Below are 57,241 nucleotides of genomic sequence, written 5' to 3'. Positions count from 1 at the left end.
TTCTCCATCAAGTGCCGTACGGGACCCGCCAAATTCTGATTGGGCCAGCTTAACGGCCATCAAGCCAGCCTGAGCCGCCAGACCTGCGTGCAGCGGTTTCATTTCTGTTCCAAATTGTATCCTCATCCCAGCAGATTGCGTAGCCGCAAAACCAATCGCTTTTTCCAGCTCTTTTTGAGGCAGTCCCTCAGCATAACCTACGGCGCAGGCGGCAGCAATCGCACCAAGCGTTCCTGTATTATGCCAGCCCTTTTCATAGTGGCGGCTGCCAATTGATTCGCCCAGCCGTGCCATTACTTCAACACCAACAACATAAGCGCCAAGAAGCCGCTCGTCATGTCCGCGAGCGGCAGAAGCAATAAGAGCAGGCACGATGACCGCACTAGGATGCCCTCTTACATCGGAGTGGACATCATCAAAATCCAATGCATGAGCGATAAACCCATTGAGCATCGCGGATTGTAATGGCGCGGCCTTTTTGCCTTGTCCGATAAGAGGAACAAGGGGCAGGCCTCCTTCATCCTCTATCAGACGGAGGAGCTTTTGAATGCCTTTATCTTCTCTTCCTGCAAATGAAGCGGCAGTAAAATCAAGTAATCCTTTTTTTGCTTCGCGAATCGCGTCAACTGAATGCTCCGGCTGTGACGTTCTCACAGCCTCTGCAAGACCTGCTGTCAGCCCTTGTTTGCTCATTTGATGGTCTCCAATACAATAACCGCCAGCTCCGCAAAGTAGTGAGAGGCAACCGTAAGGGCTTCTTCATCCAGTGTAAAGGCCGGATGATGCCACTCCTCCGTTCCGTTCGTTCCCATCCAGACAAAAAATCCCGGGATCTTCTCTTGATACAGAGCGAAGTCTTCTCCGCCCGGAGACTGCTCAGCGTGAACAGTTTGGCAGCCAATCCGTGCCGCAGCTTCGGATGCCGCATTCAAAAATGTGCCGTCATTCTGAACGGAAGGCAAATAAGGAAACCACTTGAATTCCGCTTGTGCCCCATAGCCCGATGCAATCCCCTCAGCCACCCGTTTCATATGCTCCGGAACGGCCTGCCTCGCTTCTTTTTGAAAGGTTCGAACCGTTCCCTCCATTTCAGCTTGATCTGGAATCACGTTCCACGACGTGCCCGCCTGTACTCTTGTGATACTGATGACTGCGTTTTGCAGTGAGCTGATGTTGCGGCTGACCACAGATTGCAGCCCGCTGATGATTTGTCCTGCGGCAGCGATTGGATCAATACTGTTATTCGGGATGCCGGCGTGACCGCCTTTTCCTTTGATGACGATCTCAAACCGGTCAACACTTGCCATTAACGGACCTTCCTTTACACCAATGGTCCCAACAGGCAGATCCGGCTTATTGTGCATGCCGAAAATGGCGGAAACACCATCAAGCACGCCAGCTTCTATGACCTTTCTTGCTCCCGCAGCAATTTCTTCGGCCGGCTGAAAGATAAAGCGGACGGTACCTTTCAGCTCGTCCCGTCTTTGGTTCAGCAAAATGGCTGTGCCAATAATAGAAGCGGTATGAAAATCGTGCCCGCACGCATGCATCGTACCGTCAACCTTAGAAGCAAACGGCAGGTTCGTCTGTTCATGGATCGGGAGCGCGTCAATGTCCGCCCGTATCGCTATCACGGGGCCGTCTTCCCGTCCTTTGATTTCCGCAATCACACCAGTCTCCAATTGAGGAACGTCCAGTATTTCGATCTGCTCCTCCTCAAGCCAGCGGCGGATTTTTTTCGTCGTTTCAATCTCTTGAAATGACAGTTCAGGATGTTCATGAAGATCACGCCGCATATTGATTAAACGGGTATGAAACGTTTTGTCGGCCATTGTTCTTCTCCCCTTCTTATATAATCTCTGCAGGCTCTCCCACCTGCTTGATAAACCGTTTTGTCCGTTCGTTCTTTGGATGGTCAAACAGTTCTTCTGGCGTTCCCTGTTCGATAATATGGCCGTCTGCCATAAAAATCACTTGATCAGCGACCTCTTTTGCAAACGCCATTTCGTGTGTCACGATGATCATCGTTGTTTGTTTTTCCGCAATGGATTTGATGACCTGAAGCACTCCTGCGACGAGCTCAGGGTCAAGCGCTGACGTTGGTTCATCCAGCAAGATCGCATGCGGATTGACCGCAAGCGCCCGAGCGATGCCAATTCGCTGCTGCTGGCCGCCAGACATTGTGATCGGATAGCTGTCAGCCTTATGCTCCAGACCGACTTGTTTCAGAATCTCCATTCCAATGCGTTTTGCTTCGTCGCGTGATTTGTGTTGAGCCACGATTAAAGCTTCTGTAATGTTTTGCAGAGCCGTTTTATTTTTAAACAGATTGTAGTTTTGAAAAACCATGGCCGTTTGCTGGCGAAGCCGGTGTGCTTCCTTGCGTGTAAACTTTTCCGCGTTCAGTTTGGCTTCTCCGATTTCAATGATGCCTTGATCCGGACGTTCTAATAGATTCAAGCACCGGAGAAGCGTTGATTTTCCGGAACCGGACGGACCGATGATCGCCACCACTTCTCCGCGCTTCACTTCTAGATCGATTCCATCTAGCACGACGAGATCTTTAAACGCTTTGCGAATATTTTTTACTGTTATCAACTGATTTCACCTCTAAGTCCGGTATGGCTTGCTCATGGCGCGTTCAAACAAGTCCTGCAACATGCTGTAGATAATGGTAAGAACCCAATAGACGATCGCAACAGCCAAATACGTCTCAAAATATTTGAGGTTTCCTGAGGCGTACATCTTCCCTTGGGCGAACATCTCCATGACCCCTAATGTAAAGGCCAGTGACGTTTCTTTTAGCAGTCCGATAAATGTATTACCCGTTGCCGGAATCGCATTTCGGATCGCTTGCGGCAAAATAATCCGTCTGTATGCCTGAAGTTTTGTCATGCCGACAGACAGACACGCCTCCAGCTGCCCGTCATCAACAGAATTGAGGGCGGCCCGGAAGATTTCTGCCAAATATGCTGCGTTTTTTAAGCTTAACCCGATGATGGCAGCTGTGAGAGCTGTCATTTTGCTCATCTCTGGAAATAACTGCGGCAGCCCGTAATAGATTAAGAACAGCTGCACAAGTGTCGGCACGCCCCGGAAAAAGGATATATACAGCTTTGACAGCTGATGAAGCACTGGAATTTTGTTCTTTGTAATGAGTGCGAGAATAAGTCCTCCGATAATGGCAAAAATCATAGCCGCTATAGCCATCAACAAGGTGATCGGAAGGGCCTGAATTAAAGTCGGGAACGCTGATATCATGAATTCCCAATCAATCGTGTTCATTCTGGTGATTCACCGCCGTTTCTTAATGCTTCTGTTCTACTGTGATATCTTCATTAAAGTATTTTTCAGAGAGTTTTTTCAGTGTTCCGTCTTTACGCAATTCATCAAGCGCCTTATTGACTTTTTTGCGGAGCTTGTCGTGCGCATCGTCCTTGACGAATGGGAATGCAACCTGTTCGTAAACAATCGGATCTCCGGCAAGCTTTAACGGTAAACCGGTTTTCTTGATTTGCGCGATCAATACAGTTCGGCTGTTAACATAAGCGTCAACACGGCCGTACGCAACATCCTTCAGCGTGCCCTCTTGTGTTTCGTACGTTTTGATATTGATTTTTTTATCAGGATCTTTGCTTTCAAGGTTTTTCGCGTGGTTTGAACCGAGAACGGCCGCGACTGTCTTCCCTTTTAAATCGTCTACTGATTTGATATCTGTATTGTCTTTTTTGACGACAATCTGTGTTCCCGCATAAGCGTATGGTTTCGTAAAGTTATACGTTTCCTTGCGTTCGTCTGTCACAGCTACCTGGTTGGAAATGGTGTCAAGCTTGCCTGTTTGAAGCTCTCCCATCAGCCCGCTGAATTCAAGCAGCTTCCAGTCCAGTTTCATATCAATTTTCTTAGCGACCGCTTCCATCACTTCAACGTCAAAACCTGTCAGCTTTCCGTTTTCTTTATAAGCAAATGGGTAACTTTGTCCTGTCGCACCGACATGAAGCACATTGTCATCCTCTTTACTGCTGCTGTTTCCATTGCCGCAAGCGGAGAGCACCGCTAATAATGCAGCAACGACCAGCAAAGTCCATTTTTTCATTTTCATTTGATTTTCCCGCCTTTTCTTTTTTTTATAGATCATGTCGCAATTGTTTTTTCATATAAACTGTGATATGCCCTTTGCCAAGGTCTTGTTCACCTGCGCGGACATACCCTTTTCGTTCGTACATCTCAATCAGCCACGGATGCTTATCCGCTGTTCCGAGTGAGACAAACGGAACCTTTAACGTATCGCGGAGGATTGTTTCCTCCAGCCATTGAAGCAGCTTTGTTCCGATTCCTTTTTTACCGGTGTCAGGCTCCACAGCGAACCACCAGATATGCGGAACGCCATACGGTCCCGGCTGCTGTCCCCACGGCATTCTTAAGGAGATGGTCGCGATGATCCGCCCGTCTTCTTCCATGACGTAGCAGGCGTTTTTCCGGATATTTTTCAGCACCAAATCCAAATCCGCATGAGCGGCGGCAAAACGAATGCCGAGCTTTCGAATCGGTTCATAAGCCCGCAATGTCAGCTCGAGAAGCTGTTCAGCATCACGTTCAACTGCAAGGCGATATTGTGGCTTCATCTAGCGTTCCTCCTTACTTTGCATAGCGGTTGACCGGCTTTTCCAAACCGAAGTGCTCTCTTAATGTTGTGCCTTCATAATCTTTTCTGAACACGCCGCGCTCCTGTAAAATCGGAACCACTTGATCAACAAACACTTCAATTCCTTCTGGTAGAAGCGGAGGCATGATATTAAACCCGTCACACGCTTCCTTTTCCACCCATTCCTGCATCTTGTCAGCGAGCTGCTCCGGCGTGCCGACGAAGATATGGTGTCCTCTGGAGCCTGCAACGTATTTGTAAAGCTCGCGTATCGTCATATTGTCCCGTTCAGCCATTTCCTGAACAAGCTTGAAGCGGCTCTTCACCGCATTGGAAGCTTCTGCGTCAAGCTTCGGCAGCGGCCCGTCAAGCGGATACGCAGACAAATCAATTCCGCCTAAATAATTTTGGAGAATTTGCAGACCGACGGATGGAATAATCAGGTCTTGAAGCTCCTTGTATTTGGCTTTCGCTGCTTCTTCGGTATCAGCAATGATCGGGAAAATACCCGGCATGATGGCGATTTTCTCTGGATCACGTCCGAATTCCGCAGCCTGTTCTTTAATGGATTGATAAAATTCTTGAGCGGATTCCAGGTGGTTTTGCGCTGTGAAGATCACTTCTGCTGTTCTGGCAGCCAGCGCTTTTCCGTCTCCTGATGATCCTGCCTGGATAATGACTGGCTGGCCCTGCGGCGTTCTTGAAACGTTCAGTGGCCCGCGAACAGAGAAATATTCTCCTTTGTGGTTCAGCTCATGCATTTTTTCCTTCTCAAAGAATTCACCTGTTTCTTTATTGCGGATAAAGGCGCCCTCTTCCCATGAATCCCAAAGCCCCTTTACAACCTCGACAAATTCCTCTGCCCGCTTGTAGCGCAAATGGTGTTCAAGGTGTTTTTCACCGCTGAAATTCAGCGCTGTTGATTCAATCGAAGAAGTGACGACGTTCCATCCGGCACGGCCGTTGGACAGATGATCCAATGACGCAAACTGTCTGGCAATGTGAAACGGCTCGCTATATGTAGTGGAGGCTGTTGCTGTCAGTCCGATTCTTGATGTGACCTGCGCCAGGGCAGAGAGCAAGGTGAATGGCTCAAACCTTGTTAATACATTTGGATGTGATTTACTGTCAATTGATAGGCTATCTGCTAAAAACAGCATATCCAGCTTGCCCCGCTCCGCTGTTTTCGCCAGCTCTTTAAAATAATCCAAGTTCATACTCGCATCTGAAGGCGCGTCGGGGTGCCGCCAAGACGCGACGTGATGGCCTGTGCCTGCTAAAAATACCCCTAATTTGATTTGTTTCTTTTTGCTTGTCATGACGATACTCCTTTTATCATGTTTTAGGCTGAATAATCCGAAAAATAAACTCCTATATTCCTAGTCGTTTAATATGAATAAATCAAAATGTACCTTTGTCTTGGACGTTTGTCAATGAGTTAAGATCAAATTTTTCTTTTTAAGCTGAAAAGAATCTCGCAGCATCATGGGACGGCATTTGTGCAACCTGTATCCTTACAAAACAGCCTGATGATGCTGAGACTCGTTTTGATTCAAAGTTTTATATAAATGCATATCTGTACTTCCGACCATACGCGTTTTGCCGTCGCTTTTGCTCTTTGCTAATAAACGCGCGTGATCGCCGTCGCAGAACGGTTCATTTTGTCACTCATTCAGAAGCTGAGACATCACATAAAAAAATGAGCTGATCCCGGATTCATACCGAAATCAGCTCATTGTATCTTAATTAAGTTCTAGAATACTTTCTTCCGCTTTAGCAGAAAACACTTTAGGCTCAAGGCGGTCTAGGTCTTCATGAAATAAACTTACTTTTTGGATTTGCCGATTGTCGTAGTGGTGAAAGTAGTAGTTTCCCGTGTCGCTGCACATCACAGAAGTGTATTGCGTATAATCAATTTCGTCTTCTTCCGTTATCACAACACCCTTGGGTATCGCCATGTTTGCCAAAAGCTGAAAAGCTGCTGATACACCTTTCGTTTCATCTGCCGCAGGCTCTAGATGTTCTTTCAGAAAACAAGCTCTGACAAACCGTGAAGGCGGTGTATAATCTCCCGGCAGCCCCACTGTACCCGAGCCTTGGCCAAAAGCGGACAGCATCAATCCGCCCAACTCCTTGCTCTCGAATTGTTTCGGCCGTAATCCTATATATTGCCGAAGATTGGCCACATGCCATAAAAAGTCGGGGCTGTTCGTCATGACACCTGGTTGATTGTCATAGATTTTGATGCCGTCTGCTCTCGGTTCGATCGTCAGGCTGCGTCCCGTCCGGTCTGACAATATCCAGTGCAGCGGTAAAACGGTATCCAATAGATCTAATTTCTTCTCCACAATCGTTAAAGAGTGGATCTTTTCTTTTACGTCATCCAAAGACTTACAAACTGATAGCGCCCATGTTACAAATTCATGCGGGGCAATATGAACGCCGTCTCCCCGAAGCGTTTTTTCGTACTCCGCATACCCCATAAAATAAAGCGCCGCACAAGATAAACCGCTTTCATTAACTCCGTCGGCAAATAATACATTTCCAAGTTTTCTCCCCATACCGATAAACGCGTACTGTGTTTGATGCACCTTTCCGTCAGCTTCACTCTTCCAGCTGTAACGGCGCGGATAGAGAATGACCTCCGTCCCCAGCTGAAATGCAAAATCCATTGTTCTCGCTAATAAATGATTCCGGTCAGCAGTTTCCAATGTAAGACTTGTGCACATCTGATCCAGTCCCCTTTCCATTCAGGCTAAAATCATACATTTTGTGAACAACTTGTTTTATCAGCATAACGAAAGACAAAGAGATTCGTCAAAAGATTGACATCGTCTTCCAACATAAAGACGAAGAGATTCTTTCAATGTACTATGCTGATGTTTATGGTGAAAGCTTCCTTTTTATTTTTAGTAGCCCCTGCTGTATCAAAGCCAATCAGAAAAGTTGCAGTTTCATGATCAATCGCTGATATTATAAGGCAGCAGGAAAAGAAGTTGTAGCGTCCATTCCGCAAAAAGGCCTCATGGCGCTTACAGACCGGCCGGGCACAACATAACAAAAAATCCAGCCTTAAAGGCTGGATTTCATTATTATTTCGCCAAAACAAGCTCGTGAATTGCATGCGCAACCCCATGTTCATTATTGGAGCGTGTTTGAAAGTTCGCGGCTTCCAATACTTCTGGGATGGCGTTTGCCATGGCCACCCCGCAGCCCGCCCATTCGATCATTGTCAGGTCGTTCCCGTTGTCGCCTATGCACATGACTTCCGCCTGTTCAATTCCAAGCAGCTGTGCCAGCTGGCGTACAGCATTTCCTTTGCTGGCTTCCGGGTGCAGAATTTCGTAAAAGAACGGCGCGCTTCTGACCATTGTATATTTTTCTCTCACGTCTTTTGGAATCGACGTAATGACGCGGCTTAAGTTCTCCGGTTGATCAATAAACATCACTTTCGGGATGAGGATATCTTTAGGCACCTCGTCAATCTTGCGGAAATGAAGCGGCACCTGTGTCACATAGGATTCATATACGGTAAATTCGCTAATATCCCGATTAGGCGTATACAAATGAGATGAATCAAAGAAATGCATCGGCGTCTTCAGCTCTAAGCTCAGGTCATATAATGAAGCCAAATCATCATAACCGAGAGACAGCTCTGAGACCACTTCATTTGTATGCGTATTTTGAACAAGCGCTCCATTATACGCGATGACATAGTCGCCTTCTTCAATTAAATTCAGTTCATCTAAGTATCTCCGCACACCCCCGATAGGCCGGCCGGTGCAAAGCACGATTTTGACACCTTCCGCTTTTGCCGCGTGAAGCGCGTCGCGGACCTCCTCTGTTACTTCATGATGATCATTTAAAAGTGTTCCATCCATATCAATTGCAATGAGTTTGTACATCCTGCATCTCCTTCATGTCGTTTTCAGTCTATAGTCCCATCATATCGTTTTTCCTTTTTGATATTCAACCGGAAGAGATGGTTTTCTCCGGATTAGACGCCGCCCTTGTCTTCGGATACGTTTTCGTGGTTCCCGCTTTCTTTCTGTTTTCACGACGTTTTCTGCTTTTTTCTGTTTCATCAGCATAAAGCCGGCAGCTAAAAACGGAATGCCGGTTATATTCAAGATGGCAAGCTTCACACCCGCCGCGATGAAAAAGAACCTCCATGAAGATGCAGGATTCCGTTTGATCATAACGTAAGCCGCCATTTCCAGAACGATCAGGATGGCATGAAGCACGATGCCATAAATAAGCAATACAAGGGCAAAAAACAACACATAATTCACGATTGCCCCTGAGTACACCATAGCGCGCATCATTTGTATAAACGATAAGGACTGCATGGAGCCGCTGATGACATTAGGGTTATAGATCGTATAGTCACTAAATAAATGTTTGACCTTGAGAAAAGCCCAAAATATAAATATCCACTGAATGATATGTAAAACAAGTCCCGCTGCCACCAGTCTTTCAGCTTTTTTATGTCTCATCTTTTTCCTCCCTGCCGGTCTTTGATTCGATTCTTGTCATCGTTTTTGTCTGTCCATTTTGCTCCCATATCAACGTCCCGTTTTCTCCTCTTTTCAGCGTGCTTTTGAGCGGATAATAGGGACCGAGATACTGAATCTCGATAGACCCGTCAGCGCTTTGGGAAATTACCTTGTATGCCATAAAAGGCAGCTGAACCTCTCCTCTTCCTTCCATCACTTCCGTTTCCACAACCTCGTCTTTGGTAAATGTGACCGTTGCTGATTTCACGCCGTCCGTTGGCCCGGGAGCAATTCCCTCATCCCACGTTCCGTAATAAAACGGCGTCTCTTCTTTTTGCTGCTGGCAGCCGGATACCATCATGCATACAGCAATAAATAACAAAATGCCATATTTGTTTTTCAAGGAGATCCCCATCCTTTCCTCCTTTTTTTAGGCGAATGCCGTGGCACTGTGCCAATGACTACATAAGTTATAAGGAATTCACCCACAAGGAGATTGATCATAATGAACCCTTATCAATATTACAGCCCACAGCTGCCTCAGCAGGAACCTTACTATAGCCACTATGAATACAGCCCTTATCCACAGCAGGATATATACGAGCCATACCAAATGGAAAGACAGCCTGCATTGGAAAGAAGAATCGCGGCACTTGAACGGCAAAATGAACAGCAGTCGAGAGAATTAACCCGTCTGACAAACGAAGACCGCCGTCAAAATCGGGAAATTGCACGGATTGCCGAACAGGTCAATCAGCTAAGCCAGGCTGTTGAACGCCATACACGCCGCTTAAATCGGCTCAATCAGCGCCTCCGCACAGTAGAAAACAGACTGAATATCCCATTTACTGCAGGGGAAGGCGGTTTCTGAGCAAACAAAGAAAAAAAGCGGAATACGATTCCCCCAATTCAGGGTTTCGTTTTCCGCCATTCTTATATGTTAAAACGGAACATTTACATAAAAAGGGTTTGTTCCCAGTATACAATCTTTACCGTTTTCATTCAAAGACAAGAGGCCGAGGAAAATAATTGTAGTTCCTCTTTTACAGAATTTCTTTTCATGCCAGTTGCATGATAATACCGACTCACGTCAATCGATCACATGGAGGAATGATTTATGCATCATACACAACACGGCTTGCAGCAGCTGAACCAATGCCGCCAGACTGCTCAGCAGCTCATTCAGCAAACACAGCAAAGCAGCCAGCAATACCGCCAAATGCTGCACCAGGAGCAGCAAAACATCCAAATGCTGCAGCAAATTCTAAACCACGAACAACAAGCTGCACATACGATTCAACAAGCGCTGCACGGACATGACATGGCGATTCAAAAATGCCAGCAGGTTGTCAACATGTGCAACCAAATGCAGCAGGAACTTACTGGACAATCCAGCGTGATAAATACGAATGTGTCTACACTTCCATTCGGCCAAAATACGCCATTTCAACAGCACTCCTACCAGCAGTAGGATAGAAAAAGCTCAACACAATGCGAGTGTTGAGCTTTTTTCTTACTGTTCTTTGCGAATATGTATATCCTGAATAGACTGTTTCGGCGCATGAAATCTGCTTTCGGCTTCACTTCTTGCCTCGGCAAAAGCTCGTGCCTCCACATGATCCTTGTAGACATCCAGCTGAATCAAATACAGCGGGCGCACTTTAAAGCCGTGAATAATGGTCACAGCCCACAACGGGAGCACAACAAAAACGCCAGGCAGATCGGGCAAAACAAAACCAAACGCAAAAATGAAAAAATAAATGATTCCGTACATTATCCACTTTCTATTTCTAACCTTGATGCCAATAAATAAAAAGGCAAAAAAACTGGTAATGGCAAAAGGCATGAAAATAAACAGCATCCACCAGCTATGCAGCCATTCCCAAGCGGCACCTCTTTTTGTAATTCCCATATTTTTCTCCTCCTATTTACCTATAATAATCGATTAGGCATACCGCGTCACCTATAAATGAAAAAACGTTCTTCCTTGAAAATAGTGATAGACGGAGAATGGGTTTCTTGCTATATTATTAATTGATAATGATAATCATTACTAATCTATTCACATACATATTGGGAGGGTTTTTGATGAAAAAGAACACATTGCTCGTGGGCATGCTTGTGCTGCTTCTCATGTTTGTCAGCGCTTGCAGCGGCACGGCTTCTAAAGGGAGCTCAAGCGATTCTGCTTCCGAAAAAACAGAAATGAGAACATATAAATCACCTAAAGGGAACGTCAACATTCCTGCACATCCAAAACGCATCGTCACTGATTTTTATGCCGGTGAATTGCTTTCTGTCGGGGCCAATGTAGTCGGCTCAGGCTCGTGGTCATTTGATAATCCGTTTTTAAAATCAAAGCTGAAAAATGTGAAGGATGTCGGTGATCCAATCAGCGTTGAAAAAGTGATGGAGCTTCAGCCTGACCTCATTGTTGTCATGAATGAAGAGAATGTCGATAAATTAAAGAAAATCGCTCCGACTGTTGTCATACCTTATAACACTGCGAAAAACGTCGAGGACACAGTCAGCATGTTCGGAGATATCGCCGGAGCGAAAGACAAAGCAACCTCATTTATGGCTGACTTTAACAAAAAAGCGGACGCGGCTAAAAAGAGAATTACCGGCGTCATCGACAAAGATGCGACCTTCGGCATTTATGAAAACACAGACAAGGGCGAATTCTGGGTATTCAATGACAATGGCGGACGCGGCGGCCAAGCTGTATACAATGCGCTCGGGTTAAAAGCGCCTGAAAAAATTGAACAAGATGTCATCAAAAAAGGAGAGATGAAACAGCTCTCTCAAGAGGTGATTCCTGAGTATGCCGCAGATTATATGTTCATTACGGACTACAACCCGAAAGGCGAAAGCAAAACACTCGACAAGCTGGAGAACTCCTCTATTTGGAAGAACCTTGACGCTGTTAAACATAATCGCGTGTTTATCAATGACTTTGACACGTTCTACCCGTACGATCCGATTTCTGTCAGCAAACAGGTGGATATCATCGCCGACATGCTGATCAAACGGGCCGAAGAAAATAAAAAGTAAAGAAAAAGGCACAGTCCCATGGATACTGTGCCTTTTTTATGAATCATTTTAATGCTGACTGTACGGAGTCCGGCATATCTTCAAACCTGACTTCCTCCCAAGTCTCGACATACTTTCCTTTCGCCTTCACCTTCAAATACGCGTTCTTCCGAAGCTCTTTGCCGGCGAAAAAGGTCACTTCTTCTTTTTTCCCGGATGCATTGTATCCGTCTAATGTATATTCAGTACCGCCCGGGCTAAGATGTCTGCCATCTCGATCAATCTGCACATAGACATCTTGCTGGTGAATAAACGGATTAAATCTGTCTGTAACATCATTATGAAAAAAGAGAAGACCGCATATTACGGCAGCAGCCGCCAAGACGGCCAGGATCGCCAATGCTTTTTTCATCTTTGCACTCCCCTTACTTGTTCATTTTTTTCAAATAGTTTGATCGCACCACGAGGAAGAACAAAAGCTGAAAAATGAAAAACCCTCCGATCGTGAGACTGAGCGGACCCGCTACATCGGAATAGCCTTCGACGGCCAATGTTCTCAGGGCAAACAGCGTATGCATGACGGCAATGACAAATGGAAAGAAAAAGAGAATCGCCAATTGTATCGTCACGCTTTGTGACATTTCACGCTCACTCAGGCCGATTTTGGCCAGTGAACGGTAGCGCTCCCGATCTTCATCTAAATCGGTGAACAGCCTGAAATATAAGAAACTTGCTGCAGCGACAAAGAAGACGATCGCGATAAACAGCCCGATGAATAAACTCAAGCTCGGCAGCTGCACCGTATCATAGTAAGTACCGGCTTTTGCCATAAAATCAGAATGCACGTCGATATAGTTGCCGTAAATCTCATTTTTCAAGGATTGGCTGATCCCAAGACTGTCTTTCCAATGATCATAGCTGTAGCCGTATAATGACGCTTTATCACCTAGTGATTTAAGCTGATCAAAGGTTTGATCGTTAACCGCGATGATAGCATTCAATGAAATCAGCGGTTTTTGGACTTCTTTTACCGACAGTTTTTGATCAGACGGCTTGCCTTTTTGATTCAGCAGCTTCAGCTGATCCGGCGCTTCGTTTTTGAAATTGCGATCATACGTGCCCGGAAAATAGACAGCCTCATCATTTTTCAGGCCGTTCAGCTTAACATGGAAGTATTTTGATACATCCGATTCGCTGATCATGTAAACAGGGGGAACAGTTTCTCCTTCCTGATAGCGAACATAGGAAACATCTATTTTGTCTTTCTTATACGTAAAGCCGTGTGTTTTCAGTTCATGGTCAATATCTTTCAAATGAGTCTGTTCTTTTGGATTGTTGCTGAAAGATATATATTCCATCTCATAAGCGGACTCTTCAGCCCCGACAGTCGATTTGTACATGGCGAGCACGCCTGTCGCCGTAAACGCAACCGCGGAAATAATGCTGACAATAAAGAACAGGCGGGCGTTGTCTTTTAAACGATAGACAAGATCAGAAACCCAAATGACATTTTTCCCGCGCAAATAAAAGGTTTTCCACTTCTTCAACGCGCGCAGAATCCAGATGCTGCTTTGGCTGAAAAAGAAATACGTACCGATGACGGTGAGCAGTAAAATGATAAACGGTTGAGTCCCGTGAACATTGCCTTTCAGAACCATTCCGTACCCGCCGCAAAGGCAGGCGATGCCGAATAAGGACAGAAGCACGGACGGCTTCGGCTCCGGCTTGATCTTGTCAGTGCCCTTTATTAATTTGATAACGGTATTTGATCTGACAAAAAGGATCGTAAACTGCGATAAAAGGAAAAATAAGAGCAGAAATCCGCCGGCCGTAATGCCTAGCGCTTTCCAAGGCATATACAGAGGCAGCGCGTCCATTTCTAAAATATAAGCGCCGACCGTAAAGAACGTCTTTGAAAAAATGAATCCTCCGATAATCCCGGCTGCAATCGACATGACGCCAATGATCATGTTTTCCGCTGTAATGAGCTTTCTCAGCTGCACCGGCGTAATACCCTGCATAAGCAAAATGCCGAATTCTTTATTTCTCGATTTCAAAAATGCATTAACCGAATACAGAACAAATAAGAAAGAAAAAACAAAGATCATCCATTCCGCAGCGGTTAAGCCTTTTTTGGCGATGTTATTCAGGTAGCCTTCCTTTAATGCCGGATGAAACAGGAACATCGCAAAGGTAAAGAAAATCAAAACGGAAAAGGCGCTGCTTAAAAAGAATGCAAGATAGGCCCTTTTGTTTCTCGTGACGTTTTTATAAGCGAACTGAAGAAAGGTCATTTGCGTTTCCTCCCAGCATAGACAGCACATCAAGAATTTGTTCATAAAAGACTTGGCGGTTTTCTCCGCGGTAAATCTCATTAAACAATTCGCCGTCTTTTATAAAGATGACGCGGCGGCAGTAGCTTGCCGCAACCGGATCGTGGGTCACCATCAAAGCCGTGACATGATCATCCTGATTTAGGCTCTGCATCGTTTCCATGACGTCTTTTGACGCTTTGGAATCAAGGTTTCCCGTCGGTTCATCAGCCAGAATGAGTGATGGCTTATGAATGACCGCTCTTGCAATGGCGGCCCGCTGACGCTGGCCTCCGGATACTTCAAACGTCCGTTTGTTAAGCAGGTTTTCGATACCGAGCTTTGCCGCGATGGCGTGCAGTTTTTCTTCCATGACAGACGGCGCTTCTTTTTCAAGCGTTAACGGCAGCATGATATTTTCACCGATTGTCAGCGTGTCCAGAAGATTGAAATCCTGAAACACAAATCCGAGCTGCTTGCGGCGGAAATGAGCGAGCTTTGTCCGCTTCAGGCGATGCGGGTTTTCTCCGTGAATCAGGATATCGCCTGAATCTGGACGGTCAATCGTTGAAATGATATTCAAAAGCGTTGTTTTTCCGGACCCGGACGGCCCCATCACCGCCGTGAACCCGCCTTCTTCTATTGAAAATGAAATTTGCTTTAAGGCTTGATAAGATACTTGTCCTTTATAGGTTTTATTTATATGTTTGACTTCAAGCATATTCGCCATGAGAATCCTCCTTATGATTTTATTCTTGTTGATCTGGGCTGCTTTCATGTAGTGCCGGGGCATTTAACATAAAAATCCCCTTGACGTAAATCCATGTTATCAAGGGGAAACAAAACGAGCTATGTTGTTTTCTTAACGCAGCCTTACATTTTTGTAAGAAATGAAAATCGAACCGATGTCCCTTCACCGGGAGACGAGCTGATGTCCACCGTATGATTGAGCTTGTCCGTAATTTCTTTGACGAGATGGAGGCCGATTCCCGTAGATTCTTGGAAACGCCGCCCGTTTTCACCGGTATAATAAGGGTCAAACACCCGCTTGATGTCTTGCGAGGGAATGCCGACACCGTAATCTTTAACTTCAAGCACCGTCCTGTCTTCATCGCGGAAGACATTCAGCTCCAGTCTGTCACTCTTGCCTGCCGAATACTTGACCGCATTTGTAACCACTTGGCCGATCGCAAATTTGAGCCATTTTGCATCAGTGTAAATCTGATGGTCATCGCGAATGTCCATTTTCGGATAAACGCGGTATTGAATAAAAAATCGTTTATAGCTTTGAATGACTGATTGGAGAAGCTCTGATAAGGAAACCGCTTCGACTTTAAAATCCCGCTCAAACAGGTCGAGCCTTGATGAATAAAGAAGCGTCTCCAGCCCGAATTCAATCTGCCGAACCTCTTTTTTGATTTGTTCAAAAACGGGTTCATCCTCTTCCTGAATGATTAAATTAATGACCGACAGGGGCGTCTTCACTTGGTGCACCCATTGATTCATATACGTCACCCTCGCTTCTAGCTTAGCTTCGGTCTCGTGGAGCTTCTGATGCTGCAGCCGGATTAGCTCCATCTGCTTTTCATATAGCTCTGAACAAAACACTGAAGAACCGAGATACGGGATGTCCGTCCCTTCCTGCTCCGAGCTGAGCCAATGATACACACCGCGGTCTTTGTACCAGCGATAGGCAAGATAGCCCGCCAAAATAAGAAGCTGCACACCCAATATGTAAAACAGGTGAGAAAAAGAATGAAGACCTGCAAACCAGTAATAAAAGAAGACAAACAGCCCTTGAAGGAGAAAAAGCAGAATCAGCACTGCATGAGACCGGAGAAACAGCTTCATGACTGCGCCCTCAGCTGGTAGCCTTCGCCCCGCACCGCTTCAATAGAAACAGGCGCATTCAGCTCCCGCAGTTTTTTTCTGAGCCGCGTGATATACACGTTAAGTGTATTATCATCGATGAATATGTCGGTGTCCCACGTCTTTTCCATGAGACGGTCCCGACTCGTCACCTTTTCTCCCCGCTCCAGCAGCACTTCCAAAAGCTTGCTTTCTTTTTTAGAAAGCTCGCTTTTTTCATCCTGAAAACGCAGTTCAAAACGTTCCACAAAGAGCTGGACGCCGGCATATTCAACCACTTTCTCCCCCTGCTTTGCGGCGTACTCTCCGTACGCCCTCCGGATCTGGCTTTTGATTTTCGCCAGCACAATATCGTAGGAAAACGGTTTTTCGATATAATCGTCTCCGCCGTTTTCAATCGCCATCACCTGATCCATTTCCCCGCTTCTGGCTGAAATGAAAATGATCGGGCTTGTGGAGTGCTGGCGGATCTGGCGACACCAATAATAGCCGTCATAGGACGGCAGGTTGATATCAAGCAGCACCACATCAGGCTTTTCCCGCAAAAAGACATCAAGAACAGCCGTAAAATCCGCGGCTACTACTGTTTGATATCCGTATTTTTCAAGGTAATTCTGCAATAGTCCGCGAATGTCTTCACTGTCTTCCACAATCATGATTTTATTCAAACTGAACCACTCCCGTTTCTTACACTGCTGCCATCATCATAATCGTTTTGGGCGTATGGACGCAACACCGCGCAAAAAAACCGCCATCCCGGCGGTTTCTGGTCTCTTCAGCCGACCTGCTGCTTAGCTGCTTTACCGGCTGATCCGAACTCTCTCATTTTGCTTCGCGCTGTCTCTTCCACGGCTTCAATGCCGGGTGTCATATAGCCGCGCGGTTCGTACAGATCGCTGTTTTCCTGAAACATGCGGCGTGTTTCGTCTGTCCAGGCGACCATACATTCCGTATTGATATTGATCTTCGCGTGGCCGAGCGTGATGGCTTTTTTGATCTGATCCTGCGGAATCCCGGATGCCCCGTGAAGAACGAGGGGAATATCAGTCATGCGGGAGATAGCCTCCATTTCCTTAAATCCGAGATTCGGCTCACCCTGATATTTGCCGTGTACAGAGCCGAGGGCGGCGGCCAGCGCGTCGATATTGGTTTCTTTGACGATCCGCTCACATTCTTTGATATCGGCATAGCGGACCCCGCCGACCAGGCCGTCTTCCATTCCGCCGACCGTGCCGACTTCCGCTTCTACTGACACGCCGTGCTTTGCGGCATAATCGGTGACTTCTTTTGTCATCGCGATATTCTCGTCAATCGGCTGATGGGAGCCGTCGATCATCACCGAGCTGAATCCCGCGTCAATGGCCTGTCTGCAGCGTGCCGCACTGCTTCCGTGATCAAGATGAAGCACCACGGGAACGGTAATCGCCATGTCCTCCATTAACGCGCCGACCATGGCGGCAATCGTTTTAAATCCGCCTAAATAGTCGACCAGTCGATCGGAAGCCGCGGCGATGACTGGTGATTGCTCCTTTTGCGCCGCCTGCAAAATCGCCTTCGTCCACTGCAAACCGTTGATATTAAACTGGCCGATCGCATACTGCTCCCGCTTTGCATCTTCAAGAAGCTCTTTCATCGATACAAAAGCCATGTCCACCCCTCCTTTTTCCATTAGATATTGAAGTATTTTGATACGACGTCCACTGTTGTTTGTTTCGCTGTTTGAATGGCTTCCTCAGCACTCAGCTTATAGTATTCAGGGCGGAAGAGCTCAACCGATACAACATCTGAAAAACCGATTTCTTTCAATGCTGATAAGTGGGCATCTAAGTCAATCGCCCCTTGTCCCGGCCAGACGCGGTCTTCATCCGTTAAAAAGCCGATCGGGAAATCTTCGGTATCATCGATATGATAGATGAAGATTTTCTTTCCGTCCGCCTGCTTTAAGCTCTCAATGTTCGAACCCATGGCGTGGAAGTGGAAACTGTCAAGGACAAGCCCGACATTGTCCCGGTTGACTGTGTTTATGATGTCATACGCCTGTTCAAACGTATTGACCGTACATTGCGGATGGCCGACAAATTCAAGCGCGATTTTTACGCCGTACGGCTCCGCGATATCTGAAAGCTCAGTCAGCACCTCTACACTGCTCTTTTTGATCTCTTCTTTTACAATCTTCTGCTCTGTCACAAGCGGAACGGCTACCACATATTTCACACCGAGTGTTTTGCACGTTTCCATCATGCCTTTAAACTCAGTGATGATCTCATTATGGCCCTTTTCATCACGATTGTTGAAGAAAACAAGTGCATTTAAGGCAAGCGGCTTGATGTGATGAGTTTGAAAATACTCCGCAAGCTCAGCCAGTGAATGGTCTTCTAAGTACTCCGGCAGCTTATCCATTGTGCGGATTTCAATATAATCATAGCCGTGCTTTTCGCATAGCTCTAAATCCTGTTTAAGGTTTGAGTTTTCCAATGTTGTGGCTTCATTAAAACAAAGTTTCATGTCAGACTCCCCCATCTGCGTGTTAGATATGAAGGGAGTTCGGCAGGAAGGCTGTTCGCCATATCCCGCCGAACTCCATGCTCAGCTTATGCCAGACCTAATTCTTCTTTCATTTTTTTAAGCATAAATCGGCTTGATTCATCCGCTCTTTCGTCGACCCAAGCAAATACGGCATTCGTCGCAATTCCGTCGAACTTCATCTCTCTCAGCTTTCTGAAAATCGTCTCAAAATCAACCTCGCCTTGGCCAATGTCCAAGTGCTGGTGAACCGTTACTTTCGCGTCAGGCGGATTGACGATGTAGCGCAGGCCATGAGCCGCTTTATGATTATAGGTGTCTGCAAATAAAACATGTGTGAGGCGGTCCCCGGCTTCGTCAAACATGGTCTCAATGTCGCCTTTGCCGTCATCATAGAAGAACGTATGCGCAGTCGAGTAGACAAGATTGATCCAATCCTTGTCAAGCGCGCGGATCATATCCATCGCACCTTTGTGCGTTTCGATAAAATCGTATGGGTGGGCTTGAAGGTTGAGTTTCATGCCTTCTTTTTCAAAGACTGGGAGAAGCTCATCCATGGATTTGATAAATTTTTCTTCACTTGTTAAAGGATCATACTTTGATCCGCTGAATTCGCTGTTCATCAAATCTACTTCAAGTTCAACCGCAATTTCGATCGCCCGCTTCCAATTGCGCACCGCTGCCTGCCGGCGGTCTTCATCAGGACCCGCCCAGTGGTAAAGCGGAAGAAGCGATGAAAGCTTAACACCTGTATCCCTTAAAAGGCGCTTTAATTGTTTGATCTTTGCTGAATCGACTTTCGGATATTTATAAAACGGGCAAAAATCCTCACGCGGAGACAATTCGATATATTCATAGCCAAGCTCTGCCGTTTTATAGACCGTTTCCTCCAAAGTTAAATCATCACGATACATGGATGGATCTAATGCTAACTTCATATTTTCACTCCTCTGTTTTTTAGTTTTGAACTGTTGTATAAGATTGATAGAATTCCGGTTTTTCCTTCAATTCAACCTTTTCTTTTTGTCCGGATTCTTGGGCCTTCACACAAGCATCCGTTGTAACAGCGGCAATATAGCCATCCCATGCCGTTGGTCCGCTGACCTCGCCTTTCTTTTGAATCGAATCAATAAAGTCTTGAATTTCCACATCGTACGCAGCCACAAAGCGTCTCTGCCAATCCATCAAAATATCAGTGCTGAATTTGCCTTCTTTTCTCAAGCTAATGCTTGATGGCTCGGGAAGCTTGATGATGCCGTCTTCTCCGACGATTTCGCATTGAATGTCATAGCCGTATTTACAGTTCACATAGATTTCAGCATTGATGACGATGCCGCCTTTTGTTTCAATCACCACGATTTGCGGATCTTTTAAATGCGGAAGCGCGTTTTTTGATTTTTTCGGATAGATGACTTGAACGGACTCGTAGTCATCATTGACGAGCCAGTGGAGCACGTCAATTTCATGAACAAGCGTGTCGACTACAGCCATATCCGTTGTATAGTTATCTCCTACAGTCGGGTTGCGGTGCGCGCAGTGAATCATAAGAGGCTCGCCGATGACATGATTATCGAGCGCTTCTTTCAGCTGTACGTAACCGCTGTCATAACGGCGCATGAAGCCGACTTGAACAAGGCGTTTGCCCACTTTGATTTCTTCTTCGACGATGCGCATGCATCCTTCAGCCGTTGTCGCGAGCGGTTTTTCACAGAATACATATTTCTGGGCTTTAATCGCTTTCAGCACGCTTGACTCATGCGCAGGCCCCCAGCTTGTCACTAAGACAGCGTCTACATTTTCGTCTGCAAGCAGGCTGTCATCATTCGGATACACCGTCGCGTTTAATTGGTATTGCTCAACGACTTTTTGTGCAGCTTCTTGATTAACATCCGTTACAGCTACGATTTCTGCGCCGGACAGCTTGTTCGTAATGCGGTTAATATGTTCTTTTCCGATTGCTCCAGTTCCAATTACGCCAATACGTAAACTCATTGACAGCCACTCCTTCTGTTGGTTACATGATTTTGCTTTCTGTTCCTTGCTTTACTTGGCTCCGAGGAGATCCGTAGAGTTCCTCTTGAATTTGTTCAAGCGACTTGCCAGACGTATTCGGCGCAAAGAGCAGCCCGATGATCATGCTGGCCGTCACACATCCGAGTAGAATTGCAGCCATCGTTCCAATGCCAAAATTGGTGATAATCATTGGGACAAACAGACTCCAAATCCCTATTGAAATACGGACAAGGAAAAACATCAGTCCCTGTGCGGAAGCACGATATTGCGTAGGGAAGATTTCACTCGCCCATAACTGATAGTTCGCTTGCTGCCCGGCCCCGTTATTAATGCCGATCACGACAATAAACAGGAGCAGAATCGGCAGGCCTTCAACCGGCAGCAGAAACAGTGTCCATCCGATCACCGCCATAAAAGCGGCGATTCCAAATACGGTTTTTCTATGTTTGTCGGCAAAGGGCATGAAGATCAAGGCGACCCCCAATCCTGTGAAAATAAACAGCCCCATTTGCAAAAGATTAGCCATGTTGGCAGAAACACCGCCGACCTGCTGATAAATGTATGGCATAAAGAAGCCCATGACCCCGGCGGCTAAGTTCCAAATCAAGTACACACCCATCAAAAACAGGATGCTTTTGAGATACATAGGCTTGAGCAAATCAAAATACGATGTCTTATTCAATACTGCCGCCTTCTCTGTTTGAGCATCCGCCGGCTGATTGTTTGACTTCCAGGCATCTGACTCCGGAAGCCTGATTCTCAGGATGTACGTAATCAGCGCAATCACAAGCAGATGGGCAAATACGATTTTATTCCCCAAGAGGCCCAAATCACCAACCAGTACAGAGAGAAGCAGCACAACGACTGCCCCCGCGGCCCAAGCGACTTGTGCTACGCCGCAATGACGGGCCCGATTCTTCTTTGGCGCATTTTCAGCAATAATGGTCCATGATGCGGTAATATCAGCTCCTACCGATAAACCGATAATCATGTAACCGCTTAACAACATGGGGAAATTAACCCCAAATAAAACCAAACAAATCCCTAGTGCATAAACCAACATACTATTGGTGTAAACAGCCTTCCGTCCGACTTTATCAGCCAGAAACCCGCCGAGCAGCGCGCCAACAGCAGCTGAAATCGCGTTTGCGCTCAGGGCGCCGAGCAGCCCGATCTGCGTATCGGACAGCTTAAGGTAACTGACCCATAACGATAAACCGGCAGAGCCCGCCACAATTGAACCGGCATCAATATAGTTGGCTAACGCTGCCGCGATTGTCCGTTTATTGAAGGCTGAATCTCCATTGGTATTGCCCATATGTTCAGTCCCCATTAAGCCAAATCCAACAACTGCTGATCAATATAGTTTCTCGCGATCAATGCATATTCAAGCGGGTTTGCAACATCGGGGTCCTGTTCAGCTTCAATGACAATCCATCCGGAATAACTGTGCTTTAACAGCAGCTGATATACTTCTCTAAAATCAATGCAGCCGTCACCGGGAACTGTAAACATGCCTTTTAAAAATGATTGCCGGAACGATTGCCCTTCAAGCCTGCATTGTTCCATGACGTTCAGGCGGGCATCCTTAAAGTGCACATGCTTAATGCGGCCGATATGCTTCACAAGCAACCCCATGTAATCGCCGTCAGAAATATACGCATGGCCTGTATCATAGAGGAGGTGCACATGCGCAGGGTCTGTTCCTGTCATCAGGCGGTCCACTTCTTCCGCTGTTTGGACACCAGTGCCGAGATGGTGATGATAGACGAGCTTCAAGCCATGCTGGTCAGCAATGTTGCCAAGGTGATTCAGCCCTTCGCAAAGCCGCTCCCATTCATCATCTGTAAAGTGCGGCTTCTCTGTGAACACGTTTCTCTCCAAGCTTTGCACGCTGTACGTTTGCTCAGAGACAACTGCGACATCCGCGTTTACTTGCTGCAAATACTCACAATGCAGGGTAAATGCCTTTGCCGCTTCACCAAGTCCGTCACGCAAAATAAAACTGCTGAACCATTTGCCTGCAATGCGTAAATTCCGAAGCTTCAGCTCTTTGTTCAGGATGGCAGGTTCGGGGAAAAAGCCCCCGACCTCCGTGCCTTGAAAACGTGCGACAACGATATCACTTAACAAATGCTGAAGTGTATTTCCCGCTCCAATTTCAGGCATGTCATCATTCCGCCACCCAATGGGAGCGATTCCCCACAGGATTTCATTTTTGCCCATCTATGGTGCCTCCCCTCTAATACTGCTTCGCAGATTCCAGCTTTTTCTCTTTTGCTTCGTATGCTTTCTGAACGCTTTCTTGTTCAGATACCTCTGCCACCCCGACATGCCACCAGCTGTCATATCCGTCCGTCATTGTTTTTGGCAGAACTTTCATTTCTATTAACGTTGATACATCCTGTTTCTTCGCATCCTCTAACGCCGCTTTTAATTCTTCTACTGTGTTCGCGCGGTAGGTTTTCGCGCCGTATCCCTCAGCGACTTTCGCGTAATCGACATTCAGGATTTGGTTGTCGTCTGTGCGGAACTCGCAATAGTAGCTGCCGCTGCCGTGATCCATTTGCAGGTTGTTGATGCATCCGAATCCCGAGTTGTCAAAGAGCAGCACATTGATTTTCTTGTTGTACTGAATCGCCGTAATCAGCTCGGAGTGAAGCATCAGGAAGCTGCCGTCTCCGACAATGGAATACACTTCTCTGTCAGGATGGGCAAGTTTAAGACCGAGTGTCCCTGACACTTCATAGCCCATGCAAGAATATCCGTACTCCAGGTGATACGTATTCGGAACATTAGAATGCCACAGACGCTGCAAATCTCCTGGAAGTGAGCCTGCTGAACAGATGATGACGCTGTCTTCAGGAATCGTCTCATTGATTGTCAGCAATGCCGTTGTTTGCGGAAGCTCAGTATTCAAGGCGTCGGCATATTCATTCATAACATCTTGAGAGAAATGATGTTTGATTTCCGGATCAAATGCTTCCCGCTTAAACGTCACTTTGCTGAGGCGTTCGCGTTCAGCAAGCCATTCGTCCTTCAGCTCCCGAATCGTTGTGCCGAACTCGCTCTCATAGCCTTCAAGCAAGCCGTGCAGTTTGCCAAGCGTCACTTTCGCATCCGCTACCACTTGGAATGCATCAAGTTTATACGCCTGCATTCGGCTAACGTTAATGTTCAAAAACTTCGCTTTATCAAAATCAAAAGCGGTCTTAGAGGATGTCGCAAAATCTGTATACCTTGTGCCGATGCCGATAATCAAATCAGCTTGGCGGGCCGCTTTATTTGCTGCAAGTGTGCCTGTGATGCCCATTCCGCCAAGGTTGTTCGCAAAATCAGCCTCAACAGTAGACTTTCCTGCCTGTGTTTCAACTAATGGAATGTTATAGGCTTCAGAAATGGCAACCAATTCATCCCGCGCACCGGAGTATTTTGCGCCTCCGCCGACAAGGATCACAGGTTTTTTGCTGGATTTAATCAGCTCGGCCGCACCTTGAAGCTCGCGCTCGCTCGGCTGCATGCGATCAATATAGTGAACCCGTTTGACGAAGAAACTTTCATCAAAATCGTATGCTTCCCCTTCAACATCCTGAGAAATACAAATCGTTGCCGGACCTGCTTTTGCCGGATCAGTCATGACTTCAAACGCGCGCAGCAAACTGCTCATGAGCTGCTCAGGGCGCGTAATGCGGTCCCAATATCTCGAAACAGGTTTCAATGCATCGTTTGTTGTAATCGCCGCACTGTATTCTTGCTCCATTTGCTGCAGTACAGGGTCTGGCTGTCTTGTCGCAAATGTGTCTGCCGGAATCAAGAGAACTGGGATATTGTTTGCCAATGCAGTACCGGCTGCCGCCACTAAGTTAGCCGCTCCCGGTCCGACTGATGTAGACACCGCATATATTTTTCTTCTCAGCATTTGCTTGCTGTACGCCATGGCCGCATGCGCCATTCCTTGTTCATTTTTCCCTTGATAGACTTTCAAATGGCCTGCATCCTGCTCAAGCGCCTGCCCGATCCCCAATACGTTTCCATGGCCGAAAATCGTGAAAATCCCTTCGACAAAAGGCTCTTCCTTTCCATCTACATGGATGTACTGCTGGTTTAAGAATTTAATCAGCGCCTGTGCTGTTGTTAAGCGAATTTTCTTACCCACAAACGATCCCACCTTTACTCGATCTTTTTCAATTATGACTGTGCTTCAATAAGCTGTACGATTTCATCCGCAGTCGGCATCGCTTCTGACGAACTGTGCTTGCTCACCACAATGGAAGCTGAAGCACTGCCGTATTTCAATGCCGTTTCGATGTCTTTTCCGGTGACAAGGCCATAGATAAAGGCTGACGCATAGGAGTCACCGGCTCCAAAGGTTTTCAGCACTTTTGTCTTGTACGCTTGGGCACGGAATACGTCGCCGGATTTGCTGTATGCGTAAGAGCCTTCGACGCCGTGTTTGATGACAACGAGGTCGGCTGAATGGCCAAATAAATGATTGACGGATTCTTCATTGCTTCCGCCTGTGCGGTTTTCCATCACATCAAATTCATCGCGTGTGCCGATGACGATATCAGACTGCTCGGCAACCAAAGTGTAGTAAACGGCTGTTTCATCCGCTGACTGCCACGTATATGGCCGGTAATCCAGTTCGAACACCACTTTAACCTGATGCTTCTTCGCGTATTGAACAGCTTTTAACACCGCTTCCCGTGACGGACTTTTGGCGAGCGCTGTCCCGGAGACAAGCAGCATTTTCGCATTTGCGATATAGTCCTCACTTACCTCTGAAGGCTCAAGATAAAGATCCGCCACATCATCGCGATACATTAAGATGCTGCATTCTTCAGGGCTGAGGATTTCTGTAAATGCAAGGCCTGCTTTGTGTCCATCTTGATCAACAATCATCTGCTTAGTATCAACGCCGGTCTTTCTCATATAGGACTCTATGAATCTTCCATGCTGGTCATCTGGAATTTTGCCGATGAAGCCCGCTTTTAAGCCAAGCTTCGCGCTGCCGATCGCGATATTCGCAGGTGAACCGCCGACATATTTCGAAAATGTCATCGTTTCTTCCATTGGGCGGTTGTATTCGACTGCGTTCAGATCAATACATGCCCGGCCGATGGCAACAATATCAAAAGCCTTCTCTTCATTGAATGTATACTTCATCGTAAACAGCCACTCCTCACTTGTTAACGTTCTAAAATCCATTCATGCGCCGGGTCATTATGAAACTTCCATTTCCGCGTCGGCCCTGCCATGACATTTAAATAGTAGGATGTGTATCCGTCCGGCACACCTACCGGGTGGTATCCCGCAGGAACGATGACAACGTTTTCATTTTCTACAGTCATTGTCTCATCAATAGAACGGTCATCTGTGTATACGCGCTGAAACACAAAGCCCTGCCCCGGGTCTAACTCATGGTAGTACGTTTCTTCTAAGAAAGATTCTTCCGGCAAATTGTCTTGATCATGTTTGTGAGGCGGGTAGCTGGACCAGTTGCCGCTGTCTGTATAGACTTCAACCACTAATAGGCTGTTAGCTGAAGGGTCTGAATCCGGAAGAATGTTATGAACAGTACGTTTGTTTGAAAACTTCCCGCGATGCTCAATTCCGTTGTCTTCCGCTTTGATTAGCTTTGTCGGCAGCTGTTTTTCCGATGGAGAATAGCAAAGCGCCACTCTTGCGTTGCTGACCGCTGTAATCTCAAATGCACGGTCATTTGACATATAGACGCTGTCTGTCGGTTTTCGTTCGAATACGCTTTCACGGGTGCCGATATTCTCAAAAGTCGACTCATGATCCGTCACTGTAATTTTTCCCGTTACCGCCACAATACAGATTTCTTGTTTTTTCAATTCTTCTGCATAGCTGAAACCTGATGCAAGATCTAACACCTTAAACTCTACATAATTGAGATCAGAGTTGGATTTCGTTACTTCGTGCACCAGTTTGACTCCATTAGACACTTTATGTGACTGCGGCTTACGCAACAAATAACTCATAGTGAAGCCCTCCTCTTTCTATTGGCAGAATGAGTCCGAACAGCGCACATGGACGCCGTTCGGCTTTTCGTCGTTTAGTTGAAATCAGGTTCCGGATATCTCGCCGTAACCACTTTTTTACGCGTATAGAAGTCGACACTGTCTTTTCCGTTCGCATGCAGCGTCCCAAAGAATGAAGACTTCCAGCCTGAGAATGGGAAGAATGCCATTGGAGCCGGCACACCAAGGTTGATGCCGAGCATTCCCGCATCAATGTTTTCACGGAAATAGCGGATTGCGTTTGCGTTGGATGTAAACAGGCAGGCGCCGTTCGCAAACTCAGACTTATTGGCAATTTCAATCGCTTCTTTCAGGTTTTTCACACGGATGATAGATAAAACTGGAGCGAAAATTTCATCTTTCCAGATCGTCATCTCTGTTGTGACATTGTCAAAGATCGTCGGGCCGACAAAGTAGCCGTCGTCAGACACATTTTCACGGCCGTCACATACGAGTCTCGCGCCTTCTTCAAGGCCTTTTTCGATATAGCTGAGCGTGCGTTTCTTGTTGTCTTCACGAATCACCGGTCCTAAGAACACACCGTCATCAAGGCCATTGCCGATTTTAATGTCCGCCACTTTTTCCTGCAGCTTCGCCATAAATTCATCAGCGATACCTTCTTCAACCGTCACAACCGCACAAGCCATGCAGCGTTCACCGGCAGAACCGAAGGCAGCACCGACGATGTTTGTGACCGTGTCTTCAAGATGCGCGTCGTTCAAGACAATCGTATGGTTTTTCGCGCCGGTCAGAGATTGAACGCGTTTTAAGTGTTCGCTTCCTTTTTTGTAGACGTATTCGCCGACCGGCTTGGAGCCTACGAATGAAATCGCTTTAATTTCTGGATGCTCGAGGACGCCGTTCACAACGTCATGCGCACCGTATACGACGTTGAATACCCCTTTCGGAAGGCCCGCTTTTTCAAAAAGCTCAACCAACTTCTCTGTTAACAGCGGTGTCCGCTCTGATGGTTTTAAAATAAATGTGTTGCCGAGTGCGATCGCCATCGGGAACATCCAGCAAGGGACCATCATCGGGAAGTTGAATGGCGCGATTCCGCCGACAACTCCGATGGGGTAGCGGTAGTTGGCCGCTTCAACGTCCGTTGCGATGGAAGCAAGCGAGTCACCCATCATCAGGGAAGGTGCTCCAGCGGCGAACTCTACGTTTTCAATCCCGCGTCCCACTTCACCTAAAGCTTCTTTTGTGTTTTTTCCATTTTCAATGGTAATCAGATGAGCAAGTTCTTCTCTATGCTGAGACAGCAGCTGCTGGAAGTTAAATAGAATTCTGGCGCGGCGCGGAACCGCCACCTTTGACCATGTTTTAAATGCTTCAGCCGCTGTTTGCGCTGCGTAATCAATATCCTCTTTTGTAGAAATCGGCACTTGGCACAGTACTTCTTTCGTCGCCGGGTTGACGACATCTTCATATTGATCTGTTTTGCTTTCAACCCATTCACCGTTGATGTAGTTTTTTAATTTTCTGATTTCTGCCATTCTTATTGCCTCCTTCATTAGTAAACACATACACTTGTATGGATGGTTCAGGATAGATTCATATCAATATCCACTTTTCAGTAAGCCAAGAATTAAACGCTTTCAAAAAAACCAAAAAAATAAATGGCGGATGTATATTTACATACAAGCAACCATTTCATGCATAACAGGTTACTTCTTGGTCATTTCTTGGTTATATTCTAATCGTATAATACCCATAAGTCAATCATAAACACTACATTTTTTCATTATTTTTATGATATTAATCTTTTAATCAATGAGAAGAGTGACGAGAAGTCCATCGAATCTTGCGAAAGATATATAACGATGTTATCATTTTTTAAGCAACTATTGATTAACTTTTGGTTTTTATTATATATTTAAGTTACGTAAAGATTCAAGAAGGAGTTTTTGATATGAAACTGATGCGGATTCAGGAAATGGAGGAGTACATTTTATCGCATGGCACTGTTTCCTTAGATGAACTGTGCCAAGTGTTCAATGTCTCTAAAAACACAGTCAGACGTGATATCAACAAGCTAACAGAAAAGGGTGCGATAGAAAAAGTATATGGCGGCGTAACATCTATTGAAAAAACCGCATTAGTTCCTTTTGAAAATCGCACCATTCAGCACCAGGATGAAAAAACAAAAATCGCCCATTATGCTTCCCGTTTTATTGAAGATCACGATTTGGTCTTTATTGATTCAGGAACGACGACAAAGTCTATTCTTGATACGCTTGATCCTGCCAAAAATGTCACCATCTTAACCAACAGTTTAGACATTATCAATGCGGCATCAGCTTTGAAGAATATCAACTTAATCATTATCGGAAACAACTATAAGAGAAAAACCCGCTCCTTTGTCGGCATGGACGACCCGGCTATGCTTGATAAGTACAATATCAACAAAGCCTTTATGTCTGCTACCGGAACGACGCTGACACACGGATTGACCAATTCGGATCTGCTGGAGTATGAAATTAAAAAGAGGATTTCAGAAAAAGCAAAAGAAGTGTATCTATTAGCTGACCATTCTAAATTTGGAAAATCAACGCTTCTGACGTATGCACCGTTTGACAGGCTGCATTGCATTGTGACCTCTCAGCCATTAGACGACGAGTACACACAGTACTGCAATGAGCATCAAATCGGCATTCATCTGGCCTAACGTTTACAATAGTGTTGAGAGTTCATATCCATTTTATTCTAGGAGGCAGATCATGAAAAAAGCGAAACTCGGAAAATCAGACTTGCAGGTATTCCCTATCGGATTAGGAACAAATGCTGTCGGAGGACATAACCTCTACCCGAACCTGAATGAAGAAACCGGAAAAGAATTGGTGCGCGAGGCGATTCGTAATGGCGTGACCATGTTAGACACCGCTTATATTTACGGGATCGGCCGTTCCGAAGAATTAATCGGTGAAGTGCTGCGTGAATTCAACCGTGAAGATGTTGTCATCGCAACAAAAGCCGCTCACAGAAAACAAGGCAATGACTTTGTCTTTGATAATTCACCAGAATTTCTTAAAAAATCAGTTGATGAAAGCCTGAAGCGCTTGAATACCGATTATATCGATTTGTTCTACATTCACTTCCCTGACGAACATACGCCGAAGGATGAAGCCGTTAACGCACTTAATGAGATGAAGAAAGCCGGAAAAATCCGCTCCATCGGTGTATCCAATTTCTCTTTAGAGCAATTGAAAGAAGCAAACAAAGACGGTTTGGTAGATGTATTGCAAGGCGAATACAACCTGTTAAACCGTGAAGCGGAAAACACATTCTTCCCGTATACGAAGGAGCATAATATTTCATTTATCCCTTACTTCCCGCTCGTATCTGGCTTATTGGCAGGAAAGTATACAGAAGATACAACGTTCCCTGAAGGCGACCTGCGCAACGAACAGGAACACTTCAAGGGCGAGCGTTTCAAAGAAAATATCAGAAAGGTCAACAAGCTTGCGCCGATTGCTGAGAAACACAACGTGGATATCCCTCACGTCGTATTGGCTTGGTATTTAGCAAGACCGGAAATTGATATTTTAATCCCTGGAGCAAAACGTGCCGATCAGCTGATTGATAACATCAAAACAGCCGAAGTGACGCTTTCTCAAGAGGATATTTCGTTTATTGATAAGCTGTTCGCATAAGAAAATAAACCCGCCTTCACGTTTAAGAAGGCGGGTTTATTTGCACATTTATACTTAAATGGATTTAAATTTTCATTTTTTCATTTTTTAAAAATTGAAGTTACTTTTTTCCCTAAAATCGTAGTATGATAGGAATTGTTGAGCAGAAAATGCACATTGCAATCTTTCTTTTGTCTTATTTTTCTTTAGTTCTGCTTACGAATATCATCTTAGAGAAGAGGTTGAATACGATGAAGGTTTTGCTGAAAAATGAAGGCGGGCTGACAAAGGAAGTCAAAGTCGGATTTAGCTGGACGACTTTCTTCTTCGGTTTTTTCCCTGCGTTATTCCGCGGTGATTTAAAATGGGCTGCGATCATGTTTATTATTTCTGTCGCTCTTGGCTCATTTACGTTAGGAATTGGCGGCTGGGTCAGCGGCATTGTTTTCTCATTTATTTATAACAAGCTCTACATAAAAGAATTGATTGAAAAAGGATACCGCCCAGCAAACGAGGAATCCCAAGCGATTTTAGAAAGAAATCAAATCGTTACGCCCGCAGCATAAGAATGAAAACCTTACCCCATTTGGAGTAAGGTTTTTTCATGCCTGTTCCTCATCGAAGAACAGGCAAAACGATTTCGCATATGACAATCACAAGATCATCTCTCTATGCTGTTGTAAACCACGTATATAGATAAGCTGTTGTCCCTTCATAACCAAACACCATGAACAAATTCCAATCATCATAGATGACGACATGCCTGCTTTCATCCAGAAACAGCGACTCATCAATTTGAATACCGTTATTTTCATAGGTATGGATTCGCTGTAAAGCAGATGCTCCGTCAATTTTGGAAAAAACCCCATGTTCTATTACCGGTTCCAGTATGTTCGTTAATACAGCATCTCTAGTTTTCTCTATTGCTGCTCTGTTCCATTCCCGGCTTGCTTCGGCATACTCTTCCCTCTCTAGTAATAAACAAAAGACATCTTCAATTGATATATCTTCTGGCCTTTCAGCTATTAAGTAAAAAACGAATGATTCTGAATCAGGCTGGCGAAATTCCTGAATGCTGATATGCGGTAAAACATCCAATTGGCTGCTGCATACTTTCTTAAGCTTTTGCTTTTCCAACATAAAAAAGCCTCCTTATATTCATATCCTTGCGTAAAAAAGGTTTTGGCGCTTACAATAATTTTGAAAGGAATGATCACAATGGCAAATGCTCAATTCCCTCTTATCACACATAACCTATCTGTCGATCTTGTGAATACTGAAATCGTAAGCTATGATAAACGGCACGAGCTCATCCCGTCAGAAAAAGACCTGATGACATGGTTTGAAATAATGGGAGAAACAGCTCCTTTTCTCAGTTCTTTGACGCTACAGGAAGTCCGGGGACAATTGCAGCGGATTCATCAATTCCGGGCTGAGCTGAGAAAACACTTTGAGTGTATCGCCGAGGGCAGTGAACCTTCCCCAGCTTTTATCTCTTTCCTGCAAAATCAAATCACCGCCGCTCCTTTTTCTTATCAAATCATAGATGACAAACTTGCCCGCATTCCGAATGGAAAACCAGATGATTCCATTTTATCGCTTATCGCTTACGATGCGTTATGGCTGATTCACACAAAAGAAATCCAACAGCTGAAACGATGTGCAAATGAAAAGTGCATTTTGCTTTTTCTTGATAAAACAGGAAGACGAAAATGGTGTTCCATGAAGATATGCGGCAACAGACATAAGGTCTCACGCCATCAGAAAAAAATAAATCATGAGTAAGAATCCGTTCCCCAGCGAACGGTTTTTTTATTGATCCGAAAAACTAACCCCTAAAAATAAAATTGACAGGTTATTGTTTACCTATTATTCTAAATATACTGGAGGGATAAATTTGGAAAACAACTTCTTTTTAAAAATGAAAGGGACAGGAAAGACGCCTTTACGGGTAAACGGCAAAGACGCTGTTACAGGGCTTATCGGAGGATTTATAACCATACTGACACTCGCTTCGCTGACCGCTTATACATCAAGCTTATGGTTAATGGCGCCTTTTGGAGCAAGCTGTGTGCTCGTCTTCAGCGCTTGGAATGCTCCATTATCACAACCGAGAAATGTGATTGGCGGCCATTTTATTTCCGCGCTTACCGGGATTGTTGTCCTTCACATATTCGGCGCCCATCCATGGACCTTTGCATTGGGGACAGGGCTTGCCATTTGCTTGATGATGCTGACCAAAACCACTCATCCTCCTGCCGGCGCCGACCCGATTGTTGTTATTCAAGGGGCATATGCTTGGAGTTATTTAGTATTTCCCGTGCTCATTGGGTCTGTCATCATCGTGATTATCGCTCTCATTATTAATAACTTACGCAAAAATCGCCAATACCCCGCCTTTTGGCTTTAAAGTTTCCGTTTTTTCAAAACAAATGTTTCAAATGAGATAGGAAATGGGTACTAATCTATTAACTTTGTTACATATTTTTAGTTACTCATTGGCTCAACAACTGAGGAGGAGACATTTGTGAAGAAAGACACAAGGAAATATATGATCTACTTTTTCGGCGCTTTAGGGGGACTGCTTTACGGTTACGATACAGGCGTTATCTCCGGGGCACTCCTGTTTATCAATAACGATATTCCTTTAACGACATTGACAGAAGGATTGGTTGTCAGCATGTTGCTCCTTGGCGCGATTTTCGGTTCGGCCTTGAGCGGCACATGCTCAGACCGCTGGGGCAGGAGAAAGGTTGTATTTGTCCTTTCCATCATTTTCATTATCGGAGCGCTCGCTTGCGCATTTTCTCAAACAATCGGCATGCTGATTGCATCTAGGGTGATTCTCGGATTGGCCGTCGGCGGTTCAACGGCGCTTGTGCCCGTATATCTTTCAGAAATGGCACCGACAAAAATTCGCGGTACACTCGGCACAATGAACAACTTAATGATTGTCACAGGAATTTTGCTCGCCTATATTGTGAACTACCTGTTCACACCGTTTGAAGCGTGGCGCTGGATGGTCGGTCTGGCCGCGGTGCCTGCCGTGCTTTTATTAATCGGCATCGCATTCATGCCGGAATCGCCAAGATGGCTCGTGAAGCGCGGCCGTGAAGAAGAAGCGAGACGAATCATGAACATCACTCATGATCCCAAAGACATCGAAATGGAATTGGCTGAAATGAAGCAAGGAGAAGCAGAGAAAAAAGAAACAACACTCAGCGTCCTAAAAGCCAAATGGATTCGCCCTATGCTTCTGATTGGCGTCGGTCTTGCCATTTTTCAGCAGGCTGTCGGCATTAACACGGTCATCTACTACGCGCCGACCATTTTTACGAAGGCCGGTCTTGGCACGTCAGCTTCCGCACTCGGCACAATGGGAATCGGCGTTCTTAACGTCATCATGTGTATCACTGCCATGATTTTAATTGACCGCGTCGGACGCAAAAAACTTCTGATCTGGGGAAGTGTCGGCATTACACTGAGCCTTGCTGCTTTATCAGGCGTGCTCCTGACACTGGGGCTTTCCGCATCAACAGCGTGGATGACAGTAGTCTTTCTCGGCGTCTATATCGTCTTTTACCAGGCGACATGGGGTCCGGTAGTGTGGGTGCTCATGCCTGAGCTCTTCCCATCCAAAGCGCGCGGAGCCGCGACAGGGTTCACGACTTTGGTGTTATCGGCAGCCAACCTGATCGTGTCGCTCGTTTTCCCGCTGATGCTAAGCGCAATGGGCATCGCATGGGTCTTCATGGTTTTCTCAGTCATTTGTCTTCTCTCATTTTTCTTCGCTTTCTACATGGTGCCGGAAACCAAAGGGCGAAGCTTGGAGGAAATTGAAGCAAGCCTGAAAAACCGATTTAAAAAGAAGAAAAGCACCCAAAACCAAATGCTGAATGAGCGTACATTATAAAAAAAAGGAATCGTCTCCTTATGGGACGATTCCTTTTTCTGTTTACACCATGACCTTGCAAATATTGTTCGTAAATTCAACAGGGTCCTGAATCGGCAGGCCTTCAATGAGAAGCGCCTGATTGTATAAAAGGTTTGTGTATAGGCTCAGCTTTTCTTTATCCTGTGCAAACGCGTCTTGGAGCGTTTGGAATACCTCGTGATTCGGGTTAATTTCCAGCACTTTGTCCGCCTTTACATTTTGGCTGTCAGGCATCGCGTTTAAGATTTTTTCCATCTCAATTGTCACTTCGCCGTCAGCAGCAAGGCAAACTGGATGTGATTTAAGCCGTTTTGAGATTCTGACGTTTTTCACCTTGTCTGACAGAATGTTTTTCATTTCCTCAAATAGATCCTTATACTTGCTTTCCTCTTCCTCGGACTGCTTCTGATCCTCATCCGTGTCTATGCCAAGGTCTCCGCTTGATACGGATTTGAATTCTTTTTCCTGATAAGATGCCAGCATTTTAATCGCAAACTCATCGATGTCCTCAGTAAAGTAGAGAATTTCATAGCCTTTATCCGCCACCATTTCCGTTTGCGGCAGTTTCTCAATGCGATCGTATGAATCACCAGTCGCGTAATAAATGTATTTCTGCTCCTCTGGCATTCTGGAAACGTACTCGTCTAAGCTGACCAGTTTTTTCTCTTTTGAAGAGTAGAATAATAGGAGATCCTTCAATTGATCCTTATTCGCGCCAAAATCATTGTACACGCCGAATTTCAGCTGTCTGCCGAACGACTTGTAGAACGTCTCGTATTTCTCGCGGTCTTTTTTCAACAGGCTTTGCAGCTCGCTTTTGATTTTCTTGCTGATGTTTTTCGCGATCAGCTTCAGCTGGCGGTCATGCTGCAGCATTTCTCTGGAAATGTTCAGCGACAGATCCTCAGAATCGACCATGCCCTTCACAAAGCTGAAGTGATCCGGAAGCAGATCTGCGCACTTATTCATGATCAGCACGCCATTGGAATACAGCTCCAAGCCTTTTTCATATTCTTTGGAATAGTAGTCAAACGGCATGTTTTCAGGGATGAATAGAATCGCGTTGTAGCGAACCGCTCCATCCACACTGATATGAACGTGTGTCAGCGGTTTATCAAACCCGTAATGCTTTTCAGCATAGAATTTTTCGTAGTCCTCATCTGTCAGCTCGCTTTTGTTCTTTCTCCAGATCGGCACCATGCTGTTGACCGTCTGCTCTTCCTGCACCTCTTCAAACTCATTTTCGCTGCCTTCCTTCGGCTTATTAATGGTTGTGTCCATTTTGATCGGGTAGCGAATGAAGTCGGAGTACTTCTTGATGATCGCTTTTAAACGATATTCCTCTAAAAACTCGTCATAGCTGTCATCTTCTGTGTTCTCTTTGATTTTCAGGATAATGTCTGTACCGACAGAATCTTTTTCACACGGTTCAATCGTATAGCCGTCTGCACCCGCAGACTCCCATTTATAAGCCTCATCGCTGCCAAGCGCTTTACTGATAACTGTCACGACATCGGCAACCATAAATGCCGCGTAAAAACCGACACCGAACTGTCCGATAATATCATGCCCGTCTTTCAGCTCGTTTTCCTTTTTAAACGCGAGGGAACCGCTTTTTGCAATCGTGCCAAGGTGCTGTTCCAGCTCATCCTTTGTCATTCCGATCCCCGTATCAGAGATGGTTAATGTTCTCGCATCTTTGTCAGCCGCGACCTTTATGTAGTAACTGTCTTTATCAAACGTAAGCGCATCGTCCGTCAGCGCTTTGTAATAGATTTTGTCAATTGCATCACTCGAATTGGAGATTAACTCGCGCAGGAAAATTTCTTTTTGGGTATAAATGGAGTTAATCATCATATCCAGCAAGCGTTTAGATTCTGCTTTAAACTCTTTTTTCGCCACTCTTGATCGCTCCTTTAACGTTATGTAAACCCTTTTCAGCATCTATTTATCACATACGGTGACAATTGTCAATTAGATTGATAGATGCATATATATGTAAATTTAACATTAGTTGGGCTTGTTTTCACTCTTTTTCACACTCTTTCTAATAAAAAAAGAGAGGCTTCATCATCCTCTCTTTTTTTCTGGGTCATTCCAACGGCCAAACTCCCGCTTCATCCATATATGCACCGGGTAGAAAAACAAACCGAACGGTATCAAAAACAATAGATTATGCCATGAAGCATTCAGAAATGCGCTTGCAGTCACCGGAAACGTAATCTCTTGCAATACAAAAGAGATGACAGTCAGCACAACAAATGCAGCTGGAATGGTCACGAAGCAATAAAATGTAAGCTCCTTCTTATGCTGTACCTTCAAACTTACAAACCTCCCAACAATTTCTAATCCATTTTAACATATGCTGGCATTTCTTTTCTCGCATGTTTATCACTGCACATAGCGGGAAGACAAATAGTAAAAGGAGGTCTCGTATCATGGGAAGACTTGAAAACAAAACAGCAGTGATCACAGGCGCCGCGACAGGCATTGGTCAAGCGACGGCAGAGGTTTTTGCCAATGAAGGCGCGCGCGTGATGATCGGAGATATCAATACAGATCAAATGGAAGAAACAGTGGACGCAATCAGAAAAAACGGAGGACAGGCCGAATCCTTTCACCTCGATGTGTCAGATGAAAACAGTGTGAAAGCTTTTGCTGATCAAATCAAGGATGCATGCGGAACGATTGATATACTGTTTAATAATGCCGGCGTTGATCAGGAGGGCGGAAAGGTGCATGAATATCCGGTTGACCTGTTTGACCGCATTATCTCCGTCGACCTGCGCGGCACATTCCTTTGCAGCAAATATCTGATTCCGCTCATGCTCGAAAATGGAGGCTCCATCATCAACACCTCCTCCATGTCAGGCCGTGCCGCGGACCTTGACCGCTCCGGCTACAACGCCGCAAAAGGCGGTATCACCAACCTGACAAAGGCAATGGCAATCGACTACGCACGAAACGGCATCCGCGTCAATTCCATTTCACCGGGTACAATCGAAACCCCGCTGATTGACAAATTAGCAGGCACCAAAGAACAGGAAATGGGTGAAAAATTCCGCGAAGCCAACAAATGGATCACGCCGCTCGGCCGCCTCGGCCAGCCGAAGGAAATGGCAACAGTAGCGCTGTTCCTCGCGTCAGACGACAGCTCATACGTTACAGGAGAAGACATCACCGCAGACGGCGGCATCATGGCGTATACATGGCCTGGGAAGATGCTGATTGATGAGAAGTGGAAGGAAGAAACGAAATAGACATGCTGCGCAATTTTATGCGTTAATTAACAAAAAGGGAGCTCAACCTGAATCATCAGGTTAAGCTCCCTCTTCTTTTTTCCAAGTGAAAAACAACTACATATTGCATTTATCCATATATATTTTACAATGAATTTAGCATTTATTGGAGATTAACAGGGATGAATATTTTTAACCTTGCTTTATATCTTATCTATTTAACTGTGTACTTTTCGAGCTAAAAATACCAAAAGTTCAATGAATACTTAAAGTATATCCCTTATTAGGGTTACAGTAGTATAAAAATAAATTTGACAGAAAGGCACGCAATTTATGTCGCAAAACAAACTATTATTTTTACTCTTTTCATTTTCTTCTATCATTCACTTGCTCTTCAATACGATTTTAGATCCTACTTCAAGCTGGAAATCTTGGTCGGTGAACATTGCGCTAATTCTTTTAGCCCTTCTATTTTTAAATTTCACTTTGAAAGAAAAGAAAGAAACTCACAAGACCAAGTGACATAACGACACAAAGCCCGGACTGACTATCCGGGCAAATTTATATCCTGTAAACGTTACCTCTCTTAGGTTTTCTTTTCATAACATACTGAAGTTACTCTCCGGCCTTCCATTTCAGCCACTGGCTGGTTTCTCTCGTTTATAGCAATACAACCTTATACTTCTTCACATCCAAAAACTGCAAAAACTCCCTCGCCAGCACTTCCGGCGGATGCGCCTTCCCTTCATCGAGCCGATACAATATCAGCCCGATAATCATTGCGGATACATAATGGGCATAAAGCTTTTTCTCCGCGTCAGTTTGCTGATGGAGATAAAACGATTTTAGCGCTTTGAACATATTAGGTATCACATGAGGAACACTCCATTCCCGATTAAGAAAATGAACAATGGGCATGTTTGATAAATCAGAAAGCAGGCCGGCGAGCGCCTCCTCCGCTTCTTCGAAGGAAAGCTCATTCGGACTTGAGGCAATCGTCAGGTGATCAATGATCTCCGCACATGATCGCTGTATCATGGTTTGGAGCAATTCCTCTTTGCTGGCATAGTGATCATAAAAAGTTGCGCGGCGGATATTGCTTTTACGCGTAATATCCGAAATCGTGATGCCCGCGTAGTCTTGTTTCTCCGCCAACACGTCCAGAAATGCCTGCTGGAGCGCCTCTCTCGTTCGAACCACCCGCCTGTCGATTGGCTTGTCCTTCTCTCGCTCTCCTGGCACAGCTTGTCCAAACAGCCAATAAAATCTCTTTTGAGAAACAAGCTCCCATACCTTTTGGCTGATAGCTTCCGGAGCCGCGGCCGCATCCTCATTCAGCCAATACAGGATAATTGCGTATGTGTACAAGGCCCGGTAATGTCCGTAAATTTCTCGTTCGATCGGCGTCAAATTCACATGGATCGGAGCCAGCAGCACATCATGCTGAAACACATCCTTAAAAAAACGATGGAAATGCCCTCTGTTCATCATCACAGAAAAAAAGGATCGATGCTCGTGAACAAAGGACAGCGTCGGATGCACCGTTTGCCGTTTTTTGTTCAAGTGGAGGGTATCCAAATGACTGAAGGCGTCAAAAAGCGCTTTACCCAGCCCTTCCTTCATGTCTTCGATTAAATCCTCAATGATTGAAAACTTATCCTCATAATAAAGGTAGAGCGTCCCGCGGCTCACTTTGGCCCTTTCAGCGATTTCTTTCATTGTGATATGTTGCATATCTCTTTCTTCCAATAAGGCCAGCAGCGCCTGTTTCACTTGAGCTTCGGCAGATTCCGGCACAAAAGACACCTCCAATCATTAGACAGTTGTTCAATATATGTACGGTAACGTATAGATGGTTCACCGTTGTCTTTCTTATAAAAAAGGTACCACCTTATAATAGGTCCGAGAAAAGAAGAAAGCAAATGAGGGGGATCTTACAATGGAACAGAAAGTAAAGGACGACATCCAGCGTGTCTTTCAGCTTCAGAAAAAACAGCAAAAAGCCTTGCGTGCTTCAACAGCGGAACAGCGCAAAGAGAAGCTTCAGCGCTTTTTAGATTCCGTCATCGCCCATGAGGAAGAAATCATTGAAGCGATCCGCAAAGACGTCCGCAAACCATATCACGAGGTCAAAAAAGCGGAAATCGAAGGAACAAAAAAAGCAATCAGAGATAATATGAACAACCTGGAACAATGGATGGCGCCTAAGGAAGTCGGTTCATCGTTAAGCCCTGAGGCAAACGGGATTCTTATGTACGAGCCTAAAGGCGTCACACTCATCCTCGGCCCGTGGAACTATCCGTTTATGCTGACGATGGCGCCGCTTGCCGCTTCTCTCGCAGCCGGAAACAGCGCGATTGTGAAGCTGTCCGATTTCACGATGAACACAAGCAACATTGCCGCTAAAGTGATCAGAGACGCGTTTGATGAAAAAGAAGTCGCGATTTTTGAAGGGGAGGTTGAGGTGGCAACCGAGCTTCTTGATCAGCCGTTCGACCATATTTTCTTCACTGGAAGCACAAATGTCGGGAAAATCGTCATGACAGCGGCGGCCAAACACTTGGCATCTGTCACACTTGAGCTTGGCGGCAAAAGCCCAACGATTATCGACAGCGAATACGATCTCATGGACGCAGCGAAAAAAATCGCTGTCGGCAAATTCGTAAACGCCGGCCAAACCTGCATTGCACCTGATTACCTGTTCATTAAAAAAGACGTTCAGGACAGGTTCGCAGGCATTTTACAAACAATTGTCAACGCAGGATTTATGGAGGATGATCGCAACCCAGACCGCAGCAAATTTACGCAGATTGTCAATAACCGCAACTTCAACCGCGTCAAAGACCTGTTCGACGATGCCATCGAAAAAGGGGCGGAAGTCGTGTTCGGCGGCGTATTTGATGCCAGCGACCGCACGATCTCGCCAACCGTTTTGAAAAACGTCACGCCTGATATGAAAATCATGCAGGAGGAAATCTTCGCACCGATTCTGCCAATGATGAACTATGAAGACATCAACGAGGTCATCGATTACGTAAATGACCGCGATAAACCGCTTGCACTTTATGTGTTCAGCAAAAACCAAGACCTGATTGACAACGTCCTTCAGCACACGACATCAGGGAATGCCGCCATCAATGATGTTGTCGTTCACTTCAGCGACGTCAACCTGCCGTTCGGCGGCGTCAACACAAGCGGAATCGGCTCCTATCATGGGGTATACGGATTCAAAGAGTTTTCTCATGAGAAGGGTGTATTTATTCAGGCCGCTGAATAATCGCATGATCAAAAGGCGCTTCCTTAGAGGAGCGCCTTTTATTGTAACTCCTTGACCAAAAGCAATTCATCACGGATAGGTATTTTATTATCTGCCAGTAAAGGAATTTCGGGCTTCATCTTTCTGGCCGTCTCGACTGCATTCACAAATAGTCGATCCAACCGGTACCCTCTCTTCTGATAAAACGCTAATGCATGAATATTATCATTGGTTGTGATCAGTTTTATTTGTTTGATATTTCTCTCTCTGCATGCTTCCTCGGCTTTCTCTAGCAGAGCTGTTCCGATCCCTTTATTCTCAATGACACTATCCAGCGAAATGATTTCACAGGCATCTTCTTCAAATATGTATGTAATAAGGCCAACAATCTGGTTATCATCGTTGAGCATTCCATAACCATCTAATTCATCGCAGTTATAAATACCGCTAGAAATAACCATTTGCGGACTGCCCCAGTGTTTTTGAAAAAACGCGGAAACAAGATCTTTAGGTATCTGGCATGTCGGAATAATATTCATATTTTCCTCCTTTTAGCTGAACAAAAATAAGAGAATTAACAACCTATTTTATGTCATTAATCCCCTTATCTGGTATTTACTAGAACTTATAACTTGTCAAAAGCTGTCTGAATACCAATTGCGTGGATTGATAAGGATCAAAATCTGAATCCTGAGATTGGAAGATTTGCTCTGGGGTCAATGTCTCTGCGTTCTCTGATAACGTTTGAATCAGACTTTCCAAATATCCATTTAACTCTGATTTGGACGATTCATGTAGGGATTGATGATTTACAGCGAGTTCTCTAAATCTGTTATCACTGATTAATTTTTTTCGAAGAGCTGCTAGCATCAAGTCAAGCCATGCAGGCTGGCCAAATGTAATATTTAAAGCTAACGTTGCTTGATCAGATTTGGTGGAGTGCCATAAACCTCTTGGCAAATACAGCATGGTTCCCGGTGTTAAATTAACGATTTCTGCATCTGGCAGATCCTCTTTTGGCGGATCTCCTTTCCAATATGACTGTAAATCATCAGGATAGTAAGGAGCCTCTGATAAATCATAGTGCTGCATTGGATTGCTCACATTTTCATTCTTGGCAAGCTTCCATGTTTTCTCACCTTGAATTTGAAAAATCAAGTTGGTGTAGGCGTCAAAATGGGCTTTGAATCCCCCGCCATTTTTCGCCGCGTAAACAATGGCTTTGGAAGAAGTACCCGCAGGCAGTCTTAATTCCGCTTTGAGTTTTTCTATCCACCTTCTGACTTGGGGAATAAATAGGTCGGTGAAATCAAACTCTAATGCAGCCCCTTTTTCATACCACTCTAAAGCCTCTGCAGGTGACACAAGAAATCTGTCTGTGATCCCTTCAGATTCTTCAATCACAGCATCACCAACGACCATGACTGGATTATTGTAGATAGCCAATACGTTTTCTAGCGTTCTAACCTTTTCAAACCCCGGTATGCTTGTAAATCTCTCCACTTCTCCTCTGGCTACCAAAGGTTTTACAGGCCAATATTCTTCTAAAAACTCACTCATCGTTACAGGACTGATGATAGACTCCAAAACCGATTCGGTTACAGCACTCATATTATCCCTCCCAAAAAAGTAACTTCATCACAAAGATATAACATTTTTTTCTAAAAGTAAATATTGACAGAATTATCAGAGGATTATAATATTTAGTTGTGCGTGATAGCCTATTTTTTTACAAGGAAGGAGGGAAAAGGATGAAAAAGGCTTATAAGAAACCTCGTCTTTTTGAACTACGCCGTGCTGTAGCAGCTGGCGGCCATTAATCTCATATAGCATTTGACATCTAGTACTCTATTTTAGGAGGGATGCTCAATGAAAAAAGCTTATAAGAAACCTCGCCTTTTTGAATTGCGCCGCGCTGTAGCAGCTGGCGGTCATTAATCTTATCCAAAACGATTAACGTTTGAGGCTATCACGCCAACTTGATAAGGAGGATGCTGAAGATGATTACGGCTGAAGAATGCAGAACGTACAAAGAATTTGTTGATCTTTACCAATCCTATCTTTACCCCTTGCTTGGCGCCAGACTGTCCCGGATGTATTCCCCCAAAAACAAAGTCATTATCGATATGGGCACAGGTCCAGGTTATTTAAGCATTCAGTTGGCTAAAAGAACAAATGCGCACGTGCATGCTGTCGATATTAACCCGGCCATGCATGAAATCGCTCAAGAAGAAGCTAAAAAAAGCGGAGTAAGCAGCCTGATTTCATTTGATTTGGAAGATGTCCACCATTTATCTTACGCTGACCAATATGCTGACTTCATCGTCTCCTACTCTTGCCTGCATCATTGGGAAGACGTTGTTAAAGGACTTAAAGAGTGCTATAGAGTTCTGGCTCCGGGCGGAAAAATTGTCATTTTGGATACATTTAATCCCCAAGGAAGCCATTTAGAGATTATGCGAAAACAAATCAAAGAACCGGAATACTTCAGGTTTGTAAGAGAGGCATTTGAAGAAAGTTATTCCTTTGAAGACATTCACCAGTTTGTTCAGGATGCCGGCATTCCCAATTATTCATTAGAAACCTTTCACTTTTTACCGGAGGATTTTATAGAAAGCTTAGATGAGCTGGAGGATGCTCCCCTGTGGGAACAAAATGATCAAAGCGCTGATCATGAAATTGAGTCTGTCACATGGATGTTAACGATAGAAAAAGAAAAGGAAGGTGCATTGTAATGATCAATGAATCAACTGTTTTATCCAAAAATCCAGAAATGCCATCAAGAAAATATTTAAAAAGCATTATTATAGAGCCGGGCATCACTTTAAATGAAATGGCATCAGATATTTATAACCATATCGACGGCAAGGTCAGCATAAATGATATTTGCTCAAAAATCGTCAATGAATATGATGTTGATTATCAAACCTGCTTAGAAGATTGTATGGAGCTGTTTGAGTTGCTTATTGAACATGAAGCAATCAAAGTTAAGCAGGGGGCATGAGAATTGGAAAAACAAAAAATGCTTGCTTTACCAGACGATGTACATGAGCTGAGTACACACCGTTCTAAATCAATCGTAAATTACATCATCACTCTGCTTGCCTTTGCCAAAAAACAAGGATTGACTCATCAAGATATTGTAAGCTGGATTCACGAGCAATATGAGGAAAGAGGATATTATGATGAGTGGAGACACATTAACAGCCAACAACCAGTTGGATCATTTGTGGAACTCTTTATAAAAGGAAGACGTTTACTTTATGACAAAATTGAATTGTTTGAAACAGAAGATAAATATGTCGTAAATACCCACACTTGGTATGAAAAAGAACCTAGTGAGGCCTTTTTTTATTTTGAAATTGATCCCGAAGAATTTTCTGCGTACGCTTCCATTCTCGCAATCGAAAACGCAAAACGTCTCGGAATTAAAATCGATATTGTAAAAGAAACAGATGTAGAGACAGCTTATATCTATAAACATCAATAACGCTATTGGGAGGGAGACATATGTGCGGGCTCGCGGGTATTATAAATCTGGCTGCTCCCCGTTCTCAGGAATGTACCTTTCATATATTGAAAGGCATGGCAGATGCCATCAGCTATAGGGGACCGGATGATGAACAATATCATATTGATTCCAAAGTCGGCTTTGCATTTCGGCGATTGTCCATTCTTGACCTTGTAAATGGACAGCAGCCCTTTTTAAATGAGGATGGATCAATCGTCGTTATGGTAAATGGAGAAATTTATAACTATAAAGAACTGAAGGCTTCTTTACACAATCATATGTTTAAAACGACATCTGATTGTGAAGTAATTGTTCATTTATATGAAGAAAAAGGGATTGGATTTGTAGACGACATCATCGGAATGTTTTCAATAGCCATTTGGGACAAAAATAAAAACAAAGTATTTTTAGTTCGTGACCGCTTTGGGATTAAACCGCTTTTTTACACAGAGCTAAAACACGAGCTTATATTTGCCTCTGAAATAAAATCCCTATTTTCTCATCCTCACTGTCCCCGCCAATTTAATTGGAAAGAAGCACTCTCAGACATTTGGCTAAGCGGGGAAGCAGCCAGTAATCATAAAGAAACCACTTCCTTTTTTGTAAACATCCAAAATCTCGATGCTGGCCATTATCTCGAAATTAATTTGACAACAAATGAACGAAAAACAGCAAGCTATTGGTCTTTACAGGATATTTTGCTCAGGCAAGGCTATCATGAGAATCTCCATCCCGATGACCTGATTGAAGGATATAGAGAACTGCTGGCAGATTCAGTCCATAGATGTTTACAAAGCGACGTTGAAGTCGGGTTGTTTCTTAGCGGTGGCATTGATTCAGCTGCAGTCGCACATTTTGCTGCAGAAAAACAGGATCTCCATACGTTTACAGTATTAAGCCAAAGTACATTTACAAATGAAGATGCAAAATATGCCCATTGGCTGGCTAAAGATCTACACCTTCCAAATCATCAGGTTCTCTATCAATTAGGGAACGATGAGTTATTACAACCAGAGTCATATAAACATTTGTTATGGATCTGTGAAACACCGTTTTGCGGACCGGAACAATTATATAAGTTTCATTTACATAAGTATGCCAAAGCGATAAGGCCAAACCTGAAAGTCATGCTGACCGGCCAGGGCAGCGACGAATTTAACGGCGGTTACAGCACGACACTTTCACCAGCCGAGAACCCAAGTTGGGAAGGATTTATTGAATCGGTCAATACGATGGAGATGAACCGGCTGCATCGGCTGCAGGGAAATATCTTTAGAGTGTGGGAGGAGCATTTTGGACTTTCTCCTATAAACCTTTCTTATTTAAAGAGCAATGACTCCAGCCAAGCAGATCCTTGGCAATCGTATGTCCTGACAAAATACCGTGACCTGCAAATGTATAATTGCTGGCATGAAGATCGGATCGCCGCGGCTAATCATATCGAAAACCGTGTACCGTTCTTGGACCATCGGCTTGTTGAATGGGTTTGCGGAATACCTGATGGACTCCGTAAAGACTTGTTATGGGATAAGTCGATATTGCGAAAATCATTAACAAATGAGCTGCATACAAGCTATACCCACCGGCCAAAGGTTCCTTTTTTCTATGGTAAGGACGTGAGATATACACATAAAATGATGTTTCATCTTCTGAAGAAAAACAATTATCAGCTTATAGCGGAGGCCTTCTCTCACAGCGATGCCTCCAGCATAATACAGGTTGAACACATTCATGCCATCATGACATATTTGGAGGATGATCCTGAGTTTACAAATTTTGAATTTTTATTAAGACTGGTGAACATGGGACTTTTATCAAAAATGACTAAAGAAACCCATTCTGTTCAATTAGACATAACCAGCCATTTAGAATCGATAACAATAAAAGACTGGCACTCACAGGAAGGTGATATTGCCAGCCGTTTAAATATCTCAGCCAATAAGTGTGAAGGACAAGATATTTTGGCGCTAAACCCTGGCGTCACTCTGTTAAGGCCGGAAAGCGATAGTGAGCATTGCATCTACATTGCGGAAGAAGGATTTATTCAGTTTATTGTTTCGGAGGAAGACGTCGGAGCTTGGCTGCATATTCTCTGCGATATTAATGGAAAAGACACACTTCATACGATTTTAGACAGACATGGTGTCAGCCTTGAAGAAGTGGCCAAATATATTCAAGAAGCCATCGAACACAATATCATTTTGATCAAACAAAAAAATCTGCCAGAAGGAGCATATAGATGAGCATCTTTTATTCGTTTTCCGCACTTAGGGGATTAGCAATGGGGATTTTTTCGCCTATTTGGATTCTTTATCTGATATCTAAAGATTATGATTTCCTTCAGATTGGATTAATGGGAGCGGTACTTGAAATTGCTAAGCTTATATTTGAAGTTCCTTCCGGCGTTTTTGCTGATCGTTATGGAATTAAAATTTCAATTGCCAGTTCATTCTTTTTCTCCATTCTTACATGGGCCTTCTTCCCTTTTATCGATTCAGCTGCTATTTGCATACTGGCTATGATCATATGGGCTTTATCAGATTCCTTAATTTCCGGTTCTTTTGAAACTTGGATGAGCCGTGTCGCAGGGGAAGATCGATTCGGCAAAGAAATGATGAAAAACACACAATTGCTAATCACTTTTTTAATTATTGGAAGTATTGCCAGCGGGTATTTGTATTCATTAAATATCTATTTTCCTTTCCTGCTCGTTATGGTGATCTACTTATTACTATTTATTTGGATGTCTGTATTTATTAAAGTCCCTTCTGTTTCCGAAACAAATCATGGGGATCAGAACCAACATGATTCGATAAAGATTATCAAAGAAAGTTTAAAAATTATCCTTAACAAAAAAAGGGTTCTTTTAATCGTCATAGCCGGTTTCTTTACAGCCACAGCCTATGACACAATTTCCCGTTACTGGCAGCCTTTTTTGAGTGATTTAGGCTTTTCAGAAAAGTCACTGGGATATATTTTTGCCCTAGGAGGGTTTTCCGCTCTCGTTCTTTTGACATTAACCATCAGGTTCGAAAAGAAGATCGAAAAAAATCCATATCTCGCTTTAACCTCATTGGATTCCATGGGCATGGTCATGACTTTTCTATTGTCTAGAGCATTCAGGCCGCTGGGCATTCCATGTACAGCGTTTTTGCTTGCAATTGAAGATATTCATCATCCGATCGTAACAAGTTACTTAAATAAGTTTTTCCCCGATTCATACAAGAACACTCTTTTCTCGTTAAACTCAGGGGTAGGAGCAATTGGAGAAATTCTTTCCGGTGTCATTTTCGGCATCATTTCCGCAGCCTTTGGGCTCTCTGCCATGTTTGTTGTTGTAGCTGTATTTCTATTAATCCCTATTATCCTTTATACGATAGTGCCTAAGATTAAAGACAATGATATGAAAGTTCAGATTGAAAAATCCCAGCAAGTGTAAATGTTTTGTATCACAGTAAGAAGACCTTCTTATTAAAAGAAGGTCTTCTGCTATTCTATTCAGTTATTTCCCAAAAGCCATCAGCTTCGTATAACTTCCAATATAAAGTGTTCCGTCCTCAGCAAGCTGCGGAGATGACACGACGTTGCTGTCGGTTTGATAGCTCCATAATTCATTGCCGTTTGCGTCCGCCGCATAAACCTTCATATCATCTGACCCGAAATAAACCGTTCCCTTCGCGTCAATCAGCGGCGCCGTTCTGACAGGGCCGTCTGTGTAGAATGACCAGTTCATATCCCCGTTTTTGCTGATGGAAAACAGCTCGCCGCTTCCTGAGCCGATATAGATGTTGCCGTTATGGTCGATCGCAGGCGATGAACTTGAGAACCCGTTGAGCGGGAATGTCCATTTTAAGCTGCCTGTTGACGTATACGCATACAGCTGTCCGTCTTGGTTGCCCGCATAAACGGTGCCATCCTTATCAATCACCGGATATCCTTTAAACGCATTTGACGTCGTTCTGGACCATTTCACCTGTCCGGTTCCAGAATTGATCGCATAAAACACGTTATTGTATGTACCGACATACACGGTGCCGTTTTTGGCAAGCACCGGCACAGAGCTGACGACACCATTTGTTTTCAACTTCCAGCGCTCTGTCCAAGTTGATTTGGACGTCGGTTTGATCGCGTGAACATAATTATCAAGTGTTGAGAAGTACAACGTGCCGTCTGAACCGATCACCGTTTCAGAGCTTGGCCCGCCGCTTAACGGAACCGTTGTTAAAATCTCACCCGTTTCCTTGTCGATAAAATAAATCTTTTTATCATAAGATGCCAGATAGATAACGCCGTTGGTTCCGAGTACAGGGGATTGTGTGAACGTTTTTCCCAAATTGCCTGTCACCCATTTGACTGAGCCGTCCGGATTAAAGGCTTTCATTTCCCCGTCTCTGGAATGAAGATATACTGTGCCGTCTCCGTCAATCACAGCCCCCGCCCCATTCTGCGGAGTCGTTCTGATGTCGTTTTGCCATTTCAGCGTCCCGTCTGTATTTCCGGCGAACCGGCTTTCGCGTGACCAGTTAAACATGGCAGGCGCCATCGCTTGTACATCATATCTTCCTGTCAAAAAGCCGGATGCTTCATTATTTTGAGAAAACACCGTTTCCGCCGCATAAGCAGCTGCCGGCTGAAGCACTTTGGCAGCGGGCACATCAGAAACAGCGCCGGCCGAAACAGCAGCCGCCACCGCAGCTCCCGCTATCAGAGCTTTCATTCGAAATGACTTAACCATCATTGAGACCCCCATTATATGTATTTTCTAATATGTGACCATCATAACATATTCATCCATTTTATCATTCTACTTCACAAAACCATCACAAACTAGAAAACTATGTAAGAGTATGCGCAGACGTTTTTTCAGCACCCGAACGAAATGCAGCCACAAACCAAATAACGTTGACAGCAGCCGCAGCGAGACTAACCCCGACCACAAAAATCACCTCAGAAAGCAGGTGGTCACTAAAGAAACTAAACATCAAGCTAAAACCGGCCGAAGACAAATGGATCAGCAGCCCAAAGCCGCAAAGCACCGCCATGACATATCTCATCGCATCTACTCCGAGCATATAAATGAGAAAAGGAATGAAATACAAGACAAGGATCATCCCGACAGATGACCACATGCCAACTGAATTAAACTGATTGGACGCCGCTCCCGTTCCGGCCAGCGGCGAAAGTGAAGCCGCTACGATCACAGCGCAAAAAAGAAACGCAGAAATGGCTGTCATGATCGCCACGCTGTTTTTTCTAGACATCAAACTCCTCCTCAGATAGAAATATTAACCTTTTCATTATAAGGGAGCTGAGTAGAAAATTCATTATTTATTAATAAATTCCAGAATACACAAGCAAACGCTGGCTTCTTTCTAGTATATTTATATAGTAAAAAATAAAGGATAAAAGACTCATTTTTCTGTAATATCAGGATTTTATCACCATATCATATTGCATGTACATGTTTTTCAAAGTATACTATTCCAGATTAATTCAGAGGAGAGAGAAAAATACATGGAAAAACCAGCAGGATTTTGGATTCGTTTTTTAGCTTATTTTATTGATGGCATTATTGTATCTGTTCCTAGTTATATTATTCTATTTATTATCAATTCTGTGTTTGTAGCTGGGGCTGTGGCAGCAAACCCTTACATGACCCAAGAGGAGTATATGGTGACATACATGACGATTGCATTTTTGCCTACTATGCTGATCATGATCGTCATCAGTGTGTTATATTACGGACTGCTCACAGCATCTAAAATGCAAGGCACACTCGGCAAAAAAATTCTTGGCCTGAAAGTGGTCAATGAACAAGGTGAACGGGTTTCTATCGGACAGGCAATTGGCCGTTATTTTGCCTATATCTTATCTGGAATCATCTTTTATATTGGGTTTATCATGATCGCCTTTGGTGAGAAAAAAGGCCTGCATGACATCATTTGCAAAACACGTGTCGTGTATAAATAATACAAAAAAGTCTAGCGCCAATAAGCGTCTAGACTTTTGTTTTCTTTACAATAGGCTGCCACGACAGATACATAGCGCTTCTCCACAGCCACTCAAACGGACTCATTCGAAAGACGAGAAGCCAAAGATGGCTGAAGACCATTTGAGCGGCACAAACAGCAATCGTAATGAGCACACCGATCCGCTCATTTGCCAAAGTCGGCTGTAATGAAGACATAGCCATCACGCTCCTTTTTTCTGTACCTTTAGAGTATGAAAAAAAGGAGCACGGAACCATCGATTTAGGTGTCAGGCAGTCATGAAAACCTTACAATCCTGTCATCTTTATGGTTTTATTACCTTTAAATCCAACGCTTCAATATTCTGCAAAACGCGATCAAAGCGCAAAGCCTGAGGCTCACTTGGGAAAATGTGGCCTTCATAAGGGTCGCCTAACGTCCGGAAAAACGGTTCAAATAATCCTGGAACCAAGACACCCACCATCTTTGTATAATGAGAATCCAGTCGATAGGAGTGAACGGTATTTGCAGGGACATGCAGGAAATCTCCCGGGTTCAGCTGAATTTTCTGGCCATCTGCCCACATCGTCATCTGACCTTCAAGGCAATAAAATGTTTCTGTATGATGTTCATGGTAGTGATCAACGATTCGGTCGCCTTTAGGGCCGTCCGATACTACGACGATAAACTGGCCGTCTGTATTTTTTTGGGCAGCCACAATACGGTGAAGCTGATCTCCCGTCAATAATCGATCTCCTTCTCCAGATTCAAGAACGTATGGAACAGCTCCATCCGGAAGCTCTGTAAGTTCCGCTAATGTTGCCGAACATGCAGGCTTTTCTTCATCTAAAAATACAATGTCCGCTACAGCGGCAGCTTCTGCAAATCGCTCGTTTGGCACTTCTTCGCTTGCGAACGGCGGATGTTCAGCGTGATCATACGGATTCCCAATCACGGAATACATGTGGGCTGCGTTTCCTTTCATCGTGTAAGACACCAGTCTTGTTCTGTGGCTCTGCATCCGGTAGCTGTGCGGTATCCCCGCCGGAATGTTGGCATAATCACCTGATATCAGTAAATAGTGTTCTCCATCAAGCGTCAGCTCAAGCTTCCCGTCCAAAACGAGAATTCCTTCATGCGTATTCTTGTGGACATGAAGCGGAAAGGCATCTCCTTTTCCCCCGGAAAGCAGCACGATCTCAAACAGGTCGCCCGTGCTCCTTCCATTCGCCATCACCGTGGCAACCTGTCTGCCGAACAGATAGCGCTCACCTTCCCCGCTCCGGAGCAAATACGGCATTTTTTCTTTAGGCAATGAATGTTTCCATAATGTTTTCATAAATCGTTTCCTCCAATTTAGACCAGTCTATATAATATAACTTTCTGACTAGACCGTTCTATATAATTGTAGGAGAAAGGATAACAAAATGCTACCCTTTTTTTCTCACCAGCACTGGTATTTGTTCGGCAATGAGAAGAAGGGGCGTTTTGTCTTTATTCGTTAACGAAAGCATGATACCGCCCTCAATCATCGAATTAATCAGCATTCCAAGCTGATTTGCCTCTTCTTCTGCAAATCCGTTTTCCATTAATTTTCTGGCAAAAACCGCTTCCCAGCTTTGAAACACCTTCATGCAAACCGTCCGCAGCGGTTCACTGATTAACGCTGTCTCACTCGCCAGCAAACCGACTGGAATACCTGTAATGCTTTCTGTGTTGTCGAATTGGCTGGCTGTTTTTTTGATAAAAAGCTGAATCGCTTCTATTGGATCAGAGGACTCCTCCATGCTTTGCTGTATCAGATGTTCAATCAATTTCCCTGTATATGTAACCGCTTCAATTGCTAATTCTTCTTTGCCATTCGGAAAAAAATGATAAAGCGATCCCTTAGGAGCACCGCTTTCTTTCACAATCTGGTTCAAACCTGTCGCGTGATATCCTTGCAGCTGGAACAGACGTGACGCCGTGTGAAGGATTTTTTCACGTGAATCTCCTCTGCTAGTCATTAAAACATTCCCTCCTAGGTATGGTAGAGCGACTTATATAATATAAAAAAGAACCCTGTGATTGTCAAAAGGGGTAAGACCCTCCCGGATGGGGTAAATGTTAAAAAACAGCCTCTAGGAGGGATCTCAATGGCAAACGATTATTCAGTCACGAATACAGAACAGATTGAACAACAGAACCCCGGCTTGAAAACGAAGATCAAACTGAAAAAACTCAAGGATCAAGTGATTGTCATTACCGGCGCTTCAAGCGGTATCGGACTTGTCACGGCGAGAATGGCAGCTGAAAAAGGCGCAAAGGTCGTGGCAGCAGCGCGAAATGAAGATGCGTTGAAGGAGCTCACTGATGAACTTAAGGATAAAGGACACGACGCCATATGGGTGAAGGCGGATGTCGGAAAAGAAGAGGACGTCAACCGCATCGCCGAAACCGCAATCAGCACATTTGGCCGCTTTGACACATGGGTTAACAATGCGGCCGTCTCGACTTTCGGACATGCCATGGATGTCACCGTCGAAGACATGAAGCGGCTGTTTGACACAAATTTCTGGGGGCCCGTTTACGGAACAAGAGCTGCTGTCAAACACTACACCGGCAGAGGCGTGCCGGGCGCACTTATTAATGTAGGAAGCCTGTTCGGAGACAGGGGAACGGTCATTCAATCCACATATGCGTCAGCCAAATTCGCGCTTCACGGCTGGACGGAAAGCATCCGAATGGAACTCGAAAAGGATCAGGCGCCCGTCTCGGTAACGCTCATACATCTGGGCAGAATCGACACACCTTATAACGAGCACGCACACAGCTACCTTGACAAACAGCCGGCTCATTACCGCTCCATGATCTATCCGCCGGAAGCAGTCGCCGAAGCCATCCTGTTTGCCGCCGAACACCCTAAGCGCGACATGTATATCGGGTCACAGGCAAAAGCCATCGCCATGCTGGGCGCGCTTTTCCCTCGTCTGACCGACAGACTGATGGAAAAAATCATGTATCACAGCCAGCATGCCGAAAGACCGTCCAACCCGCGAGAAGAAAGCGCGCTTTATGAAGCGGGCTACGGCATGCATGACAGGGGCACAAATAAAGGATGGATGCGGTCAAGGAGCTATTACACGAAGGCTGCGAAGCGCCCGATTGTATCAGCGGCTGTTGTTGCCGGACTAGTGGCTTGGGCTGCCGCCAAACGATGCAAATAATCTCTGCCCATAAGAAAAACCCATGCTGTTCCATCGAACCATGGGTTTTTAGCTGTTAATCAATAAAAGCCTTGTTCATACGCTGCAGCAGCTCGCCGAATATCTCTTTTTCCTGTGTTGACCATTCTTGCAGCATCTGTTCATAACGTTCAAGGCGCTTTTGCTGATCGGCTTTTAAAATTTGTTTACCGAGTTTTGTAATGGTAAACAGGCTGACTCTCCCATCAGATGGATCTGAAAAGCGATGGATAAGCTCCTTTGCCTCTAATGCAGCTGCTTGTCTCGAAAGAGTAGAAATATCAAGCTTGAACGATTCTGCCAATTCCTTTACACGAGCAGGGCCAAACTCATCCAATTGTCTCAGCAATAAGTACGACGATCTCTCTAACTTCCCTGTTCTTTTCTCTGATTGATCCAGATAAACGGCTCTCCTGATAAAAGTCGTCAGCTCATATTCAATTAATTCAACTGGATTTTGTTTTCGCAATCGCTCTCGCTCCCCATTCCAATCTCCGTCATTGACAACATCATATATACTTGTATAATACAAATGTATATTAACTGAATGAATACAAGTCGTTATATGACCAAATCAATTATTATACTTGTATAGTACAATCATATAAATAGAAAGTAAAGCGATTCCTCAGAACCATCCTAGAAGCAAGTCACCAGAAAGGAGGAAGCTGCTCTCATTGGAGAGCAGCACTTGATGTGAAAGTCATACGAGTTATCTTGCAAGTGTTGATATTATATGTATTTTTTATGATCGGGGAAGCCCTTCAGCACATGTTTCATTTACCTGTGTCAGGAAGCATCGTCGGATTGGTATTGCTGCTGATCTGTCTGGGCCTCCGTATTGTCCCCGTCTCCATCATTGAAGACGGAGCAGGTTTTTTATTGTCCTTTCTTCCATTATTGTTCATCCCGGCCATGACAGGAGTGATGAACTATCCGTCACTTATTTCATTCAATGGTCTGATGCTGCTGATTACAGTCGTACTCAGTACCATCGTCACCATCATTGCGGCTGGATTCGCCAGCCAGCTATTAGAGAAAAACGCAAAAAAACGTGAGGAGAAAGAGAAATGCAGCAAGCATGTATCGCAATCATGATAATTCTTTTAACAGTGGCCGCTTATGTAGCCATGGCCAAACTTTATAAGCGATTCCCGCTTCCATTTCTGATCCCTGTTCTGACAACGACCATATTGATTGTAGCGGTTTTGATCATGTTCCATGTTTCGTATGAAGGCTATATGATCGGGGGGAAATGGATCAATTCTTTGCTTGGGCCGGCTGTTGTGGCACTGGCTTATCCGCTTTATAAACAATGGCATATCATTGTCAAACATTGTATTCCCATTCTAGGCGGCGTCCTGGTCGGATTATGCATGGGAATGATCAGCGGACTGGTCTTCGCAGAAGCATTCGGGATTGATCATGATCTTTTATTATCCATACTGCCAAAGTCGATCACAACCCCTGTCGCTATTCAAATCGCCGCCGGTCTAGGAGGCGTCCCTTCCATGACAGTCGTATTTGTCATGATAGCGGGTTTTTCAGGCGTCATCCTCGGGCCGCTTTTCCTAAAATGGCTTCGCATACGCAGTTCCCTTGGACAAGGCATTGCACTAGGAAGCGCCTCCCATGCGCTAGGCACCTCCAAAGCATTGGAATATGGGGAACTGGCCGTATCCATGAGTTCCGTCTCCATGACGCTTTGTGCGGTGCTCGGCTCATTCTTCGGCCCAATCGTCGTCTGGCTGTTTCATATTTAACAAGAAAGACTGCCCCGGCGGAGGGCAGTCTTTCTTCATCTATTTTACATTGTTATTAGAGATAGCATCATAAAAGTAAGCTGGCATTTTTCCTGTTTATTTTAGTTCTCCGATATCTCTTAAATACTGTTCACGCTCTTTTTTATCGGGGTATGCGGTTTTGATATATTCTTCTTTTTCTTTCTTGGTGTATTCGCTCCAATCTGTAAAACGATTACCTACATCCTCAGGGTAACTCATTCCGTCCACTTTATTGGAATCATAAATTAAATCTGCTGAGAAGTAAAACTTATCTGGCTTGTCATTTATATATCCATTTACTATTATTCTTCCCATTGGGTTTATTTCAATTTTATCCTCGAAAGTAATTGTTTTAATAAAATTGTGTATATCTTCTTTTTTAAGATGTTCTTTAATTTGTGGTTTCATCTTTTCTGCATATTCTTCTGCTTTTTCTTTATCGCTTTTTTCATCTTTTTTCACTTCCTGTTTACCTCCAGTCTCTTCTGTTGTCTGATCTGATATATTCATTTTTTTTACTATCCCATAAGAAATACCCAATACAATAACCAATACGATAGAACTTATTATAAGTATTTTTTTTACAAACGACATGGTATTTCATCCTTTTTTAATTTATTATACAATATATACAAGTTTTTGGAGAGTGAAGAAATGTCTAGAAAAAAGAATTCACTTACAGACGAAGATTATAATAAAGCATCAAGTGCTGCATATAATCTTAGAAACTATCATATTGGTACTAATATTGAGATAAGTAATGGACAAAAGTTATATGTAGTTGATTATAAAAAAACGAAAAAAGGGCTTGATGCCCTTACTTTAGTATCCGAAAAAGAATACAAAATTTCCAATCATGGAAAAAACAAAGAAAAAATCCAAAACGCCATCATCGCATACCGCGGATCAGAACCCATCAGCCCCGGCCAATTTCAAGATACAATAAAACAATATCGTGATGAGCGGGAACAGCTTATTAAAGAAGTAGAGAAAAAAGGAATCAACATTCCTGAAGATGAAGATGGTTCCTTTTATGACTCAGCAAAAGGGCTTCGTGAATATTCAAATGAGATTTTGCAGGATTGGCTTCACATGGACACTAGTTATTTGGTGGGCAAAAAACCATTTGATGACGGGACAGAGAACCAAGCCATTCAGGCGGATCAATATGCAAATAAAATACATAAAGACTTTAAAAATGCTGACATTCAAGTCACCGGTCACTCATTAGGCGGTTCTAACGCAAGCTATGCAGTCGTGATGAATGACTTTATCAAACGTGGCGTTACTTTCGAGAACCCAAACATATATGAAAACCTGCCTGAGGGTGTCAAAGCCCGGGCGTTAAAAGGGGATTTCCGCAGCCGCTTAACAGAATATATTAATTTAAATGATGGTTTATCATTGCTGAATCGTGATGCCGCTGAAGTGGGTCAAGTGAAAGTAATGTATGACGAGGCTTTGCCGAATGGTGTACAAAATAATGGTCTCCCTAATGAAGTGAAAATGCTTGGGCTTGCTCTTAAACATTACGGCAATCAATCTCTTGATGTCACATTATTTGTTGAAGCATTAATGGGGAGTCACGGTCTGGACCGCTATAACTTCAATTCAGACGGCTCTGTCCAAACTGTAGATGATGTGTTAAAAAACAATCCAGAGTTTGCGGTAGCGATGCTTAAGCAAATGAAATCAACGAATGTAAAAGGCAATACAGGTGTTTCAATTCTCATTAAGTCACATGTATTAATGAA

Annotated in this window: 60 protein-coding genes and 1 pseudogene (2 of these 61 only partly in view); 21 read left to right on the top strand and 40 right to left on the bottom strand. The window is 44.5% G+C overall.

Annotation, left to right across the window (positions count from 1 at the left end; translation table 11 throughout):
* The 11 genes from NZD81_RS12220 to NZD81_RS12170 all read right to left on the bottom strand — a co-directional run.
* Positions 1-693, bottom strand: partial view of an MmgE/PrpD family protein gene (locus tag NZD81_RS12220; RefSeq protein ID WP_282373839.1) — the 5' portion only. The gene continues 645 nt to the left of window position 1, outside the view; only the first 693 of its 1,338 coding nucleotides appear in the window; it begins with the start codon at positions 691-693; its stop codon lies beyond the left edge, outside the window.
* Complete coding sequence (gene sndB, locus NZD81_RS12215; RefSeq protein ID WP_172641071.1) at positions 690-1,832, bottom strand: N-acetyl-sulfur-metabolite deacetylase SndB; 1,143 nt, start codon at positions 1,830-1,832, stop codon at positions 690-692. Before sndB ends, NZD81_RS12220 begins: the two co-directional genes overlap by 4 nt.
* A gap of 16 nt (positions 1,833-1,848) precedes the next feature.
* On the bottom strand, positions 1,849-2,598 hold the full coding sequence (locus tag NZD81_RS12210; protein ID WP_172641072.1) for an amino acid ABC transporter ATP-binding protein: 750 nt from the start codon (positions 2,596-2,598) through the stop codon (positions 1,849-1,851).
* A gap of 12 nt (positions 2,599-2,610) precedes the next feature.
* Positions 2,611-3,285, bottom strand: coding sequence for an amino acid ABC transporter permease (locus NZD81_RS12205; RefSeq protein ID WP_040081291.1), 675 nt, complete (start codon positions 3,283-3,285; stop codon positions 2,611-2,613).
* A 22-nt stretch (positions 3,286-3,307) separates the two neighbouring features.
* Positions 3,308-4,102: an amino acid ABC transporter substrate-binding protein gene (locus tag NZD81_RS12200; RefSeq protein ID WP_282373840.1), complete on the bottom strand. Its 795-nt coding sequence runs from the start codon at positions 4,100-4,102 to the stop codon at positions 3,308-3,310.
* Between the two features lie 25 nt (positions 4,103-4,127).
* Entirely contained in the window at positions 4,128-4,625 is a 498-nt protein-coding gene (gene snaB, locus NZD81_RS12195) for a sulfur-containing aminoacid acetyltransferase SnaB (protein WP_282373841.1), read from the bottom strand.
* 13 nt (positions 4,626-4,638) lie between these two features.
* Entirely contained in the window at positions 4,639-5,964 is a 1,326-nt protein-coding gene (locus tag NZD81_RS12190; RefSeq protein WP_282373842.1) for an LLM class flavin-dependent oxidoreductase, read from the bottom strand.
* Between the two features lie 423 nt (positions 5,965-6,387).
* Positions 6,388-7,374, bottom strand: a complete 987-nt coding sequence (locus NZD81_RS12185; RefSeq protein WP_282373843.1) for a choloylglycine hydrolase family protein — start codon at positions 7,372-7,374, stop codon at positions 6,388-6,390.
* 363 nt (positions 7,375-7,737) lie between these two features.
* The gene (gene yidA, locus NZD81_RS12180; RefSeq protein WP_282373844.1) at positions 7,738-8,550 is read right to left on the bottom strand and encodes a sugar-phosphatase; all 813 of its coding nucleotides are present in this window, start codon (positions 8,548-8,550) and stop codon (positions 7,738-7,740) included.
* 39 nt (positions 8,551-8,589) lie between these two features.
* The gene (locus tag NZD81_RS12175; RefSeq protein WP_172641076.1) at positions 8,590-9,141 is read right to left on the bottom strand and encodes a hypothetical protein; all 552 of its coding nucleotides are present in this window, start codon (positions 9,139-9,141) and stop codon (positions 8,590-8,592) included.
* Positions 9,131-9,556 carry a DUF3255 family protein gene (locus NZD81_RS12170; protein ID WP_148343367.1) on the bottom strand — a complete coding sequence of 142 codons (426 nt, stop codon included), beginning with the start codon at positions 9,554-9,556 and terminating at the stop codon, positions 9,131-9,133. The genes NZD81_RS12175 and NZD81_RS12170 overlap by 11 nt, the downstream gene beginning before the upstream one ends.
* 90 nt (positions 9,557-9,646) lie before the next feature.
* On the opposite strand from NZD81_RS12170, the gene cotNE reads away from it, so the two are divergent.
* Positions 9,647-10,012 carry an inner spore coat protein CotNE gene (gene cotNE, locus NZD81_RS12165; RefSeq protein ID WP_014666005.1) on the top strand — a complete coding sequence of 122 codons (366 nt, stop codon included), beginning with the start codon at positions 9,647-9,649 and terminating at the stop codon, positions 10,010-10,012.
* 246 nt (positions 10,013-10,258) lie between these two features.
* The gene (locus tag NZD81_RS12160; protein ID WP_103031276.1) at positions 10,259-10,612 is read left to right on the top strand and encodes a hypothetical protein; all 354 of its coding nucleotides are present in this window, start codon (positions 10,259-10,261) and stop codon (positions 10,610-10,612) included.
* Positions 10,613-10,654: 42 nt separating this feature from the next.
* Here the strand turns inward: NZD81_RS12160 and NZD81_RS12155 are convergent, their stop codons facing one another.
* On the bottom strand, positions 10,655-11,053 hold the full coding sequence (locus tag NZD81_RS12155) for a hypothetical protein (protein WP_069150640.1): 399 nt from the start codon (positions 11,051-11,053) through the stop codon (positions 10,655-10,657).
* Between the two features lie 176 nt (positions 11,054-11,229).
* Between NZD81_RS12155 and NZD81_RS12150 the strand changes: the two genes are divergently transcribed.
* Complete coding sequence (locus NZD81_RS12150) at positions 11,230-12,195, top strand: iron-hydroxamate ABC transporter substrate-binding protein (protein WP_103031277.1); 966 nt, start codon at positions 11,230-11,232, stop codon at positions 12,193-12,195.
* 43 nt (positions 12,196-12,238) lie between these two features.
* Here NZD81_RS12150 and NZD81_RS12145 read toward each other — a convergent pair whose 3' ends face one another.
* The 15 genes from NZD81_RS12145 to iolA form a co-directional block, all read right to left on the bottom strand.
* The gene (locus NZD81_RS12145) at positions 12,239-12,586 is read right to left on the bottom strand and encodes a YxeA family protein (protein ID WP_040081276.1); all 348 of its coding nucleotides are present in this window, start codon (positions 12,584-12,586) and stop codon (positions 12,239-12,241) included.
* A 13-nt stretch (positions 12,587-12,599) separates the two neighbouring features.
* Entirely contained in the window at positions 12,600-14,468 is a 1,869-nt protein-coding gene (yxdM, locus tag NZD81_RS12140) for an ABC transporter permease YxdM (protein WP_014666011.1), read from the bottom strand.
* Positions 14,443-15,216: an ABC transporter ATP-binding protein YxdL gene (yxdL, locus tag NZD81_RS12135; protein ID WP_065522943.1), complete on the bottom strand. Its 774-nt coding sequence runs from the start codon at positions 15,214-15,216 to the stop codon at positions 14,443-14,445. The genes yxdM and yxdL overlap by 26 nt, the downstream gene beginning before the upstream one ends.
* 143 nt (positions 15,217-15,359) lie before the next feature.
* Positions 15,360-16,337 (bottom strand): two-component system sensor histidine kinase YxdK, encoded by a 978-nt coding sequence (gene yxdK / locus NZD81_RS12130; protein WP_095431032.1) that lies wholly within the window; start codon positions 16,335-16,337, stop codon positions 15,360-15,362.
* On the bottom strand, positions 16,334-17,023 hold the full coding sequence (gene yxdJ, locus NZD81_RS12125) for a two-component system response regulator YxdJ (protein WP_014666014.1): 690 nt from the start codon (positions 17,021-17,023) through the stop codon (positions 16,334-16,336). The genes yxdK and yxdJ overlap by 4 nt, the downstream gene beginning before the upstream one ends.
* A 107-nt stretch (positions 17,024-17,130) precedes the next feature.
* A complete protein-coding gene (gene iolJ / locus NZD81_RS12120) occupies positions 17,131-18,003 on the bottom strand; it encodes a 6-phospho-5-dehydro-2-deoxy-D-gluconate aldolase (RefSeq protein ID WP_282373845.1) in 873 nt (290 codons plus the stop codon).
* A gap of 20 nt (positions 18,004-18,023) precedes the next feature.
* A complete protein-coding gene (gene iolI, locus NZD81_RS12115) occupies positions 18,024-18,860 on the bottom strand; it encodes a 2-keto-myo-inositol isomerase (protein ID WP_069150645.1) in 837 nt (278 codons plus the stop codon).
* Between the two features lie 86 nt (positions 18,861-18,946).
* Positions 18,947-19,816, bottom strand: coding sequence for a sugar phosphate isomerase/epimerase family protein (locus NZD81_RS12110; RefSeq protein WP_014666017.1), 870 nt, complete (start codon positions 19,814-19,816; stop codon positions 18,947-18,949).
* Positions 19,817-19,835: 19 nt separating this feature from the next.
* Entirely contained in the window at positions 19,836-20,870 is a 1,035-nt protein-coding gene (gene iolG / locus NZD81_RS12105) for a bifunctional inositol 2-dehydrogenase/D-chiro-inositol 1-dehydrogenase (RefSeq protein ID WP_069150647.1), read from the bottom strand.
* Positions 20,871-20,892: 22 nt separating this feature from the next.
* Positions 20,893-22,209: a myo-inositol transporter IolF gene (gene iolF / locus NZD81_RS12100; protein ID WP_282373846.1), complete on the bottom strand. Its 1,317-nt coding sequence runs from the start codon at positions 22,207-22,209 to the stop codon at positions 20,893-20,895.
* Positions 22,210-22,223: 14 nt separating this feature from the next.
* A complete protein-coding gene (iolE, locus tag NZD81_RS12095; protein WP_282373847.1) occupies positions 22,224-23,117 on the bottom strand; it encodes a myo-inosose-2 dehydratase in 894 nt (297 codons plus the stop codon).
* 16 nt (positions 23,118-23,133) lie between these two features.
* Positions 23,134-25,047 carry a 3D-(3,5/4)-trihydroxycyclohexane-1,2-dione acylhydrolase (decyclizing) gene (gene iolD / locus NZD81_RS12090; RefSeq protein WP_282373848.1) on the bottom strand — a complete coding sequence of 638 codons (1,914 nt, stop codon included), beginning with the start codon at positions 25,045-25,047 and terminating at the stop codon, positions 23,134-23,136.
* A gap of 32 nt (positions 25,048-25,079) precedes the next feature.
* Complete coding sequence (gene iolC / locus NZD81_RS12085; protein ID WP_040081258.1) at positions 25,080-26,057, bottom strand: 5-dehydro-2-deoxygluconokinase; 978 nt, start codon at positions 26,055-26,057, stop codon at positions 25,080-25,082.
* 23 nt (positions 26,058-26,080) lie between these two features.
* A complete protein-coding gene (iolB, locus tag NZD81_RS12080; RefSeq protein ID WP_040081257.1) occupies positions 26,081-26,896 on the bottom strand; it encodes a 5-deoxy-glucuronate isomerase in 816 nt (271 codons plus the stop codon).
* Positions 26,897-26,970: 74 nt separating this feature from the next.
* Positions 26,971-28,434, bottom strand: coding sequence for a methylmalonate-semialdehyde dehydrogenase (iolA, locus tag NZD81_RS12075; RefSeq protein WP_282373849.1), 1,464 nt, complete (start codon positions 28,432-28,434; stop codon positions 26,971-26,973).
* A gap of 416 nt (positions 28,435-28,850) precedes the next feature.
* Here iolA and iolR point away from each other — a divergent pair, with 416 nt between their 5' ends.
* The 3 genes from iolR (at position 28,851) to NZD81_RS12060 (ending at position 31,136) form a co-directional block, all read left to right on the top strand.
* Complete coding sequence (iolR, locus tag NZD81_RS12070; protein ID WP_003227050.1) at positions 28,851-29,606, top strand: myo-inositol utilization transcriptional regulator IolR; 756 nt, start codon at positions 28,851-28,853, stop codon at positions 29,604-29,606.
* 52 nt (positions 29,607-29,658) lie between these two features.
* Complete coding sequence (locus NZD81_RS12065; RefSeq protein WP_205440429.1) at positions 29,659-30,591, top strand: aldo/keto reductase; 933 nt, start codon at positions 29,659-29,661, stop codon at positions 30,589-30,591.
* Positions 30,592-30,821: 230 nt separating this feature from the next.
* The gene (locus tag NZD81_RS12060; protein ID WP_014481421.1) at positions 30,822-31,136 is read left to right on the top strand and encodes a hypothetical protein; all 315 of its coding nucleotides are present in this window, start codon (positions 30,822-30,824) and stop codon (positions 31,134-31,136) included.
* Positions 31,137-31,239: 103 nt separating this feature from the next.
* Here the strand turns inward: NZD81_RS12060 and NZD81_RS12055 are convergent, their stop codons facing one another.
* A complete protein-coding gene (locus NZD81_RS12055) occupies positions 31,240-31,710 on the bottom strand; it encodes a hypothetical protein (protein WP_069150655.1) in 471 nt (156 codons plus the stop codon).
* 69 nt (positions 31,711-31,779) lie between these two features.
* Between NZD81_RS12055 and NZD81_RS12050 the strand changes: the two genes are divergently transcribed.
* From NZD81_RS12050 to NZD81_RS12040, 3 genes are all read left to right on the top strand, one after another.
* Positions 31,780-32,355 (top strand): CGNR zinc finger domain-containing protein, encoded by a 576-nt coding sequence (locus tag NZD81_RS12050; protein WP_069150811.1) that lies wholly within the window; start codon positions 31,780-31,782, stop codon positions 32,353-32,355.
* 136 nt (positions 32,356-32,491) lie between these two features.
* Positions 32,492-32,980, top strand: coding sequence for an HPP family protein (locus NZD81_RS12045; RefSeq protein ID WP_237711729.1), 489 nt, complete (start codon positions 32,492-32,494; stop codon positions 32,978-32,980).
* A gap of 117 nt (positions 32,981-33,097) precedes the next feature.
* Positions 33,098-34,483: a sugar porter family MFS transporter gene (locus tag NZD81_RS12040; RefSeq protein ID WP_064671725.1), complete on the top strand. Its 1,386-nt coding sequence runs from the start codon at positions 33,098-33,100 to the stop codon at positions 34,481-34,483.
* 42 nt (positions 34,484-34,525) lie between these two features.
* Here NZD81_RS12040 and htpG read toward each other — a convergent pair whose 3' ends face one another.
* Positions 34,526-36,406: a molecular chaperone HtpG gene (htpG, locus tag NZD81_RS12035; protein ID WP_040081245.1), complete on the bottom strand. Its 1,881-nt coding sequence runs from the start codon at positions 36,404-36,406 to the stop codon at positions 34,526-34,528.
* 168 nt (positions 36,407-36,574) lie between these two features.
* Positions 36,575-36,826 carry a hypothetical protein gene (locus NZD81_RS12030; protein ID WP_014666034.1) on the bottom strand — a complete coding sequence of 84 codons (252 nt, stop codon included), beginning with the start codon at positions 36,824-36,826 and terminating at the stop codon, positions 36,575-36,577.
* Positions 36,827-36,942: 116 nt separating this feature from the next.
* Here NZD81_RS12030 and NZD81_RS12025 point away from each other — a divergent pair, with 116 nt between their 5' ends.
* Positions 36,943-37,764 (top strand): SDR family oxidoreductase, encoded by an 822-nt coding sequence (locus tag NZD81_RS12025; protein WP_282373851.1) that lies wholly within the window; start codon positions 36,943-36,945, stop codon positions 37,762-37,764.
* Positions 37,765-38,403: 639 nt separating this feature from the next.
* On the opposite strand, the gene NZD81_RS12020 is transcribed toward NZD81_RS12025, so the two are convergent.
* Positions 38,404-39,540, bottom strand: a complete 1,137-nt coding sequence (locus NZD81_RS12020; protein ID WP_282373852.1) for a TetR/AcrR family transcriptional regulator — start codon at positions 39,538-39,540, stop codon at positions 38,404-38,406.
* 142 nt (positions 39,541-39,682) lie between these two features.
* Here NZD81_RS12020 and NZD81_RS12015 point away from each other — a divergent pair, with 142 nt between their 5' ends.
* Entirely contained in the window at positions 39,683-41,020 is a 1,338-nt protein-coding gene (locus NZD81_RS12015) for an aldehyde dehydrogenase family protein (RefSeq protein ID WP_148343380.1), read from the top strand.
* Between the two features lie 38 nt (positions 41,021-41,058).
* On the opposite strand, the gene NZD81_RS12010 is transcribed toward NZD81_RS12015, so the two are convergent.
* Positions 41,059-41,538 carry a GNAT family N-acetyltransferase gene (locus tag NZD81_RS12010; RefSeq protein ID WP_003244176.1) on the bottom strand — a complete coding sequence of 160 codons (480 nt, stop codon included), beginning with the start codon at positions 41,536-41,538 and terminating at the stop codon, positions 41,059-41,061.
* A 79-nt stretch (positions 41,539-41,617) separates the two neighbouring features.
* The gene (locus NZD81_RS12005; protein ID WP_003243554.1) at positions 41,618-42,610 is read right to left on the bottom strand and encodes a JmjC domain-containing protein; all 993 of its coding nucleotides are present in this window, start codon (positions 42,608-42,610) and stop codon (positions 41,618-41,620) included.
* Positions 42,611-42,999: 389 nt separating this feature from the next.
* On the opposite strand from NZD81_RS12005, the gene NZD81_RS12000 reads away from it, so the two are divergent.
* Genes NZD81_RS12000 through NZD81_RS11980 form a run of 5 tightly spaced genes read left to right on the top strand, consistent with a single transcriptional unit; the run spans position 43,000 to position 47,949 of the window.
* Positions 43,000-43,734 (top strand): class I SAM-dependent methyltransferase, encoded by a 735-nt coding sequence (locus NZD81_RS12000; RefSeq protein ID WP_029318574.1) that lies wholly within the window; start codon positions 43,000-43,002, stop codon positions 43,732-43,734.
* Positions 43,734-44,003, top strand: coding sequence for a PqqD family protein (locus NZD81_RS11995; protein WP_282373853.1), 270 nt, complete (start codon positions 43,734-43,736; stop codon positions 44,001-44,003). The genes NZD81_RS12000 and NZD81_RS11995 overlap by 1 nt, the downstream gene beginning before the upstream one ends.
* A gap of 3 nt (positions 44,004-44,006) precedes the next feature.
* Complete coding sequence (locus NZD81_RS11990; protein WP_282373854.1) at positions 44,007-44,489, top strand: hypothetical protein; 483 nt, start codon at positions 44,007-44,009, stop codon at positions 44,487-44,489.
* Positions 44,490-44,509: 20 nt separating this feature from the next.
* Positions 44,510-46,753 carry an asparagine synthase (glutamine-hydrolyzing) gene (gene asnB, locus NZD81_RS11985; RefSeq protein ID WP_282373855.1) on the top strand — a complete coding sequence of 748 codons (2,244 nt, stop codon included), beginning with the start codon at positions 44,510-44,512 and terminating at the stop codon, positions 46,751-46,753.
* On the top strand, positions 46,750-47,949 hold the full coding sequence (locus NZD81_RS11980; protein WP_282373856.1) for an MFS transporter: 1,200 nt from the start codon (positions 46,750-46,752) through the stop codon (positions 47,947-47,949). Before asnB ends, NZD81_RS11980 begins: the two co-directional genes overlap by 4 nt.
* Before the next feature lie 63 nt (positions 47,950-48,012).
* On the opposite strand, the gene NZD81_RS11975 is transcribed toward NZD81_RS11980, so the two are convergent.
* Together NZD81_RS11975 and NZD81_RS11970 are read right to left on the bottom strand one after the other, a co-directional pair.
* A complete protein-coding gene (locus tag NZD81_RS11975) occupies positions 48,013-49,245 on the bottom strand; it encodes an outer membrane protein assembly factor BamB family protein (RefSeq protein WP_069838340.1) in 1,233 nt (410 codons plus the stop codon).
* A 100-nt stretch (positions 49,246-49,345) separates the two neighbouring features.
* On the bottom strand, positions 49,346-49,771 hold the full coding sequence (locus tag NZD81_RS11970) for a DUF5391 family protein (protein WP_069150660.1): 426 nt from the start codon (positions 49,769-49,771) through the stop codon (positions 49,346-49,348).
* Between the two features lie 253 nt (positions 49,772-50,024).
* Between NZD81_RS11970 and NZD81_RS11965 the strand changes: the two genes are divergently transcribed.
* Positions 50,025-50,480 (top strand): RDD family protein, encoded by a 456-nt coding sequence (locus NZD81_RS11965; protein ID WP_040081225.1) that lies wholly within the window; start codon positions 50,025-50,027, stop codon positions 50,478-50,480.
* A 28-nt stretch (positions 50,481-50,508) separates the two neighbouring features.
* On the opposite strand, the pseudogene NZD81_RS11960 reads toward NZD81_RS11965, so the two are convergent.
* The 3 genes and pseudogenes from NZD81_RS11960 to yxaF form a co-directional block, all read right to left on the bottom strand.
* Positions 50,509-50,658, bottom strand: a pseudogene (locus NZD81_RS11960) (DUF418 domain-containing protein); the annotation flags it as partial.
* 146 nt (positions 50,659-50,804) lie between these two features.
* Positions 50,805-51,818: a quercetin 2,3-dioxygenase gene (gene qdoI, locus NZD81_RS11955; protein ID WP_282373857.1), complete on the bottom strand. Its 1,014-nt coding sequence runs from the start codon at positions 51,816-51,818 to the stop codon at positions 50,805-50,807.
* A 91-nt stretch (positions 51,819-51,909) separates the two neighbouring features.
* Positions 51,910-52,485 (bottom strand): transcriptional regulator YxaF, encoded by a 576-nt coding sequence (yxaF, locus tag NZD81_RS11950; RefSeq protein ID WP_227099102.1) that lies wholly within the window; start codon positions 52,483-52,485, stop codon positions 51,910-51,912.
* A 129-nt stretch (positions 52,486-52,614) separates the two neighbouring features.
* Here yxaF and NZD81_RS11945 point away from each other — a divergent pair, with 129 nt between their 5' ends.
* The gene (locus NZD81_RS11945; protein WP_282373858.1) at positions 52,615-53,685 is read left to right on the top strand and encodes an SDR family oxidoreductase; all 1,071 of its coding nucleotides are present in this window, start codon (positions 52,615-52,617) and stop codon (positions 53,683-53,685) included.
* Positions 53,686-53,740: 55 nt separating this feature from the next.
* On the opposite strand, the gene NZD81_RS11940 is transcribed toward NZD81_RS11945, so the two are convergent.
* On the bottom strand, positions 53,741-54,172 hold the full coding sequence (locus NZD81_RS11940) for a MarR family winged helix-turn-helix transcriptional regulator (protein ID WP_014666047.1): 432 nt from the start codon (positions 54,170-54,172) through the stop codon (positions 53,741-53,743).
* Between the two features lie 227 nt (positions 54,173-54,399).
* On the opposite strand from NZD81_RS11940, the gene NZD81_RS11935 reads away from it, so the two are divergent.
* Together NZD81_RS11935 and NZD81_RS11930 are read left to right on the top strand one after the other, a co-directional pair.
* On the top strand, positions 54,400-54,801 hold the full coding sequence (locus tag NZD81_RS11935; protein ID WP_282373859.1) for a CidA/LrgA family holin-like protein: 402 nt from the start codon (positions 54,400-54,402) through the stop codon (positions 54,799-54,801).
* Entirely contained in the window at positions 54,774-55,466 is a 693-nt protein-coding gene (locus tag NZD81_RS11930; protein ID WP_040081217.1) for an LrgB family protein, read from the top strand. The genes NZD81_RS11935 and NZD81_RS11930 overlap by 28 nt, the downstream gene beginning before the upstream one ends.
* Before the next feature lie 96 nt (positions 55,467-55,562).
* Here NZD81_RS11930 and NZD81_RS11925 read toward each other — a convergent pair whose 3' ends face one another.
* The gene (locus NZD81_RS11925) at positions 55,563-56,081 is read right to left on the bottom strand and encodes a DUF1433 domain-containing protein (protein WP_014666050.1); all 519 of its coding nucleotides are present in this window, start codon (positions 56,079-56,081) and stop codon (positions 55,563-55,565) included.
* A gap of 60 nt (positions 56,082-56,141) precedes the next feature.
* Here NZD81_RS11925 and NZD81_RS11920 point away from each other — a divergent pair, with 60 nt between their 5' ends.
* Positions 56,142-57,241, top strand: partial view of a lipase gene (locus tag NZD81_RS11920; RefSeq protein WP_289860585.1) — the 5' portion only. The gene runs 361 nt beyond the window's last position; the window shows 1,100 of its 1,461 coding nt (coding positions 1-1,100); it begins with the start codon at positions 56,142-56,144; its stop codon lies beyond the right edge, outside the window.

This window comes from Bacillus sp. B.PNR1, from assembly GCF_030386235.1.
Classification (GTDB): domain Bacteria; phylum Bacillota; class Bacilli; order Bacillales; family Bacillaceae; genus Bacillus; species Bacillus stercoris.
Note: the sequence above shows the minus strand (reverse complement) of the source record. Positions and strands in the feature narration are given on the sequence as shown.

Excerpts from the sequence above, each read along its gene's own strand:
- sndB (WP_172641071.1), bottom strand. The coding sequence starts at position 1,832 with ATGGCCGACAAAACGTTTCATACCCGTTTAATCAATATGCGGCGTGAT.
- snaB (WP_282373841.1), bottom strand. The coding sequence starts at position 4,625 with ATGAAGCCACAATATCGCCTTGCAGTTGAACGTGATGCTGAACAGCTT.
- NZD81_RS12065 (WP_205440429.1), top strand. The coding sequence starts at position 29,659 with ATGAAAAAAGCGAAACTCGGAAAATCAGACTTGCAGGTATTCCCTATC.
- NZD81_RS12110 (WP_014666017.1), bottom strand. The coding sequence starts at position 19,816 with ATGAAGTTAGCATTAGATCCATCCATGTATCGTGATGATTTAACTTTG.
- NZD81_RS12205 (WP_040081291.1), bottom strand. The coding sequence starts at position 3,285 with ATGAACACGATTGATTGGGAATTCATGATATCAGCGTTCCCGACTTTA.
- NZD81_RS12170 (WP_148343367.1), bottom strand. The coding sequence starts at position 9,556 with ATGGGGATCTCCTTGAAAAACAAATATGGCATTTTGTTATTTATTGCT.
- NZD81_RS12175 (WP_172641076.1), bottom strand. The coding sequence starts at position 9,141 with ATGAGACATAAAAAAGCTGAAAGACTGGTGGCAGCGGGACTTGTTTTA.
- NZD81_RS12145 (WP_040081276.1), bottom strand. The coding sequence starts at position 12,586 with ATGAAAAAAGCATTGGCGATCCTGGCCGTCTTGGCGGCTGCTGCCGTA.
- NZD81_RS11980 (WP_282373856.1), top strand. The coding sequence starts at position 46,750 with ATGAGCATCTTTTATTCGTTTTCCGCACTTAGGGGATTAGCAATGGGG.
- NZD81_RS11945 (WP_282373858.1), top strand. The coding sequence starts at position 52,615 with ATGGCAAACGATTATTCAGTCACGAATACAGAACAGATTGAACAACAG.
- iolE (WP_282373847.1), bottom strand. The coding sequence starts at position 23,117 with ATGGGCAAAAATGAAATCCTGTGGGGAATCGCTCCCATTGGGTGGCGG.
- NZD81_RS12025 (WP_282373851.1), top strand. The coding sequence starts at position 36,943 with ATGGGAAGACTTGAAAACAAAACAGCAGTGATCACAGGCGCCGCGACA.
- NZD81_RS12190 (WP_282373842.1), bottom strand. The coding sequence starts at position 5,964 with ATGACAAGCAAAAAGAAACAAATCAAATTAGGGGTATTTTTAGCAGGC.
- NZD81_RS12060 (WP_014481421.1), top strand. The coding sequence starts at position 30,822 with ATGAAGGTTTTGCTGAAAAATGAAGGCGGGCTGACAAAGGAAGTCAAA.
- iolR (WP_003227050.1), top strand. The coding sequence starts at position 28,851 with ATGAAACTGATGCGGATTCAGGAAATGGAGGAGTACATTTTATCGCAT.
- yxdK (WP_095431032.1), bottom strand. The coding sequence starts at position 16,337 with ATGAAGCTGTTTCTCCGGTCTCATGCAGTGCTGATTCTGCTTTTTCTC.
- NZD81_RS12045 (WP_237711729.1), top strand. The coding sequence starts at position 32,492 with ATGAAAGGGACAGGAAAGACGCCTTTACGGGTAAACGGCAAAGACGCT.
- NZD81_RS12015 (WP_148343380.1), top strand. The coding sequence starts at position 39,683 with ATGGAACAGAAAGTAAAGGACGACATCCAGCGTGTCTTTCAGCTTCAG.
- NZD81_RS11975 (WP_069838340.1), bottom strand. The coding sequence starts at position 49,245 with ATGGTTAAGTCATTTCGAATGAAAGCTCTGATAGCGGGAGCTGCGGTG.
- cotNE (WP_014666005.1), top strand. The coding sequence starts at position 9,647 with ATGAACCCTTATCAATATTACAGCCCACAGCTGCCTCAGCAGGAACCT.
- NZD81_RS12000 (WP_029318574.1), top strand. The coding sequence starts at position 43,000 with ATGATTACGGCTGAAGAATGCAGAACGTACAAAGAATTTGTTGATCTT.
- NZD81_RS12160 (WP_103031276.1), top strand. The coding sequence starts at position 10,259 with ATGCATCATACACAACACGGCTTGCAGCAGCTGAACCAATGCCGCCAG.
- iolG (WP_069150647.1), bottom strand. The coding sequence starts at position 20,870 with ATGAGTTTACGTATTGGCGTAATTGGAACTGGAGCAATCGGAAAAGAA.
- NZD81_RS11925 (WP_014666050.1), bottom strand. The coding sequence starts at position 56,081 with ATGTCGTTTGTAAAAAAAATACTTATAATAAGTTCTATCGTATTGGTT.
- qdoI (WP_282373857.1), bottom strand. The coding sequence starts at position 51,818 with ATGAAAACATTATGGAAACATTCATTGCCTAAAGAAAAAATGCCGTAT.
- iolI (WP_069150645.1), bottom strand. The coding sequence starts at position 18,860 with ATGAAACTTTGTTTTAATGAAGCCACAACATTGGAAAACTCAAACCTT.
- NZD81_RS11970 (WP_069150660.1), bottom strand. The coding sequence starts at position 49,771 with ATGTCTAGAAAAAACAGCGTGGCGATCATGACAGCCATTTCTGCGTTT.
- asnB (WP_282373855.1), top strand. The coding sequence starts at position 44,510 with ATGTGCGGGCTCGCGGGTATTATAAATCTGGCTGCTCCCCGTTCTCAG.
- NZD81_RS12150 (WP_103031277.1), top strand. The coding sequence starts at position 11,230 with ATGAAAAAGAACACATTGCTCGTGGGCATGCTTGTGCTGCTTCTCATG.
- NZD81_RS12155 (WP_069150640.1), bottom strand. The coding sequence starts at position 11,053 with ATGGGAATTACAAAAAGAGGTGCCGCTTGGGAATGGCTGCATAGCTGG.
- NZD81_RS12050 (WP_069150811.1), top strand. The coding sequence starts at position 31,780 with ATGATCACAATGGCAAATGCTCAATTCCCTCTTATCACACATAACCTA.
- yidA (WP_282373844.1), bottom strand. The coding sequence starts at position 8,550 with ATGTACAAACTCATTGCAATTGATATGGATGGAACACTTTTAAATGAT.
- NZD81_RS11995 (WP_282373853.1), top strand. The coding sequence starts at position 43,734 with ATGATCAATGAATCAACTGTTTTATCCAAAAATCCAGAAATGCCATCA.
- yxaF (WP_227099102.1), bottom strand. The coding sequence starts at position 52,485 with ATGACTAGCAGAGGAGATTCACGTGAAAAAATCCTTCACACGGCGTCA.
- iolC (WP_040081258.1), bottom strand. The coding sequence starts at position 26,057 with ATGAAGTATACATTCAATGAAGAGAAGGCTTTTGATATTGTTGCCATC.
- NZD81_RS12200 (WP_282373840.1), bottom strand. The coding sequence starts at position 4,102 with ATGAAAATGAAAAAATGGACTTTGCTGGTCGTTGCTGCATTATTAGCG.
- iolJ (WP_282373845.1), bottom strand. The coding sequence starts at position 18,003 with ATGGCTTTTGTATCGATGAAAGAGCTTCTTGAAGATGCAAAGCGGGAG.
- NZD81_RS11930 (WP_040081217.1), top strand. The coding sequence starts at position 54,774 with ATGCAGCAAGCATGTATCGCAATCATGATAATTCTTTTAACAGTGGCC.
- NZD81_RS12055 (WP_069150655.1), bottom strand. The coding sequence starts at position 31,710 with ATGTTGGAAAAGCAAAAGCTTAAGAAAGTATGCAGCAGCCAATTGGAT.
- NZD81_RS12010 (WP_003244176.1), bottom strand. The coding sequence starts at position 41,538 with ATGAATATTATTCCGACATGCCAGATACCTAAAGATCTTGTTTCCGCG.
- yxdM (WP_014666011.1), bottom strand. The coding sequence starts at position 14,468 with ATGACCTTTCTTCAGTTCGCTTATAAAAACGTCACGAGAAACAAAAGG.
- iolF (WP_282373846.1), bottom strand. The coding sequence starts at position 22,209 with ATGGGCAATACCAATGGAGATTCAGCCTTCAATAAACGGACAATCGCG.
- yxdL (WP_065522943.1), bottom strand. The coding sequence starts at position 15,216 with ATGGCGAATATGCTTGAAGTCAAACATATAAATAAAACCTATAAAGGA.
- iolB (WP_040081257.1), bottom strand. The coding sequence starts at position 26,896 with ATGAGTTATTTGTTGCGTAAGCCGCAGTCACATAAAGTGTCTAATGGA.
- NZD81_RS12185 (WP_282373843.1), bottom strand. The coding sequence starts at position 7,374 with ATGTGCACAAGTCTTACATTGGAAACTGCTGACCGGAATCATTTATTA.
- NZD81_RS11965 (WP_040081225.1), top strand. The coding sequence starts at position 50,025 with ATGGAAAAACCAGCAGGATTTTGGATTCGTTTTTTAGCTTATTTTATT.
- NZD81_RS12005 (WP_003243554.1), bottom strand. The coding sequence starts at position 42,610 with ATGAGTGCTGTAACCGAATCGGTTTTGGAGTCTATCATCAGTCCTGTA.
- iolA (WP_282373849.1), bottom strand. The coding sequence starts at position 28,434 with ATGGCAGAAATCAGAAAATTAAAAAACTACATCAACGGTGAATGGGTT.